Annotated in this window: 57 protein-coding genes (1 of these 57 running past the window's edge); 28 read left to right on the top strand and 29 right to left on the bottom strand. The window is 35.2% G+C overall.

Annotated elements, in window-relative coordinates:
• Nucleotides 1–788 precede the first annotated feature (788 nt).
• The 3 genes from J2743_RS03205 to J2743_RS03215 form a co-directional block, all read right to left on the bottom strand.
• Nucleotides 789–1,067 carry a hypothetical protein gene (locus J2743_RS03205; protein ID WP_209625128.1) on the bottom strand — a complete coding sequence of 93 codons (279 nt, stop codon included), beginning with the start codon at nt 1,065–1,067 and terminating at the stop codon, nt 789–791.
• A gap of 236 nt (nt 1,068–1,303) precedes the next feature.
• Entirely contained in the window at nt 1,304–1,807 is a 504-nt protein-coding gene (locus J2743_RS03210) for an NUDIX hydrolase (protein ID WP_209625129.1), read from the bottom strand.
• 253 nt (nt 1,808–2,060) lie between these two features.
• A complete protein-coding gene (locus J2743_RS03215) occupies nt 2,061–2,765 on the bottom strand; it encodes a peptidoglycan-binding protein (protein WP_209625130.1) in 705 nt (234 codons plus the stop codon).
• 936 nt (nt 2,766–3,701) lie between these two features.
• Here J2743_RS03215 and J2743_RS03220 point away from each other — a divergent pair.
• Nucleotides 3,702–3,920, top strand: a complete 219-nt coding sequence (locus tag J2743_RS03220) for a TIGR04165 family Cys-rich peptide (RefSeq protein WP_209625131.1) — start codon at nt 3,702–3,704, stop codon at nt 3,918–3,920.
• Between the two features lie 255 nt (nt 3,921–4,175).
• Here the strand turns inward: J2743_RS03220 and J2743_RS03225 are convergent, their stop codons facing one another.
• On the bottom strand, nt 4,176–5,099 hold the full coding sequence (locus J2743_RS03225; RefSeq protein WP_209625132.1) for a 3'-5' exoribonuclease YhaM family protein: 924 nt from the start codon (nt 5,097–5,099) through the stop codon (nt 4,176–4,178).
• Between the two features lie 175 nt (nt 5,100–5,274).
• On the opposite strand from J2743_RS03225, the gene J2743_RS03230 reads away from it, so the two are divergent.
• Nucleotides 5,275–6,765, top strand: a complete 1,491-nt coding sequence (locus J2743_RS03230) for an MBL fold metallo-hydrolase (protein ID WP_209625133.1) — start codon at nt 5,275–5,277, stop codon at nt 6,763–6,765.
• Nucleotides 6,766–6,882: 117 nt separating this feature from the next.
• Here J2743_RS03230 and J2743_RS03235 read toward each other — a convergent pair whose 3' ends face one another.
• The 3 genes from J2743_RS03235 to J2743_RS03245 form a co-directional block, all read right to left on the bottom strand.
• Complete coding sequence (locus J2743_RS03235) at nt 6,883–8,526, bottom strand: HEAT repeat domain-containing protein (protein WP_209625134.1); 1,644 nt, start codon at nt 8,524–8,526, stop codon at nt 6,883–6,885.
• Nucleotides 8,527–8,816: 290 nt separating this feature from the next.
• Entirely contained in the window at nt 8,817–10,223 is a 1,407-nt protein-coding gene (gene murD1, locus J2743_RS03240) for a pseudomurein biosynthesis peptide ligase pMurD1 (RefSeq protein ID WP_209625135.1), read from the bottom strand.
• Between the two features lie 262 nt (nt 10,224–10,485).
• Nucleotides 10,486–10,887, bottom strand: a complete 402-nt coding sequence (locus tag J2743_RS03245) for a response regulator (protein WP_209625136.1) — start codon at nt 10,885–10,887, stop codon at nt 10,486–10,488.
• Nucleotides 10,888–11,251: 364 nt separating this feature from the next.
• On the opposite strand from J2743_RS03245, the gene J2743_RS03250 reads away from it, so the two are divergent.
• Nucleotides 11,252–12,487 carry an LL-diaminopimelate aminotransferase gene (locus J2743_RS03250; RefSeq protein WP_209625137.1) on the top strand — a complete coding sequence of 412 codons (1,236 nt, stop codon included), beginning with the start codon at nt 11,252–11,254 and terminating at the stop codon, nt 12,485–12,487.
• A 117-nt stretch (nt 12,488–12,604) separates the two neighbouring features.
• On the opposite strand, the gene rfbD is transcribed toward J2743_RS03250, so the two are convergent.
• From rfbD to J2743_RS03295, 9 genes are all read right to left on the bottom strand, one after another.
• The gene (gene rfbD / locus J2743_RS03255; RefSeq protein WP_209625138.1) at nt 12,605–13,441 is read right to left on the bottom strand and encodes a dTDP-4-dehydrorhamnose reductase; all 837 of its coding nucleotides are present in this window, start codon (nt 13,439–13,441) and stop codon (nt 12,605–12,607) included.
• Between the two features lie 95 nt (nt 13,442–13,536).
• Entirely contained in the window at nt 13,537–14,730 is a 1,194-nt protein-coding gene (gene argJ, locus J2743_RS03260; protein ID WP_209625139.1) for a bifunctional ornithine acetyltransferase/N-acetylglutamate synthase, read from the bottom strand.
• 199 nt (nt 14,731–14,929) lie between these two features.
• Nucleotides 14,930–15,247, bottom strand: coding sequence for a hypothetical protein (locus J2743_RS03265; RefSeq protein WP_209625140.1), 318 nt, complete (start codon nt 15,245–15,247; stop codon nt 14,930–14,932).
• A gap of 141 nt (nt 15,248–15,388) precedes the next feature.
• A complete protein-coding gene (locus J2743_RS03270) occupies nt 15,389–16,597 on the bottom strand; it encodes a hypothetical protein (RefSeq protein WP_209625141.1) in 1,209 nt (402 codons plus the stop codon).
• On the bottom strand, nt 16,598–17,620 hold the full coding sequence (locus tag J2743_RS03275) for an NYN domain-containing protein (protein WP_209625142.1): 1,023 nt from the start codon (nt 17,618–17,620) through the stop codon (nt 16,598–16,600).
• A 4-nt stretch (nt 17,621–17,624) separates the two neighbouring features.
• Nucleotides 17,625–18,380, bottom strand: a complete 756-nt coding sequence (locus J2743_RS03280) for a metallophosphoesterase family protein (RefSeq protein WP_209625143.1) — start codon at nt 18,378–18,380, stop codon at nt 17,625–17,627.
• The gene (locus tag J2743_RS03285; protein ID WP_209625144.1) at nt 18,380–18,733 is read right to left on the bottom strand and encodes a nascent polypeptide-associated complex protein; all 354 of its coding nucleotides are present in this window, start codon (nt 18,731–18,733) and stop codon (nt 18,380–18,382) included. Before J2743_RS03285 ends, J2743_RS03280 begins: the two co-directional genes overlap by 1 nt.
• Nucleotides 18,733–20,721 carry a tRNA guanosine(15) transglycosylase TgtA gene (gene tgtA / locus J2743_RS03290; protein WP_209625145.1) on the bottom strand — a complete coding sequence of 663 codons (1,989 nt, stop codon included), beginning with the start codon at nt 20,719–20,721 and terminating at the stop codon, nt 18,733–18,735. Before tgtA ends, J2743_RS03285 begins: the two co-directional genes overlap by 1 nt.
• A gap of 27 nt (nt 20,722–20,748) precedes the next feature.
• Entirely contained in the window at nt 20,749–22,083 is a 1,335-nt protein-coding gene (locus J2743_RS03295) for an MnmC family methyltransferase (protein ID WP_209625146.1), read from the bottom strand.
• A gap of 343 nt (nt 22,084–22,426) precedes the next feature.
• Between J2743_RS03295 and J2743_RS03300 the strand changes: the two genes are divergently transcribed.
• The 3 genes from J2743_RS03300 to J2743_RS03310 all read left to right on the top strand — a co-directional run bounded on the left by J2743_RS03300 (nt 22,427) and on the right by J2743_RS03310 (nt 24,180).
• Nucleotides 22,427–23,011, top strand: a complete 585-nt coding sequence (locus tag J2743_RS03300; RefSeq protein WP_209625147.1) for a flavodoxin family protein — start codon at nt 22,427–22,429, stop codon at nt 23,009–23,011.
• Nucleotides 23,012–23,091: 80 nt separating this feature from the next.
• Nucleotides 23,092–23,808: a glycosyltransferase family 2 protein gene (locus tag J2743_RS03305; protein ID WP_245248005.1), complete on the top strand. Its 717-nt coding sequence runs from the start codon at nt 23,092–23,094 to the stop codon at nt 23,806–23,808.
• A 15-nt stretch (nt 23,809–23,823) separates the two neighbouring features.
• Nucleotides 23,824–24,180 (top strand): DUF2304 domain-containing protein, encoded by a 357-nt coding sequence (locus tag J2743_RS03310; protein WP_209625149.1) that lies wholly within the window; start codon nt 23,824–23,826, stop codon nt 24,178–24,180.
• A 19-nt stretch (nt 24,181–24,199) separates the two neighbouring features.
• Here the strand turns inward: J2743_RS03310 and J2743_RS03315 are convergent, their stop codons facing one another.
• The 4 genes from J2743_RS03315 to J2743_RS03330 all read right to left on the bottom strand — a co-directional run bounded on the left by J2743_RS03315 (nt 24,200) and on the right by J2743_RS03330 (nt 29,624).
• Entirely contained in the window at nt 24,200–25,435 is a 1,236-nt protein-coding gene (locus J2743_RS03315) for a hypothetical protein (protein ID WP_209625150.1), read from the bottom strand.
• A 95-nt stretch (nt 25,436–25,530) separates the two neighbouring features.
• Nucleotides 25,531–26,760, bottom strand: coding sequence for a glycosyltransferase (locus J2743_RS03320; protein ID WP_209625151.1), 1,230 nt, complete (start codon nt 26,758–26,760; stop codon nt 25,531–25,533).
• 75 nt (nt 26,761–26,835) lie between these two features.
• Nucleotides 26,836–28,059 carry a hypothetical protein gene (locus tag J2743_RS03325; RefSeq protein ID WP_209625152.1) on the bottom strand — a complete coding sequence of 408 codons (1,224 nt, stop codon included), beginning with the start codon at nt 28,057–28,059 and terminating at the stop codon, nt 26,836–26,838.
• A gap of 113 nt (nt 28,060–28,172) precedes the next feature.
• The gene (locus J2743_RS03330) at nt 28,173–29,624 is read right to left on the bottom strand and encodes an oligosaccharide flippase family protein (RefSeq protein ID WP_337972086.1); all 1,452 of its coding nucleotides are present in this window, start codon (nt 29,622–29,624) and stop codon (nt 28,173–28,175) included.
• Between the two features lie 491 nt (nt 29,625–30,115).
• On the opposite strand from J2743_RS03330, the gene J2743_RS03335 reads away from it, so the two are divergent.
• The 6 genes from J2743_RS03335 to J2743_RS03360 are packed head-to-tail and all read left to right on the top strand — an operon-like array spanning nt 30,116 to nt 35,652.
• The gene (locus tag J2743_RS03335) at nt 30,116–30,916 is read left to right on the top strand and encodes an acylneuraminate cytidylyltransferase family protein (protein ID WP_209625154.1); all 801 of its coding nucleotides are present in this window, start codon (nt 30,116–30,118) and stop codon (nt 30,914–30,916) included.
• Nucleotides 30,903–31,946, top strand: a complete 1,044-nt coding sequence (neuB, locus tag J2743_RS03340) for an N-acetylneuraminate synthase (RefSeq protein WP_209625155.1) — start codon at nt 30,903–30,905, stop codon at nt 31,944–31,946. Before J2743_RS03335 ends, neuB begins: the two co-directional genes overlap by 14 nt.
• The gene (neuC, locus tag J2743_RS03345; RefSeq protein WP_209625156.1) at nt 31,943–33,094 is read left to right on the top strand and encodes a UDP-N-acetylglucosamine 2-epimerase; all 1,152 of its coding nucleotides are present in this window, start codon (nt 31,943–31,945) and stop codon (nt 33,092–33,094) included. The genes neuB and neuC overlap by 4 nt, the downstream gene beginning before the upstream one ends.
• A gap of 46 nt (nt 33,095–33,140) precedes the next feature.
• The gene (locus J2743_RS03350; RefSeq protein ID WP_245248006.1) at nt 33,141–33,521 is read left to right on the top strand and encodes an acyltransferase; all 381 of its coding nucleotides are present in this window, start codon (nt 33,141–33,143) and stop codon (nt 33,519–33,521) included.
• Nucleotides 33,521–34,642 (top strand): DegT/DnrJ/EryC1/StrS family aminotransferase, encoded by a 1,122-nt coding sequence (locus J2743_RS03355; protein WP_209625158.1) that lies wholly within the window; start codon nt 33,521–33,523, stop codon nt 34,640–34,642. The genes J2743_RS03350 and J2743_RS03355 overlap by 1 nt, the downstream gene beginning before the upstream one ends.
• A 23-nt stretch (nt 34,643–34,665) precedes the next feature.
• Nucleotides 34,666–35,652 (top strand): UDP-N-acetylglucosamine 4,6-dehydratase family protein, encoded by a 987-nt coding sequence (locus tag J2743_RS03360; protein WP_209625159.1) that lies wholly within the window; start codon nt 34,666–34,668, stop codon nt 35,650–35,652.
• A gap of 103 nt (nt 35,653–35,755) precedes the next feature.
• Here J2743_RS03360 and J2743_RS03365 read toward each other — a convergent pair whose 3' ends face one another.
• Together J2743_RS03365 and J2743_RS03370 are read right to left on the bottom strand one after the other, a co-directional pair.
• Nucleotides 35,756–36,982: a glycosyltransferase gene (locus J2743_RS03365; protein ID WP_209625160.1), complete on the bottom strand. Its 1,227-nt coding sequence runs from the start codon at nt 36,980–36,982 to the stop codon at nt 35,756–35,758.
• 41 nt (nt 36,983–37,023) lie between these two features.
• On the bottom strand, nt 37,024–38,019 hold the full coding sequence (locus tag J2743_RS03370) for a glycosyltransferase (RefSeq protein ID WP_209625161.1): 996 nt from the start codon (nt 38,017–38,019) through the stop codon (nt 37,024–37,026).
• Between the two features lie 377 nt (nt 38,020–38,396).
• Between J2743_RS03370 and J2743_RS03375 the strand changes: the two genes are divergently transcribed.
• The 6 genes from J2743_RS03375 (at nt 38,397) to J2743_RS03400 (ending at nt 44,968) form a co-directional block, all read left to right on the top strand.
• Nucleotides 38,397–39,398: a 4Fe-4S cluster-binding domain-containing protein gene (locus tag J2743_RS03375; protein WP_209625162.1), complete on the top strand. Its 1,002-nt coding sequence runs from the start codon at nt 38,397–38,399 to the stop codon at nt 39,396–39,398.
• Nucleotides 39,399–39,682: 284 nt separating this feature from the next.
• Nucleotides 39,683–40,426, top strand: a complete 744-nt coding sequence (locus tag J2743_RS03380; protein WP_209625163.1) for a (Fe-S)-binding protein — start codon at nt 39,683–39,685, stop codon at nt 40,424–40,426.
• Nucleotides 40,427–40,540: 114 nt separating this feature from the next.
• On the top strand, nt 40,541–41,752 hold the full coding sequence (locus J2743_RS03385; RefSeq protein ID WP_209625164.1) for an LUD domain-containing protein: 1,212 nt from the start codon (nt 40,541–40,543) through the stop codon (nt 41,750–41,752).
• A 164-nt stretch (nt 41,753–41,916) separates the two neighbouring features.
• Nucleotides 41,917–42,621 carry a (5-formylfuran-3-yl)methyl phosphate synthase gene (locus J2743_RS03390; RefSeq protein ID WP_209625165.1) on the top strand — a complete coding sequence of 235 codons (705 nt, stop codon included), beginning with the start codon at nt 41,917–41,919 and terminating at the stop codon, nt 42,619–42,621.
• Between the two features lie 110 nt (nt 42,622–42,731).
• Nucleotides 42,732–44,222 (top strand): IMP dehydrogenase, encoded by a 1,491-nt coding sequence (gene guaB, locus J2743_RS03395; protein WP_209625166.1) that lies wholly within the window; start codon nt 42,732–42,734, stop codon nt 44,220–44,222.
• A gap of 86 nt (nt 44,223–44,308) precedes the next feature.
• The gene (locus J2743_RS03400) at nt 44,309–44,968 is read left to right on the top strand and encodes a molybdenum cofactor guanylyltransferase (RefSeq protein WP_209625167.1); all 660 of its coding nucleotides are present in this window, start codon (nt 44,309–44,311) and stop codon (nt 44,966–44,968) included.
• Between the two features lie 242 nt (nt 44,969–45,210).
• On the opposite strand, the gene J2743_RS03405 is transcribed toward J2743_RS03400, so the two are convergent.
• From J2743_RS03405 to J2743_RS03435, 7 genes are all read right to left on the bottom strand, one after another.
• Nucleotides 45,211–45,417 carry a pseudomurein-binding protein gene (locus J2743_RS03405; RefSeq protein ID WP_245248010.1) on the bottom strand — a complete coding sequence of 69 codons (207 nt, stop codon included), beginning with the start codon at nt 45,415–45,417 and terminating at the stop codon, nt 45,211–45,213.
• A gap of 157 nt (nt 45,418–45,574) precedes the next feature.
• The gene (locus J2743_RS03410) at nt 45,575–46,345 is read right to left on the bottom strand and encodes a hypothetical protein (protein WP_209625169.1); all 771 of its coding nucleotides are present in this window, start codon (nt 46,343–46,345) and stop codon (nt 45,575–45,577) included.
• A 223-nt stretch (nt 46,346–46,568) separates the two neighbouring features.
• Nucleotides 46,569–47,147 carry a precorrin-6Y C5,15-methyltransferase (decarboxylating) subunit CbiT gene (gene cbiT / locus J2743_RS03415; protein ID WP_209625170.1) on the bottom strand — a complete coding sequence of 193 codons (579 nt, stop codon included), beginning with the start codon at nt 47,145–47,147 and terminating at the stop codon, nt 46,569–46,571.
• The gene (locus tag J2743_RS03420; protein ID WP_209625171.1) at nt 47,144–47,704 is read right to left on the bottom strand and encodes a UbiX family flavin prenyltransferase; all 561 of its coding nucleotides are present in this window, start codon (nt 47,702–47,704) and stop codon (nt 47,144–47,146) included. The genes cbiT and J2743_RS03420 overlap by 4 nt, the downstream gene beginning before the upstream one ends.
• Before the next feature lie 103 nt (nt 47,705–47,807).
• Nucleotides 47,808–48,968, bottom strand: a complete 1,161-nt coding sequence (locus J2743_RS03425) for an HD domain-containing protein (protein ID WP_209625172.1) — start codon at nt 48,966–48,968, stop codon at nt 47,808–47,810.
• 2 nt (nt 48,969–48,970) lie between these two features.
• The gene (locus tag J2743_RS03430; protein WP_209625173.1) at nt 48,971–49,408 is read right to left on the bottom strand and encodes a molybdenum cofactor biosynthesis protein MoaE; all 438 of its coding nucleotides are present in this window, start codon (nt 49,406–49,408) and stop codon (nt 48,971–48,973) included.
• The gene (locus tag J2743_RS03435; RefSeq protein WP_209625174.1) at nt 49,405–49,929 is read right to left on the bottom strand and encodes a nicotinamide-nucleotide adenylyltransferase; all 525 of its coding nucleotides are present in this window, start codon (nt 49,927–49,929) and stop codon (nt 49,405–49,407) included. Before J2743_RS03435 ends, J2743_RS03430 begins: the two co-directional genes overlap by 4 nt.
• A gap of 479 nt (nt 49,930–50,408) precedes the next feature.
• On the opposite strand from J2743_RS03435, the gene J2743_RS03440 reads away from it, so the two are divergent.
• The 10 genes from J2743_RS03440 to J2743_RS03485 all read left to right on the top strand — a co-directional run.
• The gene (locus J2743_RS03440; RefSeq protein ID WP_209625175.1) at nt 50,409–52,142 is read left to right on the top strand and encodes an ABC transporter ATP-binding protein; all 1,734 of its coding nucleotides are present in this window, start codon (nt 50,409–50,411) and stop codon (nt 52,140–52,142) included.
• Between the two features lie 142 nt (nt 52,143–52,284).
• The gene (locus tag J2743_RS03445; RefSeq protein WP_209625176.1) at nt 52,285–52,836 is read left to right on the top strand and encodes a flavin reductase family protein; all 552 of its coding nucleotides are present in this window, start codon (nt 52,285–52,287) and stop codon (nt 52,834–52,836) included.
• A gap of 207 nt (nt 52,837–53,043) precedes the next feature.
• The gene (locus J2743_RS03450) at nt 53,044–53,439 is read left to right on the top strand and encodes a universal stress protein (RefSeq protein WP_209625177.1); all 396 of its coding nucleotides are present in this window, start codon (nt 53,044–53,046) and stop codon (nt 53,437–53,439) included.
• A gap of 143 nt (nt 53,440–53,582) precedes the next feature.
• On the top strand, nt 53,583–54,023 hold the full coding sequence (locus J2743_RS03455; RefSeq protein ID WP_209625178.1) for a pyrimidine dimer DNA glycosylase/endonuclease V: 441 nt from the start codon (nt 53,583–53,585) through the stop codon (nt 54,021–54,023).
• 175 nt (nt 54,024–54,198) lie between these two features.
• Nucleotides 54,199–54,357, top strand: coding sequence for a rubredoxin (locus J2743_RS03460; RefSeq protein ID WP_209625179.1), 159 nt, complete (start codon nt 54,199–54,201; stop codon nt 54,355–54,357).
• Nucleotides 54,358–54,407: 50 nt separating this feature from the next.
• Nucleotides 54,408–54,569, top strand: coding sequence for a rubredoxin (gene rd / locus J2743_RS03465; RefSeq protein ID WP_209625180.1), 162 nt, complete (start codon nt 54,408–54,410; stop codon nt 54,567–54,569).
• A 28-nt stretch (nt 54,570–54,597) separates the two neighbouring features.
• Nucleotides 54,598–55,110 carry a ferritin gene (locus J2743_RS03470; protein ID WP_209625181.1) on the top strand — a complete coding sequence of 171 codons (513 nt, stop codon included), beginning with the start codon at nt 54,598–54,600 and terminating at the stop codon, nt 55,108–55,110.
• Between the two features lie 293 nt (nt 55,111–55,403).
• On the top strand, nt 55,404–56,090 hold the full coding sequence (locus J2743_RS03475) for a peroxiredoxin (RefSeq protein WP_209625182.1): 687 nt from the start codon (nt 55,404–55,406) through the stop codon (nt 56,088–56,090).
• A gap of 123 nt (nt 56,091–56,213) precedes the next feature.
• Nucleotides 56,214–56,921 (top strand): superoxide dismutase, encoded by a 708-nt coding sequence (locus J2743_RS03480; RefSeq protein ID WP_209625183.1) that lies wholly within the window; start codon nt 56,214–56,216, stop codon nt 56,919–56,921.
• A 320-nt stretch (nt 56,922–57,241) separates the two neighbouring features.
• A protein-coding gene (locus J2743_RS03485) for a phenylacetate--CoA ligase family protein (RefSeq protein ID WP_209625184.1) crosses the window boundary here: on the top strand, nt 57,242–57,671 show its 5' portion. It continues 872 nt past the right edge of the window; only the first 430 of its 1,302 coding nucleotides appear in the window; its start codon is at nt 57,242–57,244; the stop codon falls past the right edge of the window.

Here is a 57,671-nt window from a genome sequence, read left to right on the forward strand (position 1 = left end):
TCACTGCTAACTCCGACTTTCAGATCACTAGCAGAATTTTCATTGTTCACATTGTTATCTTGGTCACCAACTGCACCTGAAATAGGAACAGCCGCAAAAACCATACACATCATACATAGTACTGCATAAATAGAGCTTCGCTTAACGAGCTTAATCTTAATCATACCGCCTCCGAGTTTCAAAAAAAGTCTATATAGACTTTCTTATAATCATTTCATTAAAACAACATCACTTATAAAGCTTTCGAAAAAAATCAGCAAAAAAAGGCCTATCATAGCTCTGTTTTTAATTTAAAGCTCATTTTAAGGTTTTCAATCATGCTGGTTAGAGAAAGCATCTTTCCTTTAGTATTTTTAGTAAATCAGCTCATTTTATAGTTTGTTTATAGAAAATAAGAATATCCAATCCATTTATAACAATAGCTGCTTATCTCATATAACTTCTAAAAAGAGTTTATTGTTCAGTTAATTTTATAAATAAGATTAAAATAGACTTATTGGTTAAAAACAATCATTATAGTTGTTAATTAAATTTAAACGATCTTAAGGTCTTTTTTTATAATTGAGGTTCTATCCATTTATTTTAATAATTTTCGGCTTTTTAAAGGGAATGTTTAATAACTTTCCTAGGAATTTATTCTGTGGGTTCTGATAGTAAGTATGGTTATATACACTAATTTTTAAGTTTATATAAAAAAATTGAGAATGAGTGTTCCTTTAATGGGATTAAACTTTTATTAAAAATAAATATTTGTAAATTATAAAAGTGTTAAAAATTTTTTAATCATTTTAGGATGTTTCTGTGTTTTCTCCCAATTTGAGGCGATTGATATTTTCAGATATCCTTAAAAGATAGTCAGTTAATTCATCGATTTTTACCGCCACAACTGATTCAGTGATCTCCTCCATTTCTGGATCATTACTGGTGTCATAAACTTTAATGGTGGTTTCTGTGAAATTTTCCATGTTAAACCTTTTAATTTTTTCCATTGCTACTTGAAGGTCTTCATATGCTTTTAATTCACCTAGAATGTAATTTCGTTCATTTACTAGTTCTTCTAAATTCACTGAATTTCACCCCTCAATTTCTGTTTAAACAACTTCATCATAATCCATTAAGAATCACAATATTCCAATTGGTATCAAATCTGATATTGATTCTGTTAAGGACATTATCATATTACACATTGGTTTAAAAGTTTTTTGTTTTATATAAAAATTATTCTAATATTTATGCATTTACTTGTTTAGTAATCATAAATAAAATATTCCTTTGAATGAATGATTTTTGATGATTTGATGATTTATTTTTTTATGATTTTGTCCATGGAACTTTGTATGGACTTTAGCCATGGTTTGACACTGCTAGTAACATTATTTTTCTCATCTTCGTGGTCATTATCTGTAGTTGTGACTTGATTGGTTACAAAGTCGTATAACCAGTCTGCCATGTCGTATTCTGGTAGCTTTTCAAAGAATACCCATGCATATCCCTCATGTTCATGGCTGAGTTTGATGTTACCTTCGATGATCGAACCAGACATGATAATGTGAACTGCTCTAATCACGTGTAGATTTTGTTCTGATACTCCAACAACATGATCCAGGGATATTCTGAGTTTTGTTTCTTCATAAACTTCCCTAATCAGTGCATGGTCAAAGGATTCTCCCTGATCAACTTTTCCTCCAGGAAGTTCCCATTTTCCAGGGTTAGTTTTAGAATCTGTGGATCTTTTCAAGATAAGAACTTTACCATCTTTATCTGTTAATAAAACCCGCACAGAGAGGCCAAAAACATAATCAATCATTTTAATCCCCTTATAAATCGGTTAAAAATTACTTCTCCATGATTTTATCCACAAAATACTATTTCTAAAGTACTTATAATGATTATTCCTAAATATAATTTAATAATGTTTATTTTAATATCATTACTATTAAATTACTATTAAATTACTATTAAATTACTATTAAATTACTATTAAATTATTTTAAAAAAAAAGTTGAATCAACAGTTGTGGCGTACAACTGCTGAATATGGATTATTTCAATCCATTGGGGTTAACTGCTTTTAATCACAGCTGCTGAAGAACCGTGACTTGTGGCATAATACCGGTTTGAGTATCCATTGCCTTTGTAGTCGTAGTCAACCCAGCTGTTACCATTCCAAACTTCGACAGAACGATGGTTGGATGAGTAACTGTTTGAATACTGGACGATCCTTGCTTTAGTACCGGATGATGTTAGTTGACTGTACAGCATGTTACTGTTATCCCAACAGTCCCCGGTTCCTTTTCCACTGCTCCATCCACTGCTGGACGAATAACCACTGGAAGAGTAACCACTGGAAGAGTAACCACTGGAAGAGTAACCACTGGAAGAGTAACCATTACTTCCGTAGGACGCTTCAGTAGAACTGTAGCTACCACCGGTAGTTGAGGAGCCGCCACTTGATGCCTGTAGTTGTCCACTGACTAAATAGTCCATGTACTCACGTGAAACATTTCCAACGATTCCGTCTTCTTTTATTCCAACGTAACACTGGAAGTCTTTCACGGCTTGTTCAGTATAATTACCAAACTGGCCATCGATTTTACCAGTGTAGAATCCCTGATTTTTTAACCATTTCTGCAAATCAGTGACATTTTCTCCTTTCATCCCAATTTCCAAGTTGTGGTCAGTACTTGCGTTAGTTACGACCGTATTTCCAGTATCTGAACTTTCCGTAGCCCCCACTGCGGGTAGAGCTATGAAAAGTGCACACATTGCAATAACTATTGCATGTGTGAATTTTCGCCTAATTTTATCGCCTCCGTGCCCTAAATCTTAAAATAAATGATTTAGGACTTTTTAACACAGTCACATCACATGCCCATGTTATATAAAGCTTTCGGTCTATTTTTATTTTTAAGGCCCATTTTAAGCTTATTTTTTTAAATAGAGAGCTTTAAAAGGTTTTATTATTGTCATTAATTGGAAGATACCATATAATGTTTAAAGTTAGAAAATATCTGTTAATTATGGCTGATTCCAAAAAATAATAGTTTTTAATCATCTTTTTAATAGACTGTTATCTATTCATTTATTTCATTCTTACAACATCGGAGATTAAGTTTCATTAACAGCACTGAAAAATTGTTTTAAACCATAGAACTTTCTTATATTGATTCAATTAAACATTCACGACTTTAAATTTATTTAAAAAAAAATTGTTAATTGGGTTATTTTTCCTTAAATTTTCATAGAAATCTCCAAAAGTTCGTAGAAATTTTTTTATTAAGGGGTATTAGATTTTATAAAGGGCTATTTTTAAAAAAAAGTTTTTGTTGTATTGGTATAAAAAATTAAGGGAATTATTTACCAACTTATAAAAAAAATCTTAAATAAATAAGGAATATCCTCCATTTTTCAGATTAAAATTTAGGACTTTACCTGTTGTTTATAAATTTATTATTAATAATTCATTTTTTTCAATAAAAAGTATCGATATAGGTTTTTTGTTGTATCAACAAACAGTTTCATTTCAATGTGATCTGAACATGGTCATTAAATACAAAACTATAAATATTAGTTCGCATAATAACTTACGTTCGGAGATACACGAACTATAAGTTCATATCCTATAAAAGAAATAACATTCCTGTGTAAAGTATCTCAACAACTCCGATGATGTAATTTAAAACTATGTAATAGAGGGTTATTATGAAAACTGAAGATTTAAACCAGAAATGTCCTATATGTGGGTGCAAGGATAAAAACATATCTCAAACAAAAAATAAGGAACAAAATTTAGACATGTGTTACATCCCCCATATTCCTGATGGTGCCGTGGGAGTAATACGCTGCTCTGAATGTGGCCATATATTTGAGTACTGTAAAAACAGGAAACTGAAACAAGAAGTTAAAAAAATAGAGATTTAAAATAACGATTAATGTTCCACTTTTTTAATTTTTTCTCTAATTTTTTACTAAAGGGAAGATGCATTTACTAACTGGATTGAAACCTCCATAAAGCTAATATAAATATAATTATGACTACAATAAGAACTACAAAAAGAATTTTAGTAATGAGTAGACTTTTTTCCCTTTCTTTCTGGAAGTTTTTCTCATATTCATCTAATTTCCGGTTAATATCATCTAAAGCCAATGTCATCCTCTCTAATCATGTAATTTGCTTTAATTTTTTGGGGATTGTTTCGTTTGGAGAATCCCTCTGACTTTAGCATCTAGATTATCAGCATGATGAAGGGCAACCGCTTCAGGAGTTTGGGGATTTACTGGTGAACCCCATCCATTCTGTACATCACCATGATGACTCAACATTATATGCAAAAGCTGCGTTTGAAGATCTTCAGGCATTTCAATCTTACAGTCTCTAATCTTCTCTTTAACCATGTCACAGGATATGAATAAATGATCCAGTAATCTACCTTCACTGGAAATATCTATAGTCACCAGATCATAATCATAGGCCTTTAACTTACCAATATCATGTAATATTGCCCCAGTGTAGAGTAAATCCTGGTCTATTTCAGGAAAAATTTCACATGTTTTTTTGCAAATCATCAAAACCTCTACTGTGTGTTCTAATAATCCCCCCAGATAGTTATGATGATAGATTTTGGCGGATGGGGCATTGTAGAATTCATCAGTGAATGTTTCATCACAAAAAAAGGCTTTAAGAAGATTTTTCAGATGTGGATTCTTAATTTCATTGATGGTTAGGAAGATTTCATTGACCAGTTCATCTTGGTCTTTATGGGAAGTTCGTATATAATCATCCAGATCATATTCATCCTTAGCCATTTTCTGGAAACTGTCAACTTTTATACTGAAGTTGCCAGAATTACGGGGAAACTCATCAACAGTTCCATTAATAGTATAAATACTCTTTTTTTCAATACCCTGATAAATATCATTAGCACCCTGATTAGGAAACATACGTGCAGTTATTTGGCCAGTTTTATCGGTTAAACTGAACTCTATATAATCTTTCCCATTTCTGGCTGTTTTGATAGTTTTATCTGCTATCACAAATGAGGTTTTAATCCTTCTAATCTGGTTCAAATTCTCTATGAAATCTTCTTCTTTTTTAAACATAAAATCTCCTTCAACCATTACTACATAATTTAGAATTAAAACTACATAAATAGGACTAATGAATTTCCTTAATGTATCTGGATATGCTAAAGCAATCTCTTTTATATTAATAATAGATAGATCAAAATGGATATTTAATAAATAAAATGGGCCATTAGCAGGGAGGCAGGTGATTTTGACCAATATTAATTTTTTTGGTGGTGTGGATGAAATTGGTGGCAATAAAATCAGGGTAGAAGGAAAAAACGAATCTTTCTTCTTTGATTTTGGTATGGCATTTTCAAAGGCAAATGATTACTTATCAGAGTTTTTACAACCACGCAAGGCCAATGGAATTCTTGATTTTGTTGAATTGGGCCTGTTACCCTGCATAAAGGGTATTTACCGTGAGGATTACTTAAGGCACGTGGGACTTTCCTATCCCAAAGAGCCTTCAGTGGATGGTGTTCTTATCAGCCACTCCCACGTTGATCACGTGGCTTATGTCCACCATTTACGGGAAGATATCCCTATTTATCTTTCCAATGAGTCATATTTAATTTTAAAAGCCCTGGAAGATACTGGTACATCATCCTTCTCAGAATATCTTCACTTAAAGAAAACATTTTATATGAGTCCTAAAGTACGTGGTGATGGGTATAAAAGAACCAGTACCAAAATAAAACGTGACATCCGAATTGTAGAACCTTATAAAAAGTTTAATATTGGTAACTTCCAGATTAAATCTGCTCCAGTTGACCATTCCCTTCCCGGGGCCTCGGCTTTCATTGTTGAAGGAGAAGAAGAGACTATCGTGTACACTGGTGATCTTCGATTTCATGGTCGGAACCCTGAACTTACACGTAAATTCGTCAGGGAAGCAGCAAAGGCCAATCCAACCATCATGATCAGTGAAGGGACACGTATTGATAAAAAAGAAAATATCAGTGAGGATGAAATTGAACAACGTGCATCAAGTGAAATTGCCAAACATAAGGGTCTGGTGGTGGTTAATTATCCTGTAAGGGATCTTGACCGCTTATTAACCTTTTACAAGGTTGCTCAGGATACTGAAAGAAAACTGGTAATCAGCCTTAAACAGGCCTATCTTTTGAAGCTTTTCCAGGGAACGGATAATGTTTATCCAGATTTATCTGATGTGATAATCTACAAACCCCGTAAAGGTTGGGGTCTTATTGGAGATGATAATTTTGCCTGTGTTGAAGATGAATGGTTGTGTGCTGATAAAATGGGTGCAAAAGAATCCCTCCGGGACTATAAAAAATGGGAGAGAGAATTTTTAGAATACGATAATGTCATAAACTATAAGGATCTCCAGGAAAACCCACAGGATTATATTTTTCGCTGCGATTTTTTCGAGTTGAAAGAATTAATCGATATAAAACCAGCAAATGGTGTATATATCAAGTCCAGTACCGAACCATTTGATAACCAGATGGAAATAAATGAAAAGAAGGTGCATAAATGGTTAAAGTTATTCAACTTACCTTTATTTGATAAAGAGTTCCATGCATCTGGTCATGCCAATGGTCAGGAGATTTTAAACATGATTCGTGATATAAACCCAGAAAAGGTTTACCCGGTACATACTGTTTATAAAGATAAATTCAAAGAACTATGTGATGATGGGATCGAAGTAATTTACCCCATCCTTCATAAAAATTAAAAATTTTGTAAAATGAACTTAGAACTAAAAATCGTTAATAATGGACCGTACTAATAGCAATTGACTTAACTAATTAAAAAATGGAATTAACAACCTTAAAATATGACCATGGAGACATTACTTTGAACTCATTGTTAAAATAACTCCCACTATTAAAGCAACCATTAACAGGACGATCATACTTATTAAAGGTTTATCACTGTTTTTTATACCCAACCATTTTATGAAATACATATTTTCATCTTTTTTGGGAGTTTCCTGCCCCATTTTTTCGTTTTTTGTTTTAATTTTGTTTTGAACAGCTGCTGGAGATGAATTTCTGGATTTGCCTTTTTTGGGGGTATCTGGTGGAGTTGATGTTTTAGATAACTTTGATGTGTGAACTTTCATAGGTTTTGAATTATTTAGAGAGGAAGTTTGTTTAGTATCTGTTTTTTTATCATTTCCTAAAGGTGTAAACTCAGTGTCATCAACAGTTTTCATAGTAAAAGTTGTATTTTCATCAGAATTATCCTGTTTAGAAATATTTGAAGATTCAACCGTCCCAGTTGTAATCCCTGTAATCTCCGGTTTGGTTTCTAATGATCTTATTTGGGATTCTTTAGTTTCTTTGGGTTTAACTTCAGATGTACCGGTTATTTCAACTTCTTTATTGGAAGATCCAATTTCAGGTGTTTCAACTTCATCTAACTTTACACCTGATTGTACTTCTGGTGATTCACTGCCAGATTTTATTACCTGCGAATCTTTAAACATCAATGGATCTGATATATTTTGTGATTCTTCTGATTTTTTTCCTTCGGATATTTCTCCTTCAGACAATTTTCCTTCAGATACTTCTCCTTCAGATACTTCTCCTTCAGATACTTCTCCTCCAGATACTTCTCCTCCAGATACTTCTCCTCCAGATACTTCTCCTCCAGATACTTCTCCTTCAAATACTTCTCCTTCAAATACTTCTCCTTCAGATACTTCTCCTTCAAATACTTCTCCTTCAGATACTTCTACTCCAGTTGATGGTAGCAGATGATCCTCATGGATCGTTAAATTCGATTCTCCTTTAGTAAGTGAAGATTTTAAGGATTTGTTGGGATCTGTTGATTCATCAGGTGAAGAAATCCTGAGTGGTTTTGTTTTCCTTTCTTCCTTGATTTTGATCAAACCAGTTTCATGAACCGGTTCAGAAACTTCAGTGGTGACGTTAATAGATTTATGAATGTTGTTCCTATAGTTCTCTCTATTTCTCGATTTAAATCCATGTTTTTTTGATTTAATCTGATTTACGGCAATTTCAGCGTATAATTTAAGGGATCCGTTTTCTTCTTTTATAACTTTATCTAAATGTTCTAAAGCTCTTTCATCACCAACAGCTGCAAGTGCTTGAGCTGCTTCCTGTCTTATTTTTTGATCATCATAATATAATGCATTGACAAGACCTGTAACATCTTTATTTTGTTTTAATTGAGTTACATTCGGCTCAGAATAATAGTAATAACGCCGGTAATAGGCTCGGTTTTTGACAAGGGGCTCTTTTTTAGGGGATAACTCTGATTTAACCTCAGTTTTTCCATCATGTGACTTTTTTTTAAGTTCTTTGAGAGCATCAGATTTTACTTCATCATGTTTTCTTTTTCTTAGACCATCTAGGTTTTCCACGTACACTAAAGGGCCATAACATTCACATGCCACAAAATCTTCTGAGGATTCACCCTCCTTAAGTTTATAGTAACCTCCACAATTTTGACAGATTAAATAACCCATTATCTCACCAGAAATGAACCATATTATATTTTACTAATGATTTATCATAATATTAATTGGCAGACATTTAAATAAATTTTTTTTAGCATATAAATTGACTAACACCGCATGAAATTTTCTTAAAGTGGTTTTTTATCTTTAAAAAAATGTTTTATTCAATTATATTCTAATATTGCTCACTTATCAACAACAAAGCTTCAAAAAAAATTCTTGAACTTATGCATAGAACTTAATAGGGAATATATTATTAAATTGATTAGTACGATCTTAGTGATTAGTTTTTGAGAATATTATGAGTACTTTTTGCATCCAGTTTCCAGTCCCTTGATCATTTTAGATTTAAGTTCTTCGTAATTGGTTATGGCTCCAGGACCTATATGGAGGATAATATCCCCTGGTTTTGAATGTTTAATGGAAAGTTCACCCGCTGTAACCATATCTTCAACAGCTATTTTGAGACAATTTGAATCTTTAGCACCACGTAGTACCTCATTAGCAGATTCCATATCAAGAATACCAGTGGTTTCATTGTATCCGCTGGCAATAATTACATGTGCATGTTTTCCCAGTATTTTTCCAATCTGGAATTTATCCCGGGGATTGGTACTGTCAGGGTTATCTATTAAAATTATTAAATTAGAATTGCCAGTTACAGGAAACTCTTCTAAGGTGGAGAGGATACCTTCAGGTACAAAAGCAGCATCAAAATGAACTTCACGATCAGAATATTTTCCTATGTATTCTAAATGTCCGGATATTCCTTTAAACTTACTCAGAGCATCTTCAATTGATTCCACTTTTAAACCATAGGCAAGTCCCACAGTTGCAGCTGCTACTGAATTTTCGAAGTAATATCCGCGAAGATTAAATTCTGTTTTAAATTCTCCTTCACGTGATTTTATTTTATATTTTATTTCAATGTTACCATCTGCAAGAACACCTGAAACATCACATAACTGATTTCCAGTGCAGTAAAATATGGGTTTTTGAGTTGATTTTAATAGGTCTTTGCATTGTATATTGGAAATCAGAATATCTGTGGAATGGGTTATCATGAGTTTTCTCTGGATATATTTTTCCAGGGATCCTTCAAATTCCGATAAATGGTCTGAATATAAGTTAGTCATAAGACCAATCTTAAGTTTTAACTCTGAAAGTAGGCGGATTGTTCCATGGGGAAGTTCTAAAACAGCAATATCACTTTTAATATGGTCACCGTTAATAATTCCTTCGACTATCACTTCACTGAGAAGATTGCCTGATTGGGAGGAACAGGTCCATACGTTGTAACCAGCATTTTTAAAGATTTCAGAAATGATATGGGTGGTGCTGGTCTTTCCAAGGGTTCCGGTTACTCCAATAACATCCATATTAATTGAATTTTCTAATATTTTTGCTATGTCCTCATTAATCAGCAATTTTAGTTCATTATCCACCAAGTAATGTCTGATTGTAGACTCCTTGGGTATGTTAGGAGAAATGTAGAATGCATCAACATCTTCAATGTCAGTGGGATCATCCCATCCCAATTGAAGATTCACACCTTCTTCTTCCATTTTTTTTAAGGTTTCTTGCACATCCTCTGGAAAATCTTCAAACTTTTTTTGATCAGTAATCATAACTTGATGACCAGCATAATTTAGAAGTCTGGCTGCTGGTCTCCCAGCGTTACCTGCACCAATAACAACACACTTCATATGTATTATCTCCACACTTAGATTCAACTTACCGTTAAATATACTTTAACATGACTTCAACCCTAATTGAAACTATATTGGTTATAGTTAGTAGTATCCAAACTAGATCCTAACATTATAAACTACTATAAAATGACACCAAAAGTTTGATATTAAAATTCTATCTGTTAATGATTATTATTAGATTTGCCATATATTAAAATTTATTCTATTTCTAACACTCTCTGTAGGTAATACTTAATAAGATAAGATTATACGATTTTTAGGAGGATAAATGATAAACACGAGCAATAGAATGCATTATTGCATTTGATAAATCTTGTCCATCAAATTCTCCCTTGAAAAGGTATTCCTGAGCACCCTCTTTTAAGGTTTGCAGTGCAATTTCATCATTGAAAAGGGCAGTGAATATTACAATAGGAACTTCCGGAGCGTTATTATGTACACTTCTAAATGTGGAAATACCTTCACTATCTGGGAGACGCAGATCCAGTAATACCACATCGTAGTTACTGGTTTTTAATTCAATAAGACCATCTTGAAGTTTGTAACAATGAATTAAAATGTAATCAAATTCTTTTACTCTCTCCAACATTGCTTCTAATGCTCTGGCATGATTCGGGTCGTCTTCAATCAGAAGCACCATTATGGGCCTACTTTTCACGTTATGTCCCCATTAAATGACTTATCCATTTAAATGTTATTAATTGATTATTTGCTATCCATAATTAAATCATTCTAAAAAAAGGTAATCACAATTAATAAATATAATAACCTTTTTGAATAAGAATTTTCATAAAAATATGACTCATTTGTTGATACGAAACCTATTATTAATGGTTAGTAATTTAACTTATTATCCTAAAAAACCAATTAAACTTATTATATTATAAAATAAACTTACGATATTTTACGATAAATATATACGGTAGTTATCTTCAATTTTGTGAAAAGAATAAGTATATGTTAAGGAGAATAATTGATGTACTAAAGTTATAACATTTTTAAAAGGATAGATGTGGTAGAAGATGACCGTGAAAATTAACGAAAACTATCTGTTACTGGAAAGCAATTACATTTTTATTGAAATTAATCAACGAGTTGAAAAATATCAAAAAGAAAACCCTGATGCTGAAATCATCCGGATGGGTATTGGTGATGTAACCCGACCTTTACCCAAAGCAGTAACCAATAAATTCACTGAAGCAGTGAATGAAATGGGTAAAGCTGATACATTCCATGGTTATGGTCCAGAACAGGGATACGATTTTCTAATTGAAACAATAATCAAGGGGGATTATGAACCTCGCGGAATTAAACTATCCAACGAGGAAGTGTTCGTCAGTGATGGTGCTAAGTGTGATACTGGTAATATTCAGGAAATATTTGACCTGGAGAACATTGTAGCAGTTACTGATCCAGTTTATCCTGTATATGTGGATAGTAATGTCATGGCAGGACGGACAGGACCCATGGAAGAAGGTGGTCGTTATCAAAATCTGGTTTACATCCCCTGCACAGAAGATAATGATTTTATACCTGAACTTCCCAAAACACCTGTTGACTTGATATATCTGTGTTACCCTAACAATCCCACCGGAACTGCATTGACCAAAGAACAACTTTCAGTGTGGGTGAATTATGCTAAGAAAAACAATTCCATCATCTTATTTGATGCAGCCTATGAAGCTTACATCAGGGAAGATAACATACCACATAGTATTTATGAGATTGAAGGTGCCCGTGAAGTGGCCATAGAGTTCAGAAGTTTTTCAAAGAATGCTGGTTTTACAGGCACACGTTGCGCATACACAGTAGTGCCCAAAGAAGTGATGGGTTATGATAATGAAGGCCATCCTCATTCTTTAAACAGTTTATGGAACCGCAGACAGACCACCAAATTTAATGGAGTTTCTTATCCAGTACAGGTAGCTGCCAGTGCAGTTTATTCACCGGAAGGGCAAAAAGAGATCAATGAATCCGTTGATTATTATATGAAAAATGCCAGTATCATTAGGGAAAGTTTAAGAGCTCTGGGTTTGAGTATTTATGGTGGAATTAACTCACCATACATCTGGATAAAAACACCGGGTGATATGGATTCCTGGCAATTCTTTGATCTGTTACTCAACGAAGCCCACGTAGTAGGCACCCCTGGTATTGGTTTCGGTCCAAGTGGAGAGGGATATCTCAGATTAACTGCTTTTAACACCCTGAAAAATACCAAAGAAGCTATGGATAGGATATCCAATCTATCCATTTAAATATTTTTTTAATTTAACCAATTCTTTATTCAATTTCTTTATTTGAATAATTATTTAATTTAATTCCTTTATTTCACTAATTCTTTCATTTTTTGTAAAAAATCAATGGAAAATTAATTACAACAAACTCATGTAATCCTTTAAAGCTTCTTTATAACTCCGAATTTTGTCGTATCCTTCCATTTTCCAGTTATAGTTTTCAAGAACAGAATATTTAGGTCTTGGAGCTGGACTGCCAAATTTTTCTGTGGTTACAGGATTCAGTTCCACATTTTTCCCGGCGATTTCGAAGATTAACTGGGCATATTCAAACCATGAACAGTGGTCACTGTTGGTAATATGGTAAATACCATAGGCTGGTTTTTCTATTAATTGAGCAATGGATTTTGCCAGATCAAGAGTGTAGGTGGGAGATCCTATCTGGTCGCTTACAACTGAGATCTTATCATGGGTTTTGGCTAATTTTAGCATGGTGGTGATGAAGTTGGGTCCGTGGAATCCATATAGCCATGATGTTCTGACTATGTAAAACTTGTCCAGTAGGTCACGGATGTAGACTTCACCTAAATGTTTAGTTTTACCATAAACACTTAATGGATTGGTCTGGTCGTATTCATAGTATGGACTGCCTTTATCACCATCAAACACATAATCTGTACATATATAAACCAGTGCACTGTCAGTTTCCCTGCAGGCCACTGCCACGTTCCTGGTTCCCAGAGCATTAACATGATATGCAAGATCTGCTTTGGATTCACTTCCATCAACATCGGTAAAAGCAGCTGCATGCACTACCACATCAGGGTTAATGTTTCGGACGGTTTCAATGGTTTTATCTATATCTGTGATGTCCAGAGTCCAGATAGTTGTGGTGCTGATATCGTGGTTCGCTGATAAAACATCCACTAAATCATGGCCTAACATTCCTTCAGAGCCTATAATCATTACTTTCATATTTTTCAACCCATTAAAGTTTATTAATCCTATTGTAAAAATATTAATCCATAATCGATTCTGAATTTTAAACTTAAGTAGAGTATTCTTTATACTTAAGTAGAGTATTCTGAATTAATACGTACATAATCGTAGCTAAGGTCACAGCCATAGGAGGTGGCACTGTAGTCTCCAAGGGCCAGGTCAATGGTTATCTTTATTTTTTCACGTTCCATTATACTTTCAGCCAGCTCCAGTGCATCATTTTCTTCTGAAGCCATAATATTTCCATTATTGACTACATCAACAAAGCGTTCCCCATCCTCCAGACGAACGCTGATAATTTCTTCATCCATATGAGCTCCTGAGTAACCAACTGCAGCAACGATCCTTCCCCAGTTTGGATCAGCCCCAAATAAAGCTGTTTTTACCAGGGGAGATGTAACTATGGATTTAGCTGCAATTTTAGCATCCTGTGAGTTTTGGGCACCCTTCACTTCCACTTCCATGAACTTGGTTGCACCTTCACCATCTTGGGCCAGCATTTTAGCCAGTTTGCCACACAAGTATTCCAGGGCTTCCTGAAAATTCTTGTCGATCTTCCCCTGACCTGGCCGTGCCATGAGTACAACTATGTCATTGGTACTTTCATCTCCATCAATAACCACCATGTTGAAGGTGTTATCCACTGCTTCTTTGAGAGATTTTTCAAGTTCATCAGGGCTGGCCTGGATATCTGTAACTATAAACGAAAGCATGGTTCCCATGTTAGGGGCGATCATACCTGAACCCTTGGTTATACCCCCAATACAAATCTTTTCACCAGTATTTAGGGTTGTTTCCACTGCATATTCTTTGGGATAGGTGTCAGTGGTCATAATAGCTTCGGCAGCATTTCTAGATGCCTGGGCAGAATTTTTAAGTCTCCGTAGGGCATGGGAAATGAGATTACTGATTTCAGGCAGGGGGAGTTGTCTGCCAATAATTCCAGTGGATGCTACTGCAACATCTTCAGCAGGAATGTTGAGATTTTCGGCAGCCTGAAAAGCCATGAGTTGTGCATTTTCAACACCCTTCTTCCCTGTGAAACAGTTGGCATTGCCACTGTTAGCAACGATTGCAGAAAGTTTCCCATTTTTTACAGCTTCTCTGGTGACTAAAATTGGGGCAGCCTGTACTTTGTTACTGGTGAACACTGCTGCAACACTACTTTCAGGGTAATGGATAACTGCAACTCCATAATTATCTTCACAGGCACCAGCAGCCCTAACATTATCCACAGCACATATTCCGCCTTCAATTTTTTTCATATTAGACACACCTTTAGAAACTGTACAAATACTATTCCAAATAATATTACATTTGTGAATTAGATATTATACCTGTACAAATATTAAATTAATTAACATATAATGAATTTACTAACATATAATGAAATATATCAAGATTTAAAGAGATTCAAAGACATTCTGCACGCTTAATAAAGAAGTGATTGGTATGGATTAGTTTTTAGGGATTCAAAGTATTATCAGTGGTGTTGTTGGTGGATGGCTGGTTTTGTTGAGTGTTTGATTGGGTGTTTTCTTCATAAACATCTTCAGAATTTGAAGATGTATCTACAACAGAAGCAGTGTTAGTTGGTTCGTTAGTGGTATTTTCCACATCGTAGATTATGGGAAGCTTAGTAGAAGTATTGTTATTGGAATAAGATAAGGGAGTGTCGTCGAGAGTTAACCCTGTAAATATGCTGGCTCCGGTACCACACCCAAAGGCAATGAAAGACACTACCAGGGCAACAGCAGCTTTTGCTTTAATATCTTCCCTCATAATCTAAACTCCTTCTGATTTTTTAGTTATTAGTGTATATTGTTTTTATTCTAATTAATTTTTATCCAGATTTTATCCTTATTCTATTTATTAATATTTGAATTTCTTAGCTATATTGATTCAATCGGCTGTTAAATGATATCAAGCGGTAACTGCATAAAGTAAAGCTAATCCAATTGCCACCAGACCAAATTCCCAGTGTCCGATATTCCATCCAATTAGAGTGACAATGAAAACAAAAATGAAAATCAAAATCACTCGTCCGGCTTTTTCCTGCAGGAATTCCACAATGGTACGACTGAACTCTGATGGCACATAGTAGGCATAGACACCATCGGCTAAGTCAAAAACCATTACTGGAGAATTGTTCCATATTTTAATATCATCCGCCATCTGGGCCCTTTCTCCTGCCTCACGACGACTTTTTCCAATACCAACACGTAGTCTGGCGCCGTTGTTTAGAGCGTGCCAGGCGGAATCTATTCCTGCACGAAGGGCAGCATCTTTGGTGGGTAAGTTAGCAATGAGGTCGTCTCCACCTTCACGATAACCTTCTATTTTCCCTTTACACTCTTTTTCAATGAAGTCTTTGATTTCGTTCATGATTTCAAGGAGTCTGTCTCGGCCCTGTTCTTCAATGAACTGTGTTGAGTCAAATGCATCTATGAAAAGGTAATTATCGTAAACTGCTGGTGTTCCTTCAAGTTTAGTAAGTTTACTGGAGAATACAATAGCAAATTCACCACCAAGTTTGGTGAATCCAACACCGGAAGTTTCTCCGATTTGTTTGTTGAGGTTGATGGATCTTTCGATGGCAGCAGCTCCAGTCATGCCTGCAGCTGCTCTGACTTCTATCTCCTTTTCCATACCCACCTTTATTAACTCAATACCCACCCGTATAGCATCATTTTTTGATAAAAGTCGTGACACGATCTCGGTGTTGCTTCTTTCTACAATCACACCGTTTTCTTTCTTGATAATTTGCACGAACTGGTCGATGATCTGCTTGTTACCACTGAATACTTCCACATAGAGGTATCGGTCACTGCCCATTATTATGTTACTTAAAAGGGCGTATTCATTGACGTTATCCTCTGCTGGTTTTATTTCAACGAACCTGCGATTATCAGGGATGTTGCCGCTGCCTAATTCGGTTACCAAGTTATGAAAAATGTTTTCAGTACTAATATGGGCTTTATCTATTTCAAGAAGCATGGTACGGGTGTAGTTGACCATTTCCACATATTCTTGTTCCCTTTCATTGGTAGGATAATATTTGGTACCTATACTTAAAACCCGGTGTTTTAAAAGAAACCCAAATAGTGTTCTTAAAGGGTAATTACCAGCCATTTACTTGTCTCCTCCCTTTTCCAAGTTTATGTCATAGTGGCCTGGTTTTTCCATCAGCATACTTGGTTTCACGGATACTATGGGGAATTTCCAGGTGCCTAACCTGGCAGCAACTGTGCTGGCAATATTACGGGAGTTTTTCTTAATAAATGAGTAGTCGTGATCATTAATTGTAATATTCACATCAAAGGGAGATTCTTCAAGTATTTCCTCTGAATAAATAATGTTTAGTTCAAATGTTCCGGGTTTGGTGAACAGATCGTTCCGAACGGCAACCAGTGGGGCGTGATCCAATTTCAAACGATCACCAACTGTTACAGCAATGTTACCTGCGTTTCTAACCGCTTCCTGATAATCTCTGGGGCTAATCAGAACGAATATTATGAAATCACTGGTTGTTTCCGCATCTTCCACCATTTGCATGACCTTATCAAATAAGGGTATTTTCATGAACATTCCTTCAAGTTTGGTGTCAATGCCTTCATCTCTACTTTTTGATATTCTATCAATGGCCTCTTTAGCTACTGCAATACCGGAAAGTTTCTTGTTCTTTTTTAATTTGTATGATTCATAGCCTTTCTTCTCAAACTCTCCCAAGGTCTGAGTACAAATCTTTTGCAGGATGTTTTTAATCTTTTTGGGCTTGGCAGAGCTACCTATGCTTATTTTCCCATTAATAAATTTGTAAGGAATTCTGCGACTGTTGATATCTCTGAATTCATCGTAAAATTCTCTGAAAGCATCGTTAGATAATATTTTTGCATCTTGTTCCTCAGCAATTTTCAGGATGTAGTGATCAGCATTGGTGCCAGAGGGCACCTGGTGTACCTTTTCTTCATCAAGAAGTTTGTTGAATTCATCTTTCTCATCTATCTCATGTCTCAGCGATGCATCTGCAATGAGAATTGGATGATAGCCTAATTTTTCAAGTGTTTCTGTTGCACTTAGCAAGTTTTTTAGGCTGGGTTTTCCACCCTTTTTTTCAAAGTGGGCTACGTTAGATGCATCCACAATAATCTGCAATAAATCACCTACACCTGTTTTCATACTTGGCCAGACAGTTTGTTTTTCCATCGGCACTGTTTAAGAGAATTTCTATATAATCATCATCTATAATAACTGTGTTGAATGATGCTGGATCCTTGCCCCTGAGCTTCAGTGAGGATACTGTTCCTGCAGTGGCGAAGGCAGTGTTTTGAACCATCCAAACATGAGGTACATGTTTATGTCCTGACAGAACTAAATCTGCATTTTTACTTATTATAGAGTAGAGAATATCTCCTGCATCACTTAAAACATTTCGTTCCCTTCCAGTTCTGGGTACAGGTATGATATGGTGATGCAAGGCTATGATTTTATACATTCCATTCTGGGTAGCATCATCCAGTTGTTCTTCCATCCAAGCTTGTTGGGCTCGTCCAACTTTCCCATAATTCAGATCAGGTTCACTACTGTCCAACCCCATTATTTTCAGACCGCTTTTCAGACCATTTAAAACTTGAAGAGTTCCATAACGATCTCTTATGAGCTCACGGAAGCATTGGTCTCCCACATGCCTTGCATCATGGTTTCCTGGAACAACCATTAGTGGGGATTTTATATTTTCTATGTACCCTGCGGCCTTTTCCATTTCCATATAGTATCCGTTTTCAGTAAGATCTCCGGTTATGATGGTAACATCGGGTGCCATGTCATTGATGGTGTCTATGGATTGTAAGAGTAATTGTTCCTGAAATGATATGGATCCTATATGGAAATCAGAGATATGGGCAATTAAAACCATTAACTTAACCTCAATATAGCCTCAGCCAGATCACCATTGGTTTCTAGTAATGTTCTTCTGGCTTCTTCAGGACTGACCCCTGTTTGGGTGGCTACTAATTCCACATCATCATCAGGAATAACCAGTTCAGCTTCAATTTTCCGTTCCTTGGTTTTTCCAGATATTTGATAGGTATCCTGTCCCATGAAATTCATCAGGTTAACTTTAGGATTGTTAATAATTAGTTCTTTGTTCTTGAATTTGATTATTACTTCACTAACTCCTTTAACATCTTTCATGTCCATGCCCATTTGTTTCATGGCTCTTTGCATCTGTTTAAGTTGTTTGGGATTCATACCTGCACTGGGTATCATTAAAAGCCTCCTTTTCTAGTTTTTACTGCTTGACCTGTTTTAAAATCATGTATTTCTTTTCCGTTTAATATTGACTTTCCGAAGGCCAGGAGCTGGTCTTGTTCATTCACAATCAATACTTCATCCTTTGCATGGATATCTATATCACAATTTATAACGAATTTAGCAAATATACTTTTTCCTTCCCGAGCAAAGGGTTCTGCATCTTCATTAACCACAACCCTATTTTTGGGGTAGGGGAGGAATTTATGCAGTCTACGCGCTCCCTCACGTGCCAGTACAAAAACACCGTCACTGGCTCTTAATGTGGCGATAAGTTCTTCTTCATCATAAACATGGCGAATTTTCCCAGTCTTCCGACTTTTTACTATGTTCATCTCTTTATTAAAAAGATCTTCCCCTGCACCAGCCCCAAACTGGTAATCGGCTATCATCTTTATCCTTTTATGATCATTAACCATTATTTTTAGAGGTTCAGGAAATTGGAATAATTCACCCATTGTGAATGTTTTTTTAAGTCTAAATGTTTCTACCACTTCTTCACTTATTATTATCTCATCAAAACTTTTCACATAATCGTGTAGAATTTCATTTACACTTACAATGGAATCTTCATCAAAATGTTCTGGTGATTCATTCTGAGCCAGTGGATAAACCTGATCCAGTTCCAGTGGAATTATTCCAAATGGCACATCAACTACTGTTATCTGCATTTCTTCAAATTTGGGCATTACTCCATTCGATTTACCGCCAATATGATAAAATCCTTGAGAAATATCATTTAAATGTTCTGAATAAGGTTTAGATGAACGAGGAAGCAGTAATACTGTCTTTGCAGGAGAAATTCTGTGCATACGTTTCAGGTGTCTGAATACTTCTGGACGATTTAATGATTCTGGTCCAGAATAAAAGAACGCTGATTTTTTGTAAGGAGGATCATATTTATCAAAATCTTCCTGGTAGTTTTTTAAACTGCGCAGTGCTTCTAATAAGAATGGATGTGCACGGCACCGTTGTTCTACAAGTTCCCATAGGCTTCCATCAATAATTGCTTGACGTATCTGCCTTATCTCAGCAAAACTAATCATCAAGTTATGTCTGGCCAGGAGTTCTACCCTTTCTGATTTTTCCATCTGGCGCAATTCATCAGGTGTGTAATTGGTGCAAACTTCACAGGAACAGGGCATTTCGTGAAGGTTTTCCAGTTTCAAAGTTCCATTAGGCATTAAAAGCCTTTCAGCTTCCGCATATAAAATGTAAGCAGCTGAATCAAAGAGATCACAACCCATTGCCACAGCCAATGCAAATATCATGGGGTGTCCAGCTCCCATTAGGTGACGGGGTCTTGAATCAGGTAGATGAGTTACAGAGGCCATGACCACTTCCACTAACTCCCTATAACGATAGGATTCCATTAATGGAACTACTGCTCCAATGGGATGTAGTTGGAAGTCCATTTTCCCCAGGATATCAGCACATTTGCTGCGTAGATCAGGGTATGTGGATCCTTGAACCACTGAGTTTAGCATGAGATCTTTTCTTACTTCCAGGGATTCTTCTGCCCTTTGAAGGGTTATTTCCAGTTCTTTTTCGGCACGTCTCCTTTTAACTGATGGAGGTGTGGGTATGTCCAGAGAAGTTCCAATATCTGTGCCTATTTTCTCCTGAAATTCAATGATCTGTTTATTGGTAACCTGAACATCACCGTATGTTGAAAGCTGGAAAGAGCCAGAATCCGTCATTATAGGACCATCGAAATTTATTAATTTATGAACACCTTTTGTTTCAGCAATGCCCCTTAAATCTTCATTTTTGTAGATGAGATAGGCATTGGTTATTACTATTTCTGCTCCGTATTCTTTAACATCAATGGTTTGTTTGCCAGGATGTATGACTGGCATGAGCGCCGGGGTTTTTATATTCCCATGGGGTGTTTTAAGGACTCCTAATCTTCCTCGGGCATCCTTATATTTTATTTCAAAGTTCAAATTTTCACCTATATTCCTTCATAAAAATTATTTACTGTTTGTAATATTAGTTAATCGTTTCTCCATTTCCTTTATACGTGCCCGGGAAGTTGAGGGTCTTTCCTGTTTACATGTACATATGCATTCTGAAAACTGGGGGCATACCAGGTAATGTGACTTTTCACAATCTAAACCTGTGATCCCGACATCTCTTAAATGTTTTAATGCTCTTCTTTTTATTTTCTCATCTTCTATATCCCGTGCTAAATAAACTGGTGTTTTCACAGTAGATGCTATTTTATAATTGCCCCTGGCTTTAATTCGTTCTTTTTGACGTTGTTGTTTAAGGGTTTCGGGTGAACTGGTTAATTGAGGATCTTTAAATGGTATTCCTGCATCAGACAAAGCAATCATACGCTCGTCATCATTATTCAGGGGTTTGGTTATTTTTTCTATATTTGGAGAAGCAATTGTTCCTCCGGAACGTCCCATTGATGGTCCTTCACCCACTTCCAAACCAGTATAAAGAAGTGCATATCTTACCGGTGCAGATGAAGTATAGGTTAATATAACACCGTCGTCTGTGAGCAGATCCTTTATTTTAAAAATTAATTCCTGACTGTAGAGTTCCGGTGATTTTTGGGGGCTAAATGGATCGAGAAAGACAGCATCATATTTTTTGTTTTTGGAGATGTTCATCAATACTTTCCTGGCATCCTGGCAATGTACACGTATGTTGACATTATCCGGGATCTTTTCTTTCTCCCACGGATATGTTAAGATTTTCTGGTTGATAAGATAAGTTTCCACCGCCTTCTTAACCATGTTGTGATATTTTATGGGGCTTGGTATTATTAAAGAAGCAGCCAAAGTCTCCCAGGATACCTCAACCATGTCTATCTCAATTTGTTTGAATTCTAATTTATTGTTGGTATTAAAGTCTGATTTATTGTTTATATCGGATTCTGATTTATTTACATTGGGCCCTAATTTATTGATTACATTGGATTCTGATTTATTGTTTACTTTGAAAAATGCTTCCAGTGCCGCTGCGGTATTGATGCCCAATCCACTACAAATGTCAAGGATTTTGACTTCGTTATTCTCCCAAATATTTAGAGGTTCCACAAATTTAATCCGTGCCTCGGAAATAGCACCATGAGTAGTGTGCATAGTTTCTGAAGCATCATTTCGAACTGATGAACGTAATGTGAAGGAACCATCTGCAGTTTCCACCAAATATTTCCTGATTTTCACAGCTGCCAGATGACGAGCGTTAACATCACCTCTCATCTCAGCTTCACACCAATTCCTTATTAAGGAAATAACATCCCGTTCAAGAGTTAAAGGACTGTATATTGGATTTTCAGTGATATCTTTCATAAAAAACTCATATTATAACGTCAATACTTGGATTGCAAATTTTTTTAGAAAAATGTTAAATCAATCAGATTTTTAATTATTAAAGGATCATATTCTTTCGATTAAAAGATTACATTGTTTTAATTAAATGCATTTATTAGTTTTAATGTAGGAACTATACTGTTAATTTATAATAAATAATAAGTTTAATAACAATTTCATTAAAATAATTTCTGGACTGTAAATGTAAAATATATTTTAAACATACAACTACTTAAAACTAAGGAAATATGAATTATCATCCAGTTAAATGAATTAATTTAAAGTTTAGATGTTTCATCCATATTGATTAGGAGGAATATATTTGGTAAAAATTATTGGAATTGTTGGAAGCCCTAGAAAAGAAGGTAACACTTACACATTAGTAAAAGAAGCCCTTATAGCTGCTGAAAATGTTGGGGCAGACACTGAATTGATCCATTTGGGGAATGCTGAAATAGAACCATGTATTGCCTGTGATATATGTAAAAGCACTGGTGAATGTTCCATATATGATGATATGCAGGATATAACCAGTAAACTCCAGGAAGCCCATGGAATAATAATTGGCAGTCCAGTATACTTTGGAAATGTCACTTCTCAAATAAAGATGTTTATGGACCGCTCCCGTCCACTCAGGATAGACTTCAAACTGAAAAATAAAGTTGCCGGAGCAATCAGTGTGGGTGCATCTAGAAATGGAGGGCAGGAGACAACTATCAATGCAATCCATCAATTTTTATTAATCCAGGACGCCATTATTGTTGGTGACGGTGCCCCTAAGGCCCATTATGGGGGAACAGGTGTGGGCGGTGCTAAAGAAGATTGTGAAAGTGATGAAATTGGTTTGGAAACCTCCCGTAACCTGGGCACTAGAGTGGCAGAACTGACCTTTAAAATAAACAAATAACTGACAGATAACACCTGAATAAAGAACATTATAACCATGGAAATGAAATCAATTACCCATGAATGGGGAGGAAAAACAAGTTGACCAATGAAACAGAACAGTTTCTCAAAAAATATGGGAAAAAAATTTTCATTGTCATGCCTGCATTCAATGAATCCAAAACAATTGAGAATGTTATGGAGGAATTACTGCTCCAAGGGCTGCAACTCGTAGTGGTTGATGATGGTTCTCATGATAAGACTCCATTTTTAGTGGAAAGAGTGCAGAAAAAGTATCCGGAACAGGTACGTTTGTACAGACACCCAATTAACCGGGGATTAGGAGCAGCAATTCGTACAGGTGTTGAAGCATGTATTCTTGAGGATCCCCATGTAATTGTAACCTTTGATGCTGATGGTCAGCACCATGTCGATGATCTGCTTCCAGTTATTAAGCCAGTTATTGAAGATGATGCAGATGTTGTAATTGGAATCAGAGATTTTCATGTGATGCCTTTTCGCAAAAAATTTGGGAACGTGGTGATGAACATCATCACCAGCATTTTCTACCGAATAAGTGTTAATGACTCTCAGTCAGGACTTAGAGCACTCTCTTTAGATGCAGCCAAAAACATTGAATTACATTCACGGGATTATGGAGTGTCCTCAGAACTTATAGGTGAAGTCAAACGAAAACAACTAAAACTGGTAGAAGTGCCAATTGAAACAATTTACACTGATTACTCCCTTTCTAAGGGTACTGATACTAGAATTGGACTTAAAATTCTTGCCAAATTGATCAAAAATATTTTTAAATGAAAAGGAGGATATTGAATGTTAATATACCAATTTATTGGAATAATCATAGGTATAGTGGGTATAATAATATCAATTGTAAGGTTTAAGGATGGAAAAATGTCCTTGGGCATGCTCATAGTTTGGATTGCTATTTGGATCCTGCTGATTATATTCTCACTTTATCCTACTGCTACCTCCTTACTGTCTAGTATCACAGGCATAGGAAGAGGATTGGACATTATTCTCATATTTGGGTTAATAGGTTCATTCTATTTCATATTCAAAATTTATGGTATGATTGAGAATGTTGAAGAAGAGATCACCCAATTGACCAGGGAAATTGCCTTGAATCAAGGAAAAAATCCTAATGAAAAATTAGATGATGAAAAATAACAATCATTTAATGAATTCTTTAATATTTTGAATCTAATACTTCTTTTAATAAACTTACAAATTTCTCTCCAGGGTTAGGAGACGGAATTTCAATATATTTTGGATTTACTGGTGAATAAAATCTTTCAAGATCATTTAGACTTTTTAACTCTTTCAGGAATTCTTTTAACTCTGTTAGAGTGGTGAAACTTCTACATATTCCCAATTTTTCAAAATCATCAACTGGTATGTTGAAATTCTTAAATTGAATGCTTAATTTAGAATTTAAGGCAGCTTCAGTAAGAGCTGTGGAACTGAAAGATATGAAAATATCATTATTTTTTAGGGTAGTCTCTAATTTCTCACCCTTTGGGCAGAATTCAATTTCAGGCAAATTCGTTTTTAATAAATTTAAATTTTCACCTTGATGCGATCTGTAACTAAATTTGAACCCTAAATCTCTGCACAGACTGTTAAGCTTTTGTAGAAAATCCTTCTTTAAATTGAATATATTCTCATAATATAATTCTAGGGGTTGTCCCAAATAAACAACTCTTTTATTATATTGAAACGGTTTTTGTACCTGAGTGGAAATGGGATATCCCAATATCTTTACTTCCTGGTTATGTTTGACGTTTGATTTTAAATATAAATTCTTAAAATATTCACCCCAGACAAAAACATAATCCACATACTGACCGGCAAATATTTTTTCTTTTCTAGAATAAATACCGTGTTGAATCTCAACTGTAGTTATTCCCAGTTCCCTGGCTACTAACACCATAAGTCTTGTTTCCGGAGTATGGTCATGACTTAAAATAATTACTTTAGGATTTATCTTTCCAAAAACATCCATTAAATTTTTGAAACTTTTTTCTAACAGATCATCATTGTAATCAAGTATCCCCTTATAAAGGTCTTTATAAATTGAATAAAGAGAATAATAATTGATTTTTCGTGTTAAAGACCCTGTAAATGGCTTTATATTTATGCCAAAAAAAAGAGGGTTGTAGCTTAGTTCTAAATGATTTATTATACTTGGATATTTGTTCAACAAATCATGGACCAAAATATCGTTGTTATCTTTATTGTAAAAGTTAGAAACCCCGTAACAAATCTTTGATACGATCCCTACTACGCTAAAAATAGGATAATTAGAAAGAAAATTATTTAAATTATTTAAAAGATCCTTTTCATAGTTAGCAACACCCATTTCTATGAAAATTTCAACGGGTTCTTCGTATAAATACCATCTCAAATCTTTTTTAGGAATCATATTAATCTTAGAATAATGTAAAACTGATCATTGAATGATTTCATAGTTTGACAAATCAATTTCAACTTTAACATCATTAATATTCTAAATCATAATTAATCATATAATAATATTTCATCCCAATCTTTGATAATTTTCTTGTTGGAAAAATCTTCTGCCCTTCCACTACCATGGGAATACGTTTTTCTCAAAGATGAATCTTCAATTATCCTTATCATCAGATCTGATAACATCTTTTCAGATTCATTCAAGGGTACTTGTTCTAAATTTTTAAATAAAAGTTGGTTGGGGAAGTTTTGTGTGAGAATAGCATGTTTACCAAAATAAGGATAATCAACATCCTTGTCCAAATCAAGTTCAGGACTGAGAACTTCTCTCGGACCAACTTTGCAGTCTGTGGATATTATGGGAAGATCCATTGAAAGCGCTTCCACTAAGACCAGCCCAAATCCTTCCCATAGAGAACTTAAGATGAAACAATCACTTTTTTTTAGAAAGGGAAATACATTTTCCTGTTCACCTAAAAGAAACACATTTTCATTCAAATCAAGATCATCAATTAAACCTTCCAAATTCTTTCTTAGATCAACTTTTAAATCACCTTTTCCTAAAATAAAGAGTCTGGCATTTTGATGTTTATCCACCACTTTCCGAAAGCTACGAATCAAAAACCATTGCCCTTTCTGACATTTAAGACGACCAACATTAATAAATGTGAAATATTTATCATTATTCCCTTTGAAAAAATGTTTACAATCATCAGGGACTTCGTTTTCAGATAATTTATGGTTTTGTGCAATATCCATCATGTTATAGATGGTTGAAGTGTTTTTTAAATGGTAACTTTCATTGAGAACCTTTTCAATTTCCTTAGAAACACAGATAATCTCATCGGCTTGTGGATAAAAAAATTTAATTAACCGGTTTTTCAATGGGTCATCTAAAAATATTTCAGGATTTATATGCTGGGAGATGATGAGGCGAACATTGTTACCAAAAAGCCTGCAACTTAAAACAGCATAGAAATTAGCCATCTCAGAAACTGAAATTATGGTATCTATATCTAAATCCTCACAGATTCTTTTAATCTTAGGAGAATATCTTAAAAGATCAAATGCTCGTTTTAAACTATTAACATATATGTAACCCATGTTAAGGGTGTAGTAATCTCCTTTAAATTCAAATTTAGGATCTTCATCCATTAAAGTTAAATAAGAAACTTCAAACCCCTGATCATGAAGTTCACTACCTAAAATTGCAGCGAACCTTTCAGAACCCCCACCTACTTTCAATGATTCTACCAGAATCAAAATTTTTTTTGCCATTTTAAACAAACCAAGTAATCCAATAAACAATGAAACCTATTTTTTCTAAAAACATAATTTAATAGTTTTAGTATACTATAATATCTCCTTTATCAATTCTATAAACTTCTCCCCAGAATTAGGTGTAGGAATTTCGATATAACTAGGATCAACCGGCGAATAAAGACTTTTTAAATCATCAAGAGTTTTTATATCTTTTAAAAACTCTTTTAATTCTGATAGACTGGTGAAACTTCTACATATCCCCAGTTCTTCAAAATCATCAGCAGGCAAACTGTAATTTTTAAGTTGTATACTTAGTTTAGAATTTAAAGCTGCTTCAATAAGTGCTGTGGAATTAAATGATATAAAAATTTCATTATTTTTTATGGTATCTGCAAATGTCTCACCATCAGGGGTGAATCTGACCTCAGGGAAAACAGATTTTAATAAACCTAAATTTTGACTAGGATGGGGTCTGTAACTGAATTGGAGCCCTAACCCACTGCATAAACTATTAAGTTCATTAATGGTGTTATCTTTTTGATTTAAAAAAGAATCGTCATATAGTTCTAAATTTTGCCCTAAATAAACAACTTTTTTATTGTAATGAGAAAGTTTTTGTTGTTGGAGTTGGTAAGGATATCCCAATATTCTTATTTCTCTATCCTGCTTTATTTTAGATGCTAAATATAGGTTTTTAAAATATTCACCCCAAACAAAAACATAATCGGCGTAATTACCAGGAACTATTGTTCCTTTTCCAGAATAAATCCCGTGTTGGATCTCAACTGTAGGTATTCCTAATTCTTTAGCCACTAAAGATACAAGTTTTGTGTCAGTGGTAAAATCATGATTTAATACTATTAGTTTAGGATCAATTTCTTTCAAAATATTTTCTAAATCCATGAAACCTTTTTCTAACAAACTATCATTATAATCAAGTACACCTTCATAAACCTCTTTATAAATATCATAAAAAGGATAAAAATTGGTTTTGCCCTTTAATGATTTTATAAATGGTTTTATATCATTCCCAAAAAAGATAGGATTATAATTAAGTTCTAATTGGTTAATGATACTAGGATATCTATTCAGTAAATCATGAACCAAAATCTGATTATCACCTTTTTTATAAAATTTAGAAAGTTTATAGCATATTTTTGAAGTCATCCCCACTAATCTGAAAATATAATAATCAGAGAGGAATCTATTTAAATCTTTATAACGATGTTTTTCGTAATTATTAAGACCATTTTTTGAGTACATTTCAATGGTTTCTTCAAATAGATACCATCTCAGATCTTTTTTTGGGATCATAACAATCAAACTGTGTTTTTTATTTAAATTTATTTTATTAAAGTAATGTAATATTTAGGTTAGTAGAGTAATAGAGTTATTTAAGACTTGTAATGATTCGAAAATCTTTAGCTCTAATTCTTACCTAACATTTCTTTAAAAAATTGGAATTCTTCTTTTTCTATCCCTCTTAATAGTATTAATAAACCAAAGTAGACAAATGCAGAAATTATTACTGCAATTATAATATTTAAAAGGCTTTGTGGGTTTATGAAGATAAGGAGTCCTGACATGACAATTGATGCTGTCACACTTTTAAGAATAAACTTGAAATCAGATTCAAGATAATTAGTAGAGTATCTTAAGGTAAGGATAAATGCAAGTGCGTATGCAATTAATGTAGTTACAGCTGCAGCTAGTATTCCATAATATGGTATTAAAAAAATGTTAAGGCCTAAATTCAATACAGCAACCAGAATCCAAATTGTTCCTATCACTTTTGTTTTCTTTTCCAATACAAGCACGTTGCTAATAATAGCATAAACACCGTAAAGAAGGCTACTCAAAGCAGTTAATGGTGTTATTAAATAACCATTCAAAGCGATTTCCGGTGTGGTTAATATCATTAGGACCGGTTTTGAAAGAATGGATAATCCAAATGTTGAGGGGATTGCAATTAAAAGGAAGTATTTCATTGAATACTTCAGGAATAATACCACCTTTTCAATATTATCCTCATCATAGTATTGTGGCAGCACTGATGGTAGTAAAAGGGCGAAAGGAGCCATGAGAATTGATATGCAATATCCAAGAGTGTAACCTGGGGAGTAATACCCAACAAAAGCCGCGCCTAAAAATATTCCTATAATATACCGGTCACTGGAATTAACAATCCATGATGATAGGTTTCCAGGAATGGTGGGAAGTCCAAATGATAGGTATTCCCTTAGATCTTTAAAGTTTGGAATCTTAATGCCAATATTCAAAATTATAAATGCTAACATCACTATAAATGTGATTATATTGGCAATTAGAAGTCCTAATGCTGCCATAAAAATGCCAAATCCATTAATTGCTAAATAAGATACAATAAATACTCCTAGATATGTTTGCAACAGTAAAAAGAGGGAATACTTTTTCATTTCTTGGAAAGTTCTAAAGAAATTCAATAACAATGTATTTAGACAGGCTATAAAAACGATCAATGATAATAACATAGCCACATTAACATCACCATCAAAAATAGCTGATGCTATGGCCTTAGAAAATATCAACAATAATAGGGATATGATGAAAGTGGAAACAACAACAATACTCAAAATTGAATAAAAACCGTCCCGTATTTTTTCATTATCTGTCTCTGCCGATAAAAATCTAACCATGGTGTAAGGAAGCCCTAAGGTTGCAAAGTTTGGTAATAATGCAATGGTGGTGTTTATTTGTACCCAAATACCATAGTCACTTATTGAAAAAGATTTAGTTAAAATAGGAAGTAATATTAAAGCGCTTAATTGAACCAGAATGTTTGCTATTCCAACCAATCCAATTCTTTGCACAAAGATTTTGTATTCATTCAAATGTTTCACCGTGACTAAAGTTCTAAAATTAATATAATTTTATTGGGTTTTTTTTAATGATATTAGGCAGTAATATGGGATTTTATAATGCATACTATATTTTTGATATTTCGAGTTCTTGCTAAAATCATTTTTATCTTATTCCTAATATATCATATTTATTAACGTCCAAGTTATGATTATTGTTGAAGATAAATTACAGAGATCAGCACCGACAGTTTTCATTTAGTTTTTCACATTTACTGTTGAATTAATCAAAAAACATCCCATTTTAGATAAATTCTGATTTAGAGTTTTTAATTTGTAGGAAGCAAATATAAATTTTGCCTAGGAATTTCTCTTTAGGAACTATATTCTCAGTTTATGTTTTAGATACAATCTAAGAAACAATACAAATTCTTCAACATAACCAAAACAAATTGTATTAAAAATTTCCAAAGACAGGGTTATGTACGGGACATATTCAATCGATATATGTTTTTGTTTTAAAGTATGGAGGAATGAGGAATAACCTTTTATGTTGTGAAAAAAATATATTTTTAAATCATATTACTTATCAATTCTCACATAATCATCAAATTCCAAGGATAATTAAAATGGAAAAAGAGATTTTAGCTATTATACCCGCGAGAGGTGGGAGTAAGACTATTCCTGGTAAAAACATTAGGGATATGCATGGTAAACCTTTAATTGCATGGACCATTGAATCAGCTTTAGAATGTGAATTTTTAGATGAAACAGTTGTGAGTACTGATGATCCGAAGATTTCTGAAATCTCAAAAAAATATGGAGCAGAAGTACCCTTCTTAAGACCCAAAAAAATATCTGAAGATAATTCCCCTACAATTGATGCACTTATTTATACTATTGATTCTTTGAAAAATATGGGTCATAATCCAGAAATTATCGTCTTACTACAACCAACTTCTCCTTTAAGAACAGTTAAAGATATACAAACAGCATTGGAACTCTTCTTTAAACATAAGACTTGTAATTCAGTGGTCAGTGTTTCAGAATATGAACATTCCCCATACTGGAGCCTGAAGATTGAAAAAGGTTATCTAAAGCCTAACTTTGGAGATGAATATTTCAATACAAGGAGACAGGACCTTCCAGAGTTATACATGCCTAATGGGGCTATATATATCTCTTCTGAACCGAATTTGCGAAAATTTGGGGGATTTTTCAGTGATAAAATTATTCCATATGTAATGCCTAAAGAGAGAAGTGTTGATATTGATACAATGATGGACTTTAAATTAGCAGAGCTAATCTTAGGGGAATTAAATGAAGAATATTAAAATTAAAGACACATCTATAGGAAACGAACATCCCTGTTTTATAATTGCCGAAGCAGGTGTCAATCATAATGGATCACTTAATATTGCTAAAAAGCTTGTTGATGCAGCTAAAGATGTTGGTTCAGACGCAGTTAAGTTTCAAACCTTTAAAACTGATTCGGTAGTTACCAAAAGTGCTCCTAAAGCAGAATATCAGAAAAAATTTAGCAATGCTCCCTCTCAATATGACATGATTAAAAAATTAGAGCTTTCCGCTGATGAATTCAGAGAACTATCAGATTATGCAAAAGAAAAAGGAATCATCTTTTTATCTTCACCATTTGATGAGGAAAGTGTTGATTTACTGGATGAAATTGGAGTACCTGCTTTTAAACTAGGTTCAGGTGAGATAACCAACCTTCCACTAATAAAACATATAATTAGTAAGGGCAAACCACTCATCCTTTCCACAGGAATGGCCTCTTTATGCGAAATAGAAGATGCAATAACCGCAATTAAAGATAAACCCATTGATCTAACATTAATGTATTGTGTAACAAATTATCCTGCATCTGTGGAGGAAGTTGATCTAAATATAATGAACACCCTCCACAATACTTTCAAATTCCCTGTCGGGTTTTCTGATCATACTATGGGTATTGAATTAACTGTGGCAGCAGTTGCATTAGGAGCCTGTGTTATTGAGAAACATTTTACTTTAGATCGCAATTTAGAGGGACCTGATCATAAAGCATCCTTAGAACCTGAAGAATTCAAAACTATGGTTGATTCTATACGCAATGTGGAGAAAGGCATGGGTAATGGTGTTAAAAAATTGACTGATAATGAATTGTCAATTAAAAAAATGGCTAGAAAGAGTATTATGGCTGGAAGGGACATTCAAAAAGGCGAGATATTGAAAAAAGATATGTTAACCATTAAAAGGCCAGAAACTGGTATTTACCCCAAATATATTGATTTAATCATTGGTAAAAAGGTCAACAAACCAGTGCTGAAGGATGAACCAATTAAGTGGGATCTACTCAAATGAAAAAAAGAAAAATTTTATACATTACCGGGACTCGTGCTGATTATGGTCTTATGAGGTCGGTGTTATTTGAGATCCAAAATAGTGAGAGTCTGGATTTAGAGATCATCGTTACAGGCATGCATTTAATGGAAGAATTTGGAATGACGGTTGATGAAATAGTCAAGGATGGATTCTGTTATCATGCCTTAAATGCGATTTTCAAGGAAGATGACAAATATTCCATGGCTAAATTTATTGGAAAAACCATATGCCTCCTAACAGACATGATTAAAGATATTAAGCCAGATTTAATTCTTTTGTTGGGTGATCGTGGTGAAATGCTTGCCGGGGCTATAGTTGGTGCCTATCTCAATATTCCTACTGCCCATTTACATGGAGGAGAAATAACTTCAACTGTTGATGAGTATGCCAGACACGCCATAACTAAACTGGTTAACATTCATTTTCCTGCCACAAAAAAAAGTGCCGAAAGAATAAGGGCCATGGGTGAAGATCCAGAAAATATTTATATGGTGGGTGCTCCAGGTTTAGATTCCATATTGAAGGATGAATTATACGATGAAAACGAAATCTGTTCTAAATATAATCTGGATCCAAAAAAACCGGTTATTTTAATGATTCAACATCCAGTCACATTGGAGGTAGATGATGCATCTGCTCAAATTCTGGAAACGTTGAAAGCGATTAAAAAGTTGGAATATCAAACTCTGATTATATATCCTAATGCAGATGCCGGCGGACGAAAGATGATAAAAAAAATAAAGGAGTATGATAAACTACCTTTCATACAATCTTTTAAGAACATTCCACGAAAAGATTTCATAAGTTTGTTGAGAGTTGTTAGCCTCATAATTGGTAACTCCAGTAGTGGAATAATTGAAGCCCCCTCCTTTAAATTACCGGTAGTTAACATAGGTTCACGGCAGAAAAATAGAGAATGTGCTCAAAATGTGTTAAATATTAACTACGATACTGAAGAAATTAAAAAGGCAATTGAAAAAGCGCTTTATGATGAAGAATTCTTGGAGAATGTAGAAAACTGTCAGAATCCATATGGTGAAGGAAATACCGCCACTGCAATAGTTAAAATTCTTAAAGATATAAATCTTGACGATAATATATTAAACAAGGCTTTAAACTATGACTGAAAAACGCTTTAAAAATTGGAAACCCCCTCAAATCAGTGATGGGGTTATGAATGAATATAATTGGGTAGTCCAGAATAAAAAAAAATTTTTTTTAGGATATAAAACTGATGTAGGGGCATTTACATATATAAATGCCAAAAACGGTGTGACAATTGAAGATTATGCACAAATCGGCTCCCATTGCTCCATATACTCAATTTCCACCATAGACAATAAACAAGGACCAGTGGTCCTCAAAAGAAATTGTAGAATTGGAAGTCATTCTATAGTGATGCCTAATGTTACCATTGGAAAAAATTCCATAGTAGGAGCATTCAGTTTTATCAACCAGGACATACCAGAAAACGTTATTGCTTTCGGTGTTCCAGTTAAAATTAAAAGAAAACTAACTGAAGAAGAGATAGAAAAATTAGAAGAGGATATTTAATGACATGGAAGATTCCACTTTTCAAAATACTTTGGGATGAAGATGATGTTGAAGCAGTTGATCAGGAGATAAAATCCGGTATGAACTGGGCTGTGGGTGAGAATGTAGAAAAATTTGAAACCCTGCTCAATGAGGAAATGGGAAGTAAATATTCCATAGCTTTCAATTCCGGAACTTCAGCTATTCATGCGCTCCTTTATGCTCATGGAATAGGATCCGGTGATGAAGTTATTGTTCCATCATTCACGTTTATTGCAACTGCCAATGCCCCTTTTTTTGTTGGTGCTAAGCCCATGTTTGCAGATATAGAAGAAGAAACATTAGGCCTGGATCCTGAAAGTGTAAATGAAATGATCACACCCAAAACCAGGGCAATCATGCCTATACACTACGGTGGATGCCCCTGCAAAATAAGAGAATTAAGAGAACTGGCTGATGATAATGATTTGATTTTAATTGAAGATGCAGCTGAAGCTATGGGGGCTAAAATTAAGGACAAAATGGTTGGAACCTTTGGAGATTCTGCTATTCTAAGTTTTTGTCAGAATAAAATCATCACCACCGGGGAAGGGGGGGCTGTGCTCACTGATTCAAGAGAAATCTACGAAAAACTCCTTTTAACAAGATCACATGGTAGATTAGAAACTGAGGATTATTTTTCATCACTGGAACCCTTTGATTATGTGACATTAGGATACAACTTTAGAATGTCCAACATCACAGCAGCATTGGGAATATCTCAACTTAAAAAACTAGAAAAAATCATTGCCATGAGAAGAAAAAACAGCCAATACTATAATAAAAAATTAGAACCTCTGAATAACCATATTAGGCCATTAGTCACTCCGAAAGATTATTATAATGTTTATCAACTTTACAATACATTTGTTGAAAAAAGAGATGAATTAATGAGGTATTTGGGTGATAAAGGTATTATGAGCAAAATTTACTTTGACCCGGTGCATTTATCCTACTTCTATAAAAATAAATTAAACTACAAATGTGATCTTCCAGTTACCGAAAAAATTTCAAAAAAGATCTTAACATTACCCATGTACCCTGGTCTTAAAGAAGAGGAAATTGATTTGGTAGCAAATGAGATTGCAAATTTTTATGAATGATAATTGATTTAGGGATGATAAGTATGACTGACTTTTACAAAGATAAAGTGGTTCTGGTAACTGGTGGAACCGGTTCAATTGGTAGTGAGATCGTAAAAAAACTCATCAAGTTCCAGCCAAAGATTGTCAGGGTTCTGGATAACAATGAAACAGCACTTTTTGAACTGGAACAGGAACTAAACACCGAAAGGATCCGAACATTCATAGGAGATATAAGGGATAAAGAAAGATTAAAACGTGCTTTTGAAAATGTTGATATTGTTTTTCATGCCGGGGCTTTAAAGCATGTTTCTCTTTGTGAATTCAATCCATTTGATGCCGTTAAAACCAATGTTCTGGGAACTCAGAATGTGCTTAATGCTGCTCTGGATATGAATGTGAAAAAGGTAATAACCATCAGCACTGATAAAGCTGTTAATCCTATAAATGTAATGGGAGCCACTAAACTATTAGCAGAACGTCTGACAATATCAGCCAATCACTATGTTGGAGATAGAAATACTGTTTTTTCATGCGTAAGATTTGGAAATGTCCTCGACTCTCGAGGTTCTGTAGTGCCTATCTTCAAAAAACAGATCGAAAAAGGGGGTCCTTTGACAATAACTGACCCTGAAATGACTCGCTTTGTGATGAGCATACCTGAAGCTGTGGATTTAATTCTGCAAGCTGGCGAAATAGCTGGGGGAAATGAAATATTCATACTCAAAATGCCAGCCCTGAATATCGTAGATCTGGCAGAGGTCATGATAGAAGTATTAGCTCCCCAATACGGTTTCACTCCGGATGAAATAAAAATTGAGTATATGGGAAAAAGACTTGGCGAAAAAATGTTCGAGGAACTTATGACTACTGAAGAATTAACTCATGTAGTAGAGAATGGTGAATTATTTGTTTTAAACTCCAAATACATTCCAGATGTAAATAAAAATTTTGATTATAACTCCCATTTAGCCAGAAAGTTGTCTAAAGATGAGATCAAAGATGTTATAGGTAAATTTCTTAATCTTTAACAACCCCCTCAATCACTATTGAAGCCCATAATTCATCATTGATTTCTTTTTTTAATAAATAATCATTTTAATAAATTAAATCCGTTGTAATAGATTAAAAAAACTATTTATCTAATATTTTTTCCCAATCTTTAATGATTTTTTTATAGGAAAAATCTTCTGCCCTTTTTAGTCCATTTGAATATTTATCTCTTAATTCCGGTTCTTCAATTATTTTTATCATCAGATTGGACAGCATATTCTCAGATTGATTTAAGGGTACTTCCATTAGAGGTTTAAATATAAGTTCGTTGGTAAAATTTTGAGTGAGAATGGCACATTCTCCAAAATAGGGATAATCAACTGCTTTGTTCAAACTCAATTCAGGACATAATATTTCCCTTGGGCCAGTTTTACAATCTGTAGATATAATAGGAAGGTCCATTGAAAGAGATTCAATCAAGACCAAAGGTAAACCTTCCCATAATGAGCTAAAGACAAAGCAATCAGAATTTTTAAAAAAAGGAAATACATTTTCCTGTTCACCCAAAAGAAAAACATTTTTATTTAATCCAAGATCATTTATTAACCCTTCCAACTTTTCTCTTAAATCCCCTTCACCCAGGATGAATAACCTTGCATTTTTATATTTATCCACCACTCGCCGAAAGCCTCGAATCAGAAACCATTGCCCCTTCTGGCGGTCCAACCTGCCCAGATTAATGAAGTTAAAATATGGATTTTCACCGCGGTTTTCCTTTACATTTCCCTGGAAAAAGTCTTTATATTGGTCTGGGAGTTTTTCTTCCGATAATTTAAGGTTTTTTTCAATATCCATCATATTATAAATAGTGGAAGTATTTTTAAAACCATAACTTTCATTAAAGATTTTTTCAATTTCCTTAGAAACACAGACAATTTCATCGGCATGGGGATAAAAGGACCTTATTAAGCGGTATTTAAGTGGGCTGTCCATGAATATTTCAGGATTCATATGCTGTGAGATAATGATACGAACAGTGTTACCATAAAGCCAGCGACTTAAAATTGCATAAAAATTAGCAGGATCACCTGCTGAAATCATGATGTCTATATCCAGATCCTTGCAGATTTTTTTAACTTTAGAAGAATTTCGTAAAAGATTAAATCCCCTTTTTATATCATTTCCATAAATATCGTCTTCATTGAGAGTATAATAATCTCCTTTAAAATTGTATTTGGGGTTACCATCCATTAAAGTTAGATAAGAAACATGATATCCTTGGGCATGTAGTTCACTGCCTAGAATAGCTGCGAACTTATCTGAGCCTACACCAACTTTTAATGAATCTGCAATTATTAAAATTTTCATATTTTAACCTAATGATGATTTTTTATCTTTTATTTTGGCTTTTATGAAATTAATCCTTTTAGAAATCCAAGACCATATCCCAGGTGTATAACTGGAAATATCAGGAGTGCAGAGGCATGTTTGAAACTACCCTGCTTGGTTATGATGAGGATGGTGTATAATACATCCATCAACAGATAAAGGATAATAGGGGACCATATCAAAATCAAATAGTTAAAGTTTGTTGGGATAATCAAGAACAGTATTAGACTTATAACTGCAAATATTAAGTAGACAATTGTAAAAACCGGGATTAAATGGTAATATTTCAGTGTTTCACCGTATTTTTTGGCCAGTTTGTATCTCCCTTCCCCGTACTTATACATCTGTCTGGAGAACTGCCTGATGTTCTTGCGACGGTACTGGTACACTAATGCCTTGGGGTGTTTAAGGAGCACGTATCCATTATTTACCAGTTGGTGGTTGAAGTCGGTGTCTTCACACTGGGTCATCTTTTCATCGTAATAAACAGCTTCCTTTTCTAGAATGGATCTTTTGTACAATGCAAATGCCACGGTATCTACGGGATGTATATCTTCTTCCTTGGTGTACGAGGTTCCAATTCCTCCGAAAAGTGTTTGCACACAGTAGGCGACTGTTTTCCCGAAATTAGTATCATCTTCTGGGCTGGCGTAGGTAGAGCCAACACCGCCCAACTGACACTTACCTTCGTATTCTTTAAAGGATGTGTAAAGCAGTTCCAGCCAGTTACTATCCACATATGCATGTCCGTCCAGGTAGGCTATGTATTTTGATGTACCGGCTTTGAGGCCTATATTACGCCCGGTGCTTATGGTCTCCCTTTCATTGGATAAAAGTCTAACGCGGGGGTCTTCATCCATGAGTCTTTTTACTATCTTCCTGGTCTTATCCCCTGACTTTCCATCAACCACAAGTATGTTTATGTCTTCTATGGTCTGATGAATGAGGGATCGGATGCACCTTTCTATGTGTTCTTCTTCGTTTTTAACACCTATAATGATGTCTATATCTGCCATTAGTAACTCTACCTTCTCTCTATATTTTATACTATTTTTATACATCTAATAATTATAAAACTATTGTAAGAGAATTTCTATTCACTGGTTTTTTATGTTCTTTAGGTTACAGCCTGTCTGGTTTGTGGTGAAAATTTCTGTTTACTTGAGCTTGGTTCGACGTTTTGGTATATAATCAATTGTTTTTTGGTAAAAGTACAGTTGTATGTATTATAAATATTAAAATGGAGTCTTAAGAATTTAAGGGTTTATTAATGATGGGATATAATATTTTATTAGAAAAATAATATAAAAAAATTATAATTAATACCTAAAATTAAAAATTAAGATTTATTGAATATATTTTTATTAGAAAGAATTCATTGCAAGTGATCTAAATGGTAAATTTCATCAATATAAGAAATAAAATTATTAACACATTTATTATCTTTAATTCCTTAACAGATGCCCGTAAATATGCATATTTAAATTTTAAAAGTAAAGGAACATTTAAAAACGATAAAATGGATTATATGTCCTATGGAATTAAATTAATAGTTTTTTCCACTGTTTTTATTTTCAAATCAACTATCAAATATCTTTCTATCTATATTTCTTCACTTATGAATGGAAATAAACCAATAATCTTTAACAGTATCGAAATGGTTGTAACAGAAAAATGTAATTTATTATGTCCAGGATGTATTAGTCTAATTCCACATTATAAAGATCCTGAAAATAAAGATGTAGATGATCTTAGCAGTTATTTATCCACTTTTTTAGACGTTGTTGATTACATTAGTATAATTAAAATTATGGGCGGAGAACCTTTTTTAAATAGAAATCTATCGTCTTTTTTGGAAAAATTTTGTTCTGAAAAAAGATATAGTGAAAAATTTAATAAATTAGTATTTATCACAAACGGCACTGTAACTCCAGATAAAGATACTCTAAAAGTTATGGGACTTTTTAAAGACAAGATAGAGGTTCGAGTTTCAAATTATGGAAAAAAAAGTAGTAAAATTACAGATTCGTTAATAGACTATAATGTAGTATATGTAATAGGCAAAGATTCCAATTCCCACTGGGTAGATATTGGTGATTTGAAAAGGAAAAATCGAGATGAAATAACCTTAAAGAAAATGTTTTCTGAATGTGAGGCAAAGAAAAACTGCAATACACTATTAGATGGAAAGCTTTATCTTTGTCCATTTGCAGCACATGGAACTAAATTAGGTTTTTTTCCAGATGATGGTAGTTATGTTGATTTAAGTTCAAATAGGAATTATGAAAAGTTATGTGAATCGTTTTATAAAATTCGAAGTTTAGAATATATAGGAACATGTGACTATTGTGATATACCCTTATCGAAAACTTATGTCGAGGAGTCTCCTAATTAATTTTTTATGGTATTTTTGGTATTTTTTTATCTTTTCATAGATCAGTTGTTCTTTAAACTACAATTTTGGGACAGCTTCAAGTTTAAAAAAAATAATTCAGCAAAGCGTTATTTAAACATAAACTAAAAGGTTATGATATAAAATATACTAATCTTAACGTTATAACATATACTAATCCAAACTTGTTGATGAGTAATGATTTTTAGGTTGTATCCAAATTAGATTGCAAAAAATTTTTAGATAGGGCTGTTTCAATTAATAGAAAAAAATGTTGTAGGATCATCATGTTATATTTCAGAGGCTGTGTGGTGAGGGAAAAACTTCCCCAGATTGAGATGGCTACGTGCATGGTATTAAAGAAAGCCGGTATTGATTATGATATCTGGGATGGGGAAGAATGTTGTGGTTCTTTTCTACTTAGAACCGGCTTTACAGATGATGCATTGCAAGTGATGCATAAAACATTACAAAATTTAAGAAATGAAACTATACTCGTCTCCTGTGCAGGATGCTATAATACGTTAAAAAATGATTATAAAAAATATTTAGGTGTGGAGCTGGATGTTATCCATACTTCCCAATTATTCAGTAATTTAATAAAACAAGGAATCATTAAGCCTGAAAAACTCGCAGTTAATGTTTGTTATCATGACCCATGCCATTTAGGCAGGCATTGTGGAGAGTATCAGGCCCCCAGAGAAGTATTGGATTCTGTGGCCCATCTGGTTCCCATGGAAAATGAAAAAGAAAATTCGCACTGTTGTGGAGCGGGGGGAGGGGTGAAATCAGTTTATCCTAAGTTAGCCTCAGAGATCGCTTCAAAAAGGGTTGATGATGCACTCCAGGCTGGGGCAGATCTTCTGGTAACCTGCTGTCCTTTCTGTGTTTTGAACTTAGAGTCAGAAAATTTCAAGGTTATCGATCTTACCGAATTTTTTTGGTTATGTAATAGCGTTGAGTTACTTGAAAATAATATATCAGATGAAGATATCCTGAAAAAATCTCCAAATACACAGAAAAAAATTTGATAACTTACTGAAAACCGATATTTTGTCGAAAAAAAGGATTTCCCCTCCTCTTAAAGTAAGTTATCGCCAGAAAATGTTTCATAGAAAGTGTTCAAATAACCAAGGGTGTTAATCATGAAGAGATCTCAACTCAGTATAATGAACCGTTCATTTACTAAATTAAATGAAAGACGCTCCACCCTCATTTATAATGAAGATACAATTAATTTAAAGGAGAGAGTTCAAAAGATCAGGAAAAATTCTGTGGAACATCTTCACCTACTCTTGGAAAAAGCACAGGAAAATCTAACTGCTAATGGGATTGAAGTCATTCTGGCCAAAGATGCTGAAGAAGCTAGAGAATCCATATATCAACTGATCAAAAATGAGGATATGATTGCCAAATCCAAATCCAACACAGCAGGAGAAATACAGCTCACAGAATACCTTGAATCAAGGGATGTGGAAGTTTTAGAAACTGATTTAGGCGATAGGATAGTGCAATTCCATACTAGTCGCCCTACACATCCTATAGGACCCGCTTGTCACCTTAACATGGAGAAAATAGCAGAGGTGGTATCGGATAAATTTCAGAGGGAAGTTAAAGCTGAACCTCGGGCCATTCTGGAGACTGTTAAAAAAGATATCTTGGAAAAACTTTCCCAGTGCAAAGTGGGCATCACTGGAGCTAACAGTGTGGCTGCTGAAGATGGTTCTCTTCTAATGGTTCACAACGAAGGCAACATCAGCCTACTTACCATGTTGGACCTTCATATTGTCCTGGTGGGTATAGATAAATTAGTACCCACCCTTGAAGATGCTATGTCTGTGGTGAAACTGGAAACCATCTATGCCACCGGCAAAACCGTCCCTGCCTATATGAATGTGGTATCATCACCCTCAAAGACTGCAGATATTGAACAGATCCTATTGAAGGATATGTATGGAGCTAAAAGAGTGGTATTGATATTTTTAGATAACGGTCGAAGTAGAGCCTTAGAGGAAAAGGAGGAGTGTTTATGGTGTATTGGATGTGGAGCTTGTATTGTAAACTGTCCAGTGTACACCACACTTGGCCCTGATTTCGGTTATTTGCGTCATTTAGGTGGTAGAGGAATTGTTTTAAGTCATTTCATTGAGAATGATGAAGTTTGTTATGATTCAGGGCTTTACCAATGTACATTATGTGGTCTTTGCACAGTCGAATGTCCCCTGGAGATTCCCACCAACAATATGTTGGAAGATCTCAGGAAAGAATCTGTTAAAAAGGGTTTATATCTCGAAAAGCATGGTGAAATTCGCGAAAACATCAGGAAAAGAGGATCATCATTTAAACAGGAGACATAATTAATAAGCATATGAAAAGAGATTAAATAAATTAATTTTAGATATGTAATTTGTCATACATGGAATCATGGCTTAGAACCATATCATAAGTTCTAAAGAATCATATCATAGGTTTTAAATAATAGTTACAAGACTTGATAAATAATAAATAGGAGGTATCATATTTGCTTCTCTTGATCAGTCCCATAAATACCCAAGAAGCACGAGAAGCCATAGACGGCGGTGCAGACATAGTCGATGTTAAAAATCCCAAAGAAGGTTCATTAGGTGCTAATTTTCCCTGGGTGATAAAAAACATCCGAAAAATAACTCCAAAAAACATGAAGGTGAGCGCTACATTAGGAGATGTCCCCTACAAACCAGGAACTGTGGCATTAGCTGCTGCAGGTGCAATAGTCTCCGGTGCAGATTATATCAAAGTAGGCCTTTATGGCACAAAAAATTATTCTGAAGCCTTGGAAGTTATGGAAAATGTGGTTAAAACTGTAGATGAATTTAATAGTGACGCAATTGTTGTGGCAGCAGGTTATGCCGACGCCCATCGAGTGGGTGCTGTAGATCCTATGGAAATACCTAAAATAGCAGCAGATAGTGGATCAGATCTGGCCATGGTTGATACTGCTGTTAAAGATGGTAAAACACTGTTTGATTTCATGAATGAAGAAATTTTATCTCAGTTTGTTGAACAAACACAGGAATATGGTCTTAAATCAGCTTTAGCAGGTTCAGTTACCGAAGAACAGTTGCCCATCCTTGCAGAACTTGGCTGTGATGTGGTTGGAATTCGTGGAGCAGCATGCATTGGTGGAGATCGAAATTCTGGCAGCATTCATCACGAAGCTGTGGCACGATTAAAACAAATAGTGTAAATAAAACCAATGGTTCGAAACATCAACAAAAATAAATATATAACTCAAATAATCCCTTTAAATTTTAACTTAATTCACGGATGAATGATAGATAATGGAGGAGAAATGTTATGTTTTCTGATAAATTGAATAAAGCCCCAGAAGGATTTACCTTTGACGATTTTTTACTAGTACCTTCTATATCAAATATTGAACCTAAAGATGTTGACACCAGAAGCAGAGTTTCCCGAAGTTATAGTCTAAACATCCCCATCGTCAGTTCGGCTATGGACACTGTTACTGAAGGAGAAATGGCCATTGCACTGGCACAGGAGGGTGGTTTGGGTGTTATTCATCGTAACATGACCATTAAAGAGCAAGTGGCCGAGGTTGAAAAGGTCAAACGTTCTGAAGATCTCACCATAAGAGATGTTATAACCACTTCTCCGGAAAGTTCCATTAAAGAAGCCAATTCCTTAATGGATATAGAGGATGTTAGTGGTCTTCCAGTGGTGGAAAATGAAAAGATCATTGGCATAATCAGCAGAAGAGATATTCAGCCCATTATAAATTCTGATGCACATAGAAATGTCCGTGAATTCATGACTGAAGAAGTGGTGACCATCAGTGAATCCACCACTCCTGAAGAAGCACTGGACATAGCCTATGATAACAAAGTCGAAAGACTTCCCGTTGTTCAAAACAACCGTATTGTTGGAATTGTTACCATTAGAGATATTCTTGAACGAAAGAAACATCCCCATGCAGTTCGTGATAATGATGGAAAGTTCCTGGTTGCTGCAGCCACTGGCCCATTTGACCTGGAACGGGCTATTGCTCTGGATAATGCCGGAGCAGACATCATTGCCATGGACGTGGCCCACGCCCATAAACCATCCATTATAGAGTCTGCAAAGAAAATGAAAGAAAATATACAGGCTGATCTCTTGGTGGGTAACATTGCAACTGGTGAAGCAGCCGAAGCAATCATATCCGGTGCTGATGTGGATGGTCTGAAAGTGGGCATAGGCCCTGGTTCAATCTGCACCACCAGGATCATAGCTGGTGTGGGAGTTCCACAGTTAACCGCTATATCATCAGTTGCTGATGTTGCCAGAGACCATGGAGTCCCAGTAATAGCAGATGGTGGACTCAGATACTCGGGTGATGTTGCAAAAGCCATAGCAGTAGGAGCAGACTCAGTTATGCTCGGAAGTTTACTTGCCGGAACAACGGAATCTCCTGGTGATGTGGTTATAATGAACGGACGCAAATTCAAACAGTACCGTGGAATGGGTTCATTAGGTGCCATGACCGGAGGTTCAGGAGCAGGTACCGACCGTTATTTCCAGGAAGTTAAAGGACCAATGAAACACGCCAAACTGGTACCAGAAGGTGTTGAAGGGGTTGTACCATTTAAAGGACCAGCTAACGAAGTCATCTTCCAACTCATGGGTGGTCTTAAAGCTTCCATGGGTTACTGTGGTGCAATTAACATTAAAGAGATGTGGGAAAAATCCCGTTTTGTCAGGATCACCTCCAGTGGTATGACAGAAAGTCACCCCCATGATCTGATGATAACCAATGAAAGCCCAAACTATCCAACAACACGTTTAATGTAGCCCTACTTAATTTAAGGTTACTCCAGAGTTCAGGGCTCTCACTTTTCTTTTAAATTTTAGGAGATCATACATAATACTTTGCTTTTATGAAATCATGCATAATACTTTGTGGTGGCAGAAGCCGACGCATGGGGCAGGATAAAGGGTTGATGGGTTTTGAAAAGAAACCTCTTATAATCCATATACTGGAAACCCTCCAAGATGTTGTAGATGAGATTACAGTGGTTTTCAGGGATAATAAACAGCTTAACTCCTATAAAAAACATATCAACACTTACCTATCCCCTCATCAGAATCATATTCCCTTTTTACGATATGCAGTTGACTTTGAAAAGGATCAGGGCCCTTTAGTCGGATTGCTAACTGGTTTATCATTTATAAAAACCGATGGGGCACTGGTTTTACCTTGTGACTCGCCTTTTGTTTCTCAACAGTTTATAAAGAATATTTTCAACATTAATGAGAAACATAGACCAGGTGAAAATAATCATGACATCGAATTTCTGGCCATAATTCCTACCTGGCCAGATGGATCCTTGGAACCTTTACATGCATATTACCATAAAGATTGTATTCCTTTTATCAAAAAACAATTAAAAGCAGGATCAAAAGACGTTAGATCGGTTTTAAAGACCATGAATGTTAACTATGTTAAAGTTGAAGTTTTAGATCCTGAAAAAATTAGTTTCGCCAATTTAAACCGTCCAGAAGACATTAAATCAGTTAATTCTCACAGTAAAGATTAATATTAGGAAATTAACACGGAATCTGATTTTAAAATAGAGTTAATATGGATTTAAATTAGATTTAAAATAGATAATCTGTAATGCTATGAAAATAATCCAAAAACTTGTTAAACGTTTAATCAAAGATTACCCTATCTAAGTCAAAAATCGGAGATTATTCACTTTAATGGATTTAAAGAGATTGTAGGATTTACTGGAATTATCGGTAGAAATTTAGTTAATATCGTTATTATTAAATACCGCTATATTGATAGTTTTTCCACCGCAGGGACGTCATCAATAGGTCCGATTTCAACACAACCCGGGTTTCTCCCCATTTCCAGGAAGAATTTATTGACCCTTTCGATCATGTCAACATATTCTCTTTTTTCGATGCGGCAGCCGTCGACAACCGCATATTCAGGTAGGTCTCCATTCAACCTTTTAAACTCTAATACCGTATCAACCATTCTTCTATATTGCTTGGGAGTTAAACTCTCCATTGCATCAACCACATTTAGTTTTTTAAGTATATTGGTGGCAACACTTAAAAAGGTTACGGAATTTTAATAACCATTTTTGGATATTATTCCGTTTTTTTGAATGGATAATAGAGATATGAAACAATTATTCAGATATCTCCACTTTCGCGGAAGGATCAAAGGGATTGGTTCGTATTGCTAGTGAAAACAGATAAGGATAATTATTCATAAGATGCTCCATATATTCCAGCCATTCGTTGATTAAAAGACCATATACCCTTGCTGTGTCTCCAGAAAGATGATGGTAATCAGCTACTGGTAACTGGGATATATCATTACGGTGCTCCAATTCTTCCATAAAATGAAATACCGCCCAGAGCAGTTCAGTGAAACTTTCATGTTCAAGGAGGTTAGGATTCTCCAGTAAGGCCAGTAAAAACTTTCTTTTACCAACCAATTCTTCCTTGGTGTTTTCCAGGAATTTTATGGAGTCTTTGTTTTCCCCATCAATTTTAATTTCATAGTTTAAGTTCTGTATTTCATCTTTAGCACGGGCAAAGTCGTTTTCAGACCAGGCATTGTTGATTAAAAGAATTTTTCTGATTTTTTCTGTATTGGGGTCGAATTTGGTAAGTGCTGCCAGGAGATCAGTTCCTACTTCACTGAAAAAGGCCCCGATAACCATGTTAAGTTTTTCCATCATGTTTTGTTTTTCACGTTCACTGATGGCACTTTCAATGACCAGTACCACTAAGAGAATTTCAATGGGAAGGAATGCCGTATCAATACCAATATAAAAGAATACATGTTCAACATCATGGAAAATAATTATGTCCAGAAAATAAAGGAATGCTGAGAGTACTACCAAAAATATTCCAAGTTTAACTCTCCAACTCATGTTTTTAATGAATTTCATTTAGTCACCCGGTTAAATGATTTTTTTTAATGATTATAAAAGATTATATATTTTTTTTGACATGACGATAATTTTTGACATGATGAATAATTGTAAGTATTAAATTTAGTTTTATATTTATGTGTTGAATTTAGTTATAACTATTGAATTGTAAGTGTTGAATTCTTTTGTAAAAGATTAAATAAAAAAAACAATTTAATCTAAAATTTAATTTAAACTAATTTCAGGGGTTGCCATACTCATTCTTAACTGCAGAGATGATAGTTATGGGGTTTCGTCCCATCATCATGGTACCCCTATCTGTGATATTGCCCTTGGCAATGGTGACTTCAACAACATCAAGAGTCATGTTAAGTTTTTTGAATGTTTCAACAGCTTCCACACGGGTTTCAAGAAGTATTGAAGTGACTACTATCCTGCCATTTAAATTAAGCTTTTCATATCCCTGACTGATTATCTGGGGAAGGTCTCCACTGCTACCTCCAATTAAGAGTACATCAAAGGAGGTAAGTTCCGTCATAACACTGAGTGCATCTCCTTCAATGAGTTTCACCTTTTCTAGAAGTTTATGTTTTATAAGATTTTGTTGGGTGAGTGATACGGCTTCAGGGTTTTTATCGATTGCTATAACTTTATGTGCCCTCTGGGCTGATTCAACTGTCAATCCTCCGGTTCCACAACCAACATCCAGTACCACATCCTCCTGGTAGATATGTGCCTTACACATCACCAAACATCGCACTTCCTCTTTGGTAGGGCCAGGAACTTGTTTAGACTGGATGAAATCTTCATCTCTTATCATGGTACCTCCCCATGCCATCTCTGGTAAAGGTTATGGTCAATGTGTAGAATGTCCAGTATTTTACCCACCAGAAAGTCCACCAGTTCCTCAATGTTCTGGGGTTGATGATAAAAGGCAGGCATGGCTGGTAAGATAATGCCTCCCTCTTTACTGATTTTCAACATGTTTTCAAGGTGAACTGAACGTAGGGGAGTTTCCCTTGGCACGATTAACAAGGTTCTTCTCTCTTTTAAAGCCACATCAGCAGTTCGGGTGACTGCATTACTGGCAAACCCACTAGAAATAGCAGATATGGTTTTCATGGTACATGGAACAATGATCATGGATTCAAACCTGCATGAACCACTGTTAATGGCAGCGGTAAGGTCATTGGGTTCATAAAAATGGTGACAAAGTTTTTTAAGGTGGTCCTCATCCACTCCCATTTCATGTTTGAGTATTATGCGTGCTGGTTCAGTTACCACCAGTGCAGTGTCTTTTCCCATCTCTTTCAATACTTCCAGTAATCTGACACCGTAAACAACACCACTTGCTCCTGTAATGGCTACCACTATCATAAAAATCACTGCATTTTTTTCTTTACTGTTAATAATTGAATTGTAATTACTAAATTACTAAAATTATTAGTTATTAAATTTATAACATTGGAATTTAAAGTCATCAGTCTGTTATATCCAGGAAATCGGGGAAGTTTAGTTTAAAAGCATGCTCTGCATATTCTTCAGGCAAGTAAATGCTTAGATCTGCATGGTTGAAACGGGCATCCTTCAAAGCCATCACCAGATTGGAAACCTCCCCTAACTTCACAGTGTCGCCATTAAGAGATATTGGAGTAGTCATCTCATGAAAAGCCGGATATTCTGGAATATCAACTAATATACAGTCAGGGTGTGCTCCTACTTCATTTGCGATCTCTTCTTCGATTTTATTAATCTTTTCTAAACTCATCTGGAAAACAGATTCAGGATTGGTTGTTTCATCAAGTTTTAGGGAGTATACACGTTTGTAGAGTTTTCTGGTGTCGATTCTGGTGATTATATCCTTTATGTATCCTTTTTGGGATCTGGCAGCTGAAATAACATCGGTATCATCGTATTTATATATTTCACTGGCATTAATAACCTTTTTTTCTAAGAGTTTCTTCAAACATCGCCTAAACATTGAATTAACAATTCGGGTAGTGTGGTGCTGATAAACACTGGGATACATGAAGTAACGTGCCAGTAACATGGATTCTGCAGCTTGCACACCTTTACTTTGTAGTATGAGACCATCATCCAGTTTCATATTGAAAATAAGGCGTTCAACATCTATCACCCCATAAGCAACCCCTGTGTAATGTGAATCACGTAGTAAGTAATCCATTCGGTCAACATCAAGTTCTCCGGAAATTATTTGGCCTAACGGGCCTTTACCACTGATAACCTTTATGATTTCCTTTATGGAGAATTTTTCTGATAATATATCGCCTAATTGTGATTCTTTGATGAGTTTGGAGGTGAGTTCTTCATGTGAAGAATTTATGACTCCTTCAGAAACATGGGAAAATGGTCCGTGGCCAGCATCGTGGAGAAGGGCACAGCTTCTCACCAAAGTTTGGGTGTGTTCATCCAGCTGGAGATTTCGAGACAATCGTGATGCAAGGTACATAGTTCCTATAGAGTGCTCGAAACGACTATGATTAGCACCAGGATATACCAAATAAGTGAATCCTAATTGTTTTATCCTTCTCAAACGTTGAATTTCAGGAGTATCAGCTAAGCTAACCTCAAATTCCCCTAATTGAAGGTCTCCATGGACACTGTCCCTTATAAACTTCAATTTTAACCCCCTGACATAATTATATTACTACCTGCACTTCCCTCTTCTACTTTTTTAAAATCCAATTCATATTTCACCCTTTCAATGATTTCTTCCAGAGCTGCACGGGTTTCATGGCGATGGGCGCCAGCCACTGCTGCCAGAAACATGGGATCTCCTGGTTCAAACTGGCCTAAGTAATGGACCACTGCTATAGATTTTATTTTGTGTGTTTTTTTAACATCTTTGAGAATGGTTTCCAGTTCCTTTTCTGTTTTTTCTGGATCAGAAGAGGTGAGGGTGATTTTATCCGTGGTCTTGGATTCGTCTTTACCTCTTACAATCCCTTCAAAAGTAAAGATAGCTCCACATTCTGCAATAACAGAGTCGTCCTTAATTTTTTTTGTTAAATCATCCAGGGTGATGTTTTCATCATCATTGATGATCTTTGCTATAATCATATTTCACTAACCTCCTTTCTGGCCAGTTGTTTGATTCTTGAAATACCGTCAATTTCATTAACAACCTCAACAACAGATTCAGGAACTAATTCTTCCCATTTCCCACCATCAAGCATCCTACGCCTGACTTCAGTGCCTGAATAGACTTCCCTATTGAAAAGCGGTGGTTCCGTGACCTCGTAACCTTTTTCAGTGAACAGTCTTTGGACCAGGGGATTTCCAGAATATACGTGTTCAAATGGAGGAGTTAACATCTCCATATGAGCTACCCAGAGAGAATTACATTCAATATCTTGTACTGGTATAATATAATACCGAGAAGCTCGTATACCATTTTCTGCCAGGGCTTTGCTAACCATCATTACCCTTTCACCAGCAGTGAAAGGATCCTTGATACTATGACTAAGTTGTGAACTTCCAATTACAATAATCACTTCTTCCAATATATTTAGTATGTTTTTGATCACCTGAAGATGTCCCAGGTGAAACGGTTGCATCCTACCAACAAGAAGTCCCCTCATACATAACACACCATCATAATCAATTATTCATTCTTTAAAAACCATTAATTATTCCTTAAAAAGGTCAAAAATCTTCTTTTTCTGCAAACATTACTCTCTTAATATGTTCTCTTTTTACAAACATAAATAATTTAACTAAAAACTTCAAGTTAATGAATTATGGAAGGATATTACACCAATCCAGAAAGTTGTGGTTATATTATGATTCTAATGACATCCCTATTCATAACTCAAGATTTATGGTATAATACCCTTAATCCCTTAGCGGTTAGTTAAAAATTTATTTATTGTACAGAATTTTGTTTGTTTTTGAATCATTTTAAGAAAAATGAAATAAAAATCACAGGATAATCTATATATCTCGAGATGGGTAACAAGAAATAGTATCTAACTTAAAAATGAATCTAGAAAAAAAATGAATTAACATACTCTACAGATTGTATCAATTTTCTTATAGATCAAGACAGATGGTGATGTGAATGATTAAAGTTGAAAATCTATCAAAAACTTATCATATAGAGGATGGCCCTGATATAAAGGCCCTGGATAATGTTAATCTGGAAGTTGAAAAGGGAGAAATATTAGGCATTATTGGAACCAGTGGATCAGGTAAGAGTACTCTTCTCCGAGTACTTAGAGGTGTGGAATCTTTTGAAGAGGGGGAAATTACCATCGATGATGTAACAGTTACACCAGACTCCACTCCCTACTATTCTCGCAAGCTACGTAAACTGACAGCAATCCACCTGCAACGTTCTTTTGGATTATGGTCTGAAACAGCGTTAAATAATGTTATAAGGAAATTGTACGGGACTAAGTATGGTGATGAATCATTAACTGATTTTGATTTTGCATATGGCGAGTTTGAAGCCGAAGCAATGGAAATTCTACGTGTTGTTGGTTTGGACCATAAGGCCAATCACTTTGCCCCAGTGTTAAGTGGTGGTGAAAAACAGAGATTAATAATGGCCAGACAACTGGCTAAAAAACCAGAAGTACTCTTGTTAGATGAACCAGCCACCATGTCATGCCCGAAAACAAAACAAGAAATTTTAGATGCTATAAAGACTATAAACAATGATTTAGGAGTTACTGTTATACTGGTGTCACATCTACCTGAAGTACATCATTATTTGTCTCAGCGTCTGGTTCTAATGGAAGAAGGCAGAGTAGTAGGCGAAGGATCCCCTGATGAGATCATTAAAAGGTTCCTTAAGAAAATGGAACCCAAAGTAGATGGTAGGAATCCAGAGGATATTGGTGATGAGATAATCAAAGCCCGTGACTTAAAGAGGAAGTTTTATCTTCTCAAAGGTGGTAATGTTCTGGAGTTGGAAGATATTAACTTCGATGTTAATGAGAGTGAAATCGTTTCCCTCATCGGTCCCAGTGGTGCTGGCAAAACAGTTTTACTCCGTATTATTGGTGGTTTAGATCAGCCAGATGAAGGTGAAGTTTTATTCAAATTAAGTGATGAATGGGTGGATATGCATCAGCCTGGAATCAGTAGGATGAAAACCAGGCGACAAATGGGATTCATGCATCAAGAATTCGCCCTGGTACACCATGCTAAACTCAAAGACCAAATAGCAGGAAGATTAGGGGTGAAAGGAATAAAAGTGGTGGATGAAGCTAAGAAAAAGGCTGAAGAATTAGGTATAAGTGATCTGGCTTTAGACGTATTATACCAACTCACTGACCTTCCTGAAAACGAAGCTAAAATCCGGTTAGAGAAAATAGGCCTTTCAGCAGATATTTTAGACACATTATTCCCAAGTTTTCCAGATAACAAGGTCAGAGAATATGCAGAACCCATATTCAAAGCCCTTAATCTCCCCTTAGATGTGCTCAACCGGCGTTCATATGAATTATCAGGCGGACAGAAGGTTAGAGCCACCCTGGCCCTGGTATTAACATCCAAACCAAAAGTTCTGATACTAGATGAACCATTTGGTGATCTAGACCCAATCACCCTTAGAATGGTTTCAAACTCCCTCAAACAGATAAACCAGAAATTTGATACCACCATCATCATGGTTAGCCACCATATTGACTTCATAGAAGAGGTAGCCACCAGAGCCATTCACATGGAAGATGGTAAAATGATTGGTGATGGAAAACCAGAAAAAGAATGTGATGAATTCATCAAAAGATGCAAAGCAGAGTATCTTAAGGATGCTGCAGAGTGGAAGGAAAAGATTGCAGAGAACTGATGAACTTCACCTCAGTAAGACATTAATATCATTGAACATGGAAAAAAAATCGAAAAAAATCATTAACATAGGAAAATATCATTAGATATTGGAAACGTTTCCTAAAAACGTGCTAAAAATGTAAGTTCAGGAGCTATTAAAAATGAAATTCACTGATCTAGATTTGGAAAATTTTTATCGGGTGCTTGCACCCCGACCAACTATCATAGTGACAACCGTTAGCCCAGAGGGGGAAGTGAATGCCGCACCTTTCTCTTTCACCATGCCAGTATCGGTGCAACCTCCTTTAATTGCAGTGGCATCGGTTCCCAGCCACCACACTTACCAGAACATTGAAAAAACCAGAGAAATGGTGGTTAACATTCCATCTGAAGATATCCTCCAAAAACTGTGGATCACTGGTGAAAAATTCCCCAAGGGAGTGAATGAACTTGAAAAGGCAGGATTGACACAAATGCCTTCTCTTAAAGTTTCTCCACCATGGATCAAAGAAAGTATTGCATATATGGAATGTAAAATAGATGAAATTATCGCATGCGGTGACCACAATTTGGTGGTGGGTGAAGTTTTGAAGGTAGGTGTTAGGGAGAATGCCATTAAAGAGGGACTACTTGATGTTGAACTAACAAAACCTATACTACATCTTGGTGGAAAAAATTTTGTGGTAGGAGATCATCGCCGGACTGTTGATTAATTAAACAGGCCGTAAATAACAGGATATTAACAGGCCGTAAATAACAGGACAGTAAACAGGATGTTAATTATATAAACAAGATGAAAGGAATTCACCGAGAAGTGTGGACTAAAAAAGATAATAAATTGAAAATTTAAATTAAATTAATGTTAAGGAATCAAATTAAAAAAAAATCAAATTAAAAAAAAATCTTAAGTTGGTTGAAACATGTTTGATACTATAATGGTCCCCACAGATGGATCTGAAGATGCTAAAAGGGCTGAAGACATGGCAATATCCCTGGCTAAGGAATTGGGATCCAAGGTTGTTGCAGTACACGTAATTGATGACAAACTGATATATCCTTATGAGGTACTGGAAGATGAGGGTAAAGCCATACTGAATAATGTTCAAAAGAAGGGTCAGCAGAATGGTGTTGAGGTAAATGAAATACTGATTGTGGGAAGCCCTACTCATGATATGGCTAAGATCACTGAGAAGGCAGAAGCAGATGTGATTGTTATAAGCCCCCATGGAAAATCTAGTTTTGAAAAGATTTTGATGGGCAGTGTTGCTGAAAGTACCGTTAAAACTGTTGATCTGCCCGTATTACTGGTCAAATAAACCATGTTTTTCTATTAATTAGTTTTTTTAAAATATAATAACATTATTAAAGTTTAATCAGGGTCTAAATGATTAATCAAATAATAATTTCCGTTAACTCAAATCAGTAATTCTAACACGAACAAGTTTTAGGGGCATCATTAATGAGACTTTGGAGCCTTCATCCCAAATACTTGGATAGTAAAGGGCTGGTAGCTGTTTGGAGAGAGGGTTTGCTGGCAAGAGCTGTCTTAAATGGGAAAACTAAAGGTTATAAAAATCATCCCCAACTTATCCGATTTAAAAATCAAAAAGAACCCCTGATTTTCATTGATTCTTATTTAAACAATGTTTTTAAGGAAGCAAGAAACAGAGGATATAATTTTGACCATAGAAAGATTGGCAGCCAAATAACCAAGGAACACATCACCGTCACTCACGGACAGATGCTGTATGAACTTGAACATTTGAAGGGTAAACTTAAACATCGTGAAAGGAATAAATACCTAGAATTGATACAAATTGATTCACCGGCCCCTAATCCGATTTTCATTGTGATTCCTGGTGATATTGAGCCATGGGAGAAAACAAAGACCGGAAAATAAATTCAAAGATGGCATACCCATAAAATTATTAATCAGAAATGAATATAAAATTAATAATAATATTTGCATATGCTTCATTTACGTCCCTTACAAAATGGAAATGTTCCTTTTGGGAATATAAAACATTCCATTAACATTTAATTGTATTTAGTGGCATTTGATGGAGGAAATCATCATGAAAAGATACAAATGCAAAGTTTGTGGTTACATCTATGATCCTGAAGTTGGAGAACCCAGAACCAACACCCCACCGGGAACTGCATTCGAAGATCTGCCTGAAGATTGGAAGTGCCCCAAGTGTGGAGCTGGAAAATTCCGTTTTGTTGCCATCTGATCTCATAGTTATTTTTTTTATGTATATTTAAAAAAAAGAGGTGTAGTTTCATGAAAAAATACATGTGTAAACCCTGTGGATACATATATGACCCTGAAGAAGGAGACGACATGTCTGGAATTGAACCTGGAACCGCTTTCGAGGACTTACCTGATGACTGGGTTTGTCCAATGTGCGGAGCAGGTAAAGAGATGTTCGTACCTGTAGACTAACTAATAGTATTGGATGGAGGTGAATGATATGCTGGATGATAAGATGCAGAAAGCCCTGAACTACCAGTTGAACCGAGAATTATACTCAGGTTATCTATATCTGGCCATGGGAGCCTACTTTGAAGATAAGGACTTGCCTGGTTTTGGTAACTGGATGAGAGTCCAGGCCCAGGAAGAGTTAAGCCATGCCATGAAGTTTTATGACTATCTGGTGCAGAGGGGTGGTCGTGTGCTGATGGCTGAGATTGAAAAACCACAAAGTGAATGGGACTCACCCCTGGCTGCCTTTGAACATGTTTACGAACATGAACAGATGGTCACTGGCCTCATCAATGGTCTGGTGGATCTGGCCATGGAATTATCAGACCATGCCACCAACAATTTCCTGCAATGGTTTGTTGCAGAACAGGTTGAAGAGGAAGAATCCTCCAGTGGAGTGCTCCAAAAGGTAAAACTAGCAGGAGAATCCGGTAGCGGATTATACATGCTTGACCAGGAATTATCTCAGAGAGTATTCAACCCACCCACAACTTCCCAGTAAAAATTTCTTTAAATCCTTTTTTTTATTTCCCAAGAATTCCTTCAAATATTTTTCAAATTCCATTTAATTCCTCCTAATTCCCCCCCCCCAATTCCTCCCAATTCATCCTAATTAAATTTACTTTATGTTTCAGTGAGAATTAATCAGTTATCCGCAATTTAACATTATCAATTAATTATTCACTAAAAAAAATTTTAAATAAAAAATCTTTCCTAAATTTTCTCAATAAAAATAAATAAATAAAAATTGGGACAAAATAAGTTGTGTATAGATTTACCTCAAGGGGGTAAAAAATGGGAGAAAAAGTTTACGAACTAAAAAAAATCAAGAAAAAAGGGAAAGGAATGCCTCTTATTGGTGATAAATTCCCTAAAATGGAAGTTCAGACCACTTATGGAATGATGAAGTTACCCAAAGCATTTAAGGGTAAGTGGTTCGTTTTATTCAGTCATCCTGGAGATTTCACACCAGTGTGTACCACTGAATTCGTTGCCTTCCAACTCCGTTATGAATTATTCCATGAACTAAACTGCGAACTCATTGGACTTTCAGTGGACCAGGTCTTTGCACACCTTAAATGGACAGAGTGGATAGCGGAAAATTTCGATGTGGACATCGAATTCCCAATAATTGCAGATACAGGAAAAGTTGCTGATTTATTGGGATTAATACATCCGAACAAAGGCACCAACACTGTAAGAGCTGTTTTCATAATCGATCCTCAGGGAATCATCAGAGCAATGCTTTACTATCCACAGGAACTGGGAAGAAACATAGATGAAATATTAAGAATGATAGAGGGCTTCCAAACTGCTGATGAGAAGGAAGTTGCCATACCCGCCAACTGGCCTTGCAACGAAATCATAGGCAAAGGACTCATCATTCCACCTGCCGCAGATGTTGAAACCGCAATCAAAAGACCAGAGAAATATAAATGCTTTGACTGGTGGTTATGCTACAGAAATTTTTATAAATGGTAGAGAAAATTTAATTTTTTTAAATTAATATTTTTGAATCATTGAAAAACTGCATAATGTCTTAAGTGATTAAAAAAAACTGCATAATGTTTTGAGTCATTAAATAACTGTATAAGGTGATAAAAAATGGCAAAAAAAATATATGAACTCCCCCCACTACCTTACGACTACGATGCGTTGGCTCCCCATATATCAGAGGAGCAACTCCAGATACACCATGATAAACACCACCAGGCCTATGTGGATGGTGCCAATGCACTATTAGAGAAATTTGATAACAGACCAGGCATAGAATTTGATGTGAAGGCAGTGGCCAAGGAACTATCATTCCATGTTGGTGGATTCGTACTCCACAAACTTTTCTGGGAAAACATGGCCCCCGCACCAAAAGGTGGAGGTGAACCCAAAGGAACTCTTGCCAAATACATTGAAAAGAATTTTGGATCCTTTGAACGGTTCAAACAGGAATTTTCCCAGGCAGCAAACGGCACTGAAGGATCTGGATGGGCTGCCCTAACCTATTGTAGGGGCACTGACCGACTCTTCATAACCCAGATCGAGAAACACAACGTCAACGTGATCCCTCATTTCAGAGTTTTAATGGTTCTGGATGTATGGGAACACGCATATTATCTTGACTACAAAAATGTGCGACCAGCATTTGTGGAAGCCTTCTGGAACATAGTCAACTGGGAAGAAATTAACCGACGCCTTGAAATTGAACTTCTGTCAGCTAGTTTAAACCTGGTGGACAACCGTCGTATTCTGGACATGAAAATCGAAGAGTTCCGGGAAAACTTCGATGACTGGCTGGCATCTTTTGAAAATAAATAATAATTCTTTTTTTCTTTTTTTAGGATTTTTTTACCGGAAATTTAAATTATTAAAAGCATTGAACTTTTCAAACTTTTAATTAATTATCTGTAGTAGTTAACAAATAAATGGGTTAACATAACTTAGTAATTCTCATTTTCATTGTTTGAAGATTTAGCAATAGATAAATATAATCCCTATTATAATGGTTAATGGAAATTAAGTGAATAACTGATTGAAACTACACACATATCACTAGTCTTGTATTATATTATAAAAGTTATTTTAGTGATGAATTAGTAAGTTAACGGTTTATTGTGGTACGGTTTGAGGTGTATACTATGATCTGGAATGAAAAGGCTGAGTGCATGTCAGCTGAGGAAAAGGAAGAATTGCAGCTTAAAAGATTACAAGAAGTTGTTAAGAGGGTTTATGAAAACGTGCCTTATTACCATGAAAGAATGGATGGATTAGGAGTGACCCCTGATGATATTCAAACTCTTGAAGACATTGAAAAACTACCCTTCACCACCAAAAGCGATCTGCGGGATGCATATCCCTTTGGAATGTTCGCAGTTGATACTGATGATATTGTAGAAATTCACACAACCTCGGGAACCACTGGCAAACCAACCGTATCAGGATACACTCGTAAAGACCTTGAAATATGGGGAGAAGTAGTTGCAAGGGCTCTTTCAATGGCAGGAGGAACCAAAAAAGACATAGTGCAAAACTGTTATGGTTATGGTCTTTTTACTGGAGGGTTGGGGG

This window comes from Methanobacterium petrolearium, assembly GCF_017873625.1.
Classification (GTDB): Archaea; Methanobacteriota; Methanobacteria; order Methanobacteriales; family Methanobacteriaceae; genus Methanobacterium; species Methanobacterium petrolearium.

What these genes read in the sequence shown, in the direction of transcription:
- neuB (WP_209625155.1), top strand. Translation starts at nt 30,903, where the DNA reads ATGAAGAATATTAAAATTAAAGACACATCTATAGGAAACGAACATCCC.
- J2743_RS03350 (WP_245248006.1), top strand. Translation starts at nt 33,141, where the DNA reads ATGAATGAATATAATTGGGTAGTCCAGAATAAAAAAAAATTTTTTTTA.
- J2743_RS03435 (WP_209625174.1), bottom strand. Translation starts at nt 49,929, where the DNA reads ATGAGGGGACTTCTTGTTGGTAGGATGCAACCGTTTCACCTGGGACAT.
- J2743_RS03220 (WP_209625131.1), top strand. Translation starts at nt 3,702, where the DNA reads ATGAAAACTGAAGATTTAAACCAGAAATGTCCTATATGTGGGTGCAAG.
- cbiT (WP_209625170.1), bottom strand. Translation starts at nt 47,147, where the DNA reads ATGATAAGAGATGAAGATTTCATCCAGTCTAAACAAGTTCCTGGCCCT.
- J2743_RS03250 (WP_209625137.1), top strand. Translation starts at nt 11,252, where the DNA reads ATGACCGTGAAAATTAACGAAAACTATCTGTTACTGGAAAGCAATTAC.
- J2743_RS03480 (WP_209625183.1), top strand. Translation starts at nt 56,214, where the DNA reads ATGGCAAAAAAAATATATGAACTCCCCCCACTACCTTACGACTACGAT.
- rfbD (WP_209625138.1), bottom strand. Translation starts at nt 13,441, where the DNA reads ATGAAAGTAATGATTATAGGCTCTGAAGGAATGTTAGGCCATGATTTA.
- J2743_RS03210 (WP_209625129.1), bottom strand. Translation starts at nt 1,807, where the DNA reads ATGATTGATTATGTTTTTGGCCTCTCTGTGCGGGTTTTATTAACAGAT.
- guaB (WP_209625166.1), top strand. Translation starts at nt 42,732, where the DNA reads ATGTTTTCTGATAAATTGAATAAAGCCCCAGAAGGATTTACCTTTGAC.
- neuC (WP_209625156.1), top strand. Translation starts at nt 31,943, where the DNA reads ATGAAAAAAAGAAAAATTTTATACATTACCGGGACTCGTGCTGATTAT.
- J2743_RS03320 (WP_209625151.1), bottom strand. Translation starts at nt 26,760, where the DNA reads ATGGCAAAAAAAATTTTGATTCTGGTAGAATCATTGAAAGTAGGTGGG.
- J2743_RS03325 (WP_209625152.1), bottom strand. Translation starts at nt 28,059, where the DNA reads ATGATCCCAAAAAAAGATCTGAGATGGTATCTATTTGAAGAAACCATT.
- J2743_RS03380 (WP_209625163.1), top strand. Translation starts at nt 39,683, where the DNA reads ATGTTATATTTCAGAGGCTGTGTGGTGAGGGAAAAACTTCCCCAGATT.
- argJ (WP_209625139.1), bottom strand. Translation starts at nt 14,730, where the DNA reads ATGAAAAAAATTGAAGGCGGAATATGTGCTGTGGATAATGTTAGGGCT.
- J2743_RS03430 (WP_209625173.1), bottom strand. Translation starts at nt 49,408, where the DNA reads ATGATTATAGCAAAGATCATCAATGATGATGAAAACATCACCCTGGAT.
- J2743_RS03445 (WP_209625176.1), top strand. Translation starts at nt 52,285, where the DNA reads ATGAAATTCACTGATCTAGATTTGGAAAATTTTTATCGGGTGCTTGCA.
- J2743_RS03385 (WP_209625164.1), top strand. Translation starts at nt 40,541, where the DNA reads ATGAAGAGATCTCAACTCAGTATAATGAACCGTTCATTTACTAAATTA.
- J2743_RS03295 (WP_209625146.1), bottom strand. Translation starts at nt 22,083, where the DNA reads ATGAAAGATATCACTGAAAATCCAATATACAGTCCTTTAACTCTTGAA.
- J2743_RS03225 (WP_209625132.1), bottom strand. Translation starts at nt 5,099, where the DNA reads ATGTTTAAAAAAGAAGAAGATTTCATAGAGAATTTGAACCAGATTAGA.
- J2743_RS03335 (WP_209625154.1), top strand. Translation starts at nt 30,116, where the DNA reads ATGAGGAATAACCTTTTATGTTGTGAAAAAAATATATTTTTAAATCAT.
- J2743_RS03450 (WP_209625177.1), top strand. Translation starts at nt 53,044, where the DNA reads ATGTTTGATACTATAATGGTCCCCACAGATGGATCTGAAGATGCTAAA.
- J2743_RS03360 (WP_209625159.1), top strand. Translation starts at nt 34,666, where the DNA reads ATGACTGACTTTTACAAAGATAAAGTGGTTCTGGTAACTGGTGGAACC.
- J2743_RS03470 (WP_209625181.1), top strand. Translation starts at nt 54,598, where the DNA reads ATGCTGGATGATAAGATGCAGAAAGCCCTGAACTACCAGTTGAACCGA.
- J2743_RS03375 (WP_209625162.1), top strand. Translation starts at nt 38,397, where the DNA reads ATGGTAAATTTCATCAATATAAGAAATAAAATTATTAACACATTTATT.
- J2743_RS03285 (WP_209625144.1), bottom strand. Translation starts at nt 18,733, where the DNA reads ATGATACCCAGTGCAGGTATGAATCCCAAACAACTTAAACAGATGCAA.
- J2743_RS03365 (WP_209625160.1), bottom strand. Translation starts at nt 36,982, where the DNA reads ATGAAAATTTTAATAATTGCAGATTCATTAAAAGTTGGTGTAGGCTCA.
- J2743_RS03310 (WP_209625149.1), top strand. Translation starts at nt 23,824, where the DNA reads ATGTTAATATACCAATTTATTGGAATAATCATAGGTATAGTGGGTATA.
- J2743_RS03475 (WP_209625182.1), top strand. Translation starts at nt 55,404, where the DNA reads ATGGGAGAAAAAGTTTACGAACTAAAAAAAATCAAGAAAAAAGGGAAA.
- J2743_RS03215 (WP_209625130.1), bottom strand. Translation starts at nt 2,765, where the DNA reads ATGTGTGCACTTTTCATAGCTCTACCCGCAGTGGGGGCTACGGAAAGT.
- murD1 (WP_209625135.1), bottom strand. Translation starts at nt 10,223, where the DNA reads ATGAAGTGTGTTGTTATTGGTGCAGGTAACGCTGGGAGACCAGCAGCC.
- J2743_RS03265 (WP_209625140.1), bottom strand. Translation starts at nt 15,247, where the DNA reads ATGAGGGAAGATATTAAAGCAAAAGCTGCTGTTGCCCTGGTAGTGTCT.
- J2743_RS03410 (WP_209625169.1), bottom strand. Translation starts at nt 46,345, where the DNA reads ATGAAATTCATTAAAAACATGAGTTGGAGAGTTAAACTTGGAATATTT.
- J2743_RS03280 (WP_209625143.1), bottom strand. Translation starts at nt 18,380, where the DNA reads ATGGTTTTAATTGCCCATATCTCTGATTTCCATATAGGATCCATATCA.
- J2743_RS03400 (WP_209625167.1), top strand. Translation starts at nt 44,309, where the DNA reads ATGAAATCATGCATAATACTTTGTGGTGGCAGAAGCCGACGCATGGGG.
- J2743_RS03370 (WP_209625161.1), bottom strand. Translation starts at nt 38,019, where the DNA reads ATGGCAGATATAGACATCATTATAGGTGTTAAAAACGAAGAAGAACAC.
- J2743_RS03420 (WP_209625171.1), bottom strand. Translation starts at nt 47,704, where the DNA reads ATGATAGTGGTAGCCATTACAGGAGCAAGTGGTGTTGTTTACGGTGTC.
- J2743_RS03235 (WP_209625134.1), bottom strand. Translation starts at nt 8,526, where the DNA reads ATGGGTTATTTAATCTGTCAAAATTGTGGAGGTTACTATAAACTTAAG.
- J2743_RS03405 (WP_245248010.1), bottom strand. Translation starts at nt 45,417, where the DNA reads ATGGTTGATACGGTATTAGAGTTTAAAAGGTTGAATGGAGACCTACCT.
- J2743_RS03440 (WP_209625175.1), top strand. Translation starts at nt 50,409, where the DNA reads ATGATTAAAGTTGAAAATCTATCAAAAACTTATCATATAGAGGATGGC.
- rd (WP_209625180.1), top strand. Translation starts at nt 54,408, where the DNA reads ATGAAAAAATACATGTGTAAACCCTGTGGATACATATATGACCCTGAA.
- J2743_RS03315 (WP_209625150.1), bottom strand. Translation starts at nt 25,435, where the DNA reads ATGATTCCTAAAAAAGATTTGAGATGGTATTTATACGAAGAACCCGTT.
- J2743_RS03270 (WP_209625141.1), bottom strand. Translation starts at nt 16,597, where the DNA reads ATGGCTGGTAATTACCCTTTAAGAACACTATTTGGGTTTCTTTTAAAA.
- J2743_RS03355 (WP_209625158.1), top strand. Translation starts at nt 33,521, where the DNA reads ATGACATGGAAGATTCCACTTTTCAAAATACTTTGGGATGAAGATGAT.
- J2743_RS03455 (WP_209625178.1), top strand. Translation starts at nt 53,583, where the DNA reads ATGAGACTTTGGAGCCTTCATCCCAAATACTTGGATAGTAAAGGGCTG.
- J2743_RS03460 (WP_209625179.1), top strand. Translation starts at nt 54,199, where the DNA reads ATGAAAAGATACAAATGCAAAGTTTGTGGTTACATCTATGATCCTGAA.